This is a genomic window from Paracoccus mutanolyticus (genome assembly GCF_003285265.1).
Lineage (GTDB): Bacteria > Pseudomonadota > Alphaproteobacteria > Rhodobacterales > Rhodobacteraceae > Paracoccus > Paracoccus yeei.
Map to the genome: position 1 here is coordinate 3,475,641 of NZ_CP030239.1, position 55,651 is coordinate 3,531,291.

General features: G+C 67.5%; 48 protein-coding genes and 20 pseudogenes (2 of these 68 only partly in view). 28 read left to right on the forward strand and 40 right to left on the reverse strand.

The genetic code is table 11. The features are described from left to right. From DPM13_RS18840 to DPM13_RS18850, 3 genes and pseudogenes are all read left to right on the forward strand, one after another. Positions 1 to 753, forward strand: the 3' portion of a protein-coding gene (locus DPM13_RS18840) for a LamB/YcsF family protein (protein WP_028718649.1). 18 nt of this gene lie to the left of the window's left edge; the window shows 753 of its 771 coding nt (coding positions 19-771); the start codon falls outside the window, past its left edge; the stop codon is at positions 751 to 753. Between the two features lie 89 nt (positions 754 to 842). Beyond that, a pseudogene (locus DPM13_RS27530) lies at positions 843 to 1,615 on the forward strand (aminotransferase class IV). Positions 1,616 to 1,626: 11 nt separating this feature from the next. Then, positions 1,627 to 2,553: pseudogene (locus DPM13_RS18850) on the forward strand (dihydrodipicolinate synthase family protein). Positions 2,554 to 2,643: 90 nt separating this feature from the next. Here DPM13_RS18850 and DPM13_RS18855 read toward each other — a convergent pair. Both DPM13_RS18855 and DPM13_RS18860 read right to left on the reverse strand, forming a co-directional pair. Continuing rightward, positions 2,644 to 3,525, reverse strand: a pseudogene (locus tag DPM13_RS18855) (IS481 family transposase); the annotation flags it as partial. A 53-nt stretch (positions 3,526 to 3,578) separates the two neighbouring features. Beyond that, positions 3,579 to 4,466 (reverse strand): LysR family transcriptional regulator, encoded by an 888-nt coding sequence (locus DPM13_RS18860; RefSeq protein WP_112888613.1) that lies wholly within the window; start codon positions 4,464 to 4,466, stop codon positions 3,579 to 3,581. A gap of 99 nt (positions 4,467 to 4,565) precedes the next feature. On the opposite strand from DPM13_RS18860, the gene DPM13_RS18865 reads away from it, so the two are divergent. The 9 genes and pseudogenes from DPM13_RS18865 (at position 4,566) to DPM13_RS18900 (ending at position 11,157) form a co-directional block, all read left to right on the forward strand. Continuing rightward, on the forward strand, positions 4,566 to 5,783 hold the full coding sequence (locus DPM13_RS18865; protein WP_112888614.1) for a pyridoxal phosphate-dependent aminotransferase: 1,218 nt from the start codon (positions 4,566 to 4,568) through the stop codon (positions 5,781 to 5,783). Continuing rightward, positions 5,780 to 6,202, forward strand: coding sequence for a RidA family protein (locus DPM13_RS18870; protein ID WP_112888615.1), 423 nt, complete (start codon positions 5,780 to 5,782; stop codon positions 6,200 to 6,202). The genes DPM13_RS18865 and DPM13_RS18870 overlap by 4 nt, the downstream gene beginning before the upstream one ends. 25 nt (positions 6,203 to 6,227) lie before the next feature. Beyond that, positions 6,228 to 6,503: pseudogene (locus tag DPM13_RS18875) on the forward strand (aminotransferase class I/II-fold pyridoxal phosphate-dependent enzyme); the annotation flags it as partial. Positions 6,504 to 6,593: 90 nt separating this feature from the next. Further along, a pseudogene (locus tag DPM13_RS24435) lies at positions 6,594 to 7,234 on the forward strand (IS5 family transposase); the annotation flags it as partial. Between the two features lie 4 nt (positions 7,235 to 7,238). Continuing rightward, positions 7,239 to 8,311 (forward strand): annotated as a pseudogene (locus DPM13_RS18880) (aminotransferase class I/II-fold pyridoxal phosphate-dependent enzyme); the annotation flags it as partial. A gap of 41 nt (positions 8,312 to 8,352) precedes the next feature. Beyond that, positions 8,353 to 9,138: pseudogene (locus DPM13_RS18885) on the forward strand (SDR family oxidoreductase). A 13-nt stretch (positions 9,139 to 9,151) separates the two neighbouring features. Then, positions 9,152 to 9,864: pseudogene (locus DPM13_RS18890) on the forward strand (ribonuclease activity regulator RraA). 9 nt (positions 9,865 to 9,873) lie between these two features. Next, entirely contained in the window at positions 9,874 to 10,185 is a 312-nt protein-coding gene (locus DPM13_RS18895) for a hypothetical protein (protein ID WP_080622670.1), read from the forward strand. A 24-nt stretch (positions 10,186 to 10,209) separates the two neighbouring features. Then, entirely contained in the window at positions 10,210 to 11,157 is a 948-nt protein-coding gene (locus DPM13_RS18900; protein ID WP_112888617.1) for an acetamidase/formamidase family protein, read from the forward strand. Positions 11,158 to 11,179: 22 nt separating this feature from the next. Here the strand turns inward: DPM13_RS18900 and DPM13_RS18905 are convergent, their stop codons facing one another. The 3 genes from DPM13_RS18905 to DPM13_RS24445 are packed head-to-tail and all read right to left on the reverse strand — an operon-like array spanning position 11,180 to position 12,867. After that, positions 11,180 to 11,644: a hypothetical protein gene (locus DPM13_RS18905; protein WP_080622672.1), complete on the reverse strand. Its 465-nt coding sequence runs from the start codon at positions 11,642 to 11,644 to the stop codon at positions 11,180 to 11,182. A gap of 11 nt (positions 11,645 to 11,655) precedes the next feature. Then, entirely contained in the window at positions 11,656 to 12,132 is a 477-nt protein-coding gene (locus tag DPM13_RS24440) for an NO-inducible flavohemoprotein (RefSeq protein ID WP_223252198.1), read from the reverse strand. A gap of 51 nt (positions 12,133 to 12,183) precedes the next feature. After that, positions 12,184 to 12,867: a globin domain-containing protein gene (locus DPM13_RS24445; RefSeq protein ID WP_223252199.1), complete on the reverse strand. Its 684-nt coding sequence runs from the start codon at positions 12,865 to 12,867 to the stop codon at positions 12,184 to 12,186. A 115-nt stretch (positions 12,868 to 12,982) separates the two neighbouring features. Between DPM13_RS24445 and DPM13_RS18915 the strand changes: the two genes are divergently transcribed. After that, complete coding sequence (locus DPM13_RS18915; RefSeq protein WP_112888618.1) at positions 12,983 to 13,414, forward strand: Rrf2 family transcriptional regulator; 432 nt, start codon at positions 12,983 to 12,985, stop codon at positions 13,412 to 13,414. Positions 13,415 to 13,541: 127 nt separating this feature from the next. Here the strand turns inward: DPM13_RS18915 and DPM13_RS26320 are convergent. The 10 genes and pseudogenes from DPM13_RS26320 to DPM13_RS24465 form a co-directional block, all read right to left on the reverse strand. Beyond that, positions 13,542 to 13,868 (reverse strand): annotated as a pseudogene (locus DPM13_RS26320) (DUF2478 domain-containing protein); the annotation flags it as partial. Positions 13,869 to 13,923: 55 nt separating this feature from the next. After that, entirely contained in the window at positions 13,924 to 14,733 is an 810-nt protein-coding gene (locus tag DPM13_RS18925) for a peptidylprolyl isomerase (protein WP_223252200.1), read from the reverse strand. Between the two features lie 11 nt (positions 14,734 to 14,744). Beyond that, positions 14,745 to 15,542, reverse strand: a complete 798-nt coding sequence (gene narI, locus DPM13_RS18930) for a respiratory nitrate reductase subunit gamma (protein ID WP_112888620.1) — start codon at positions 15,540 to 15,542, stop codon at positions 14,745 to 14,747. 10 nt (positions 15,543 to 15,552) lie between these two features. Further along, on the reverse strand, positions 15,553 to 16,248 hold the full coding sequence (gene narJ, locus DPM13_RS18935; protein ID WP_112888621.1) for a nitrate reductase molybdenum cofactor assembly chaperone: 696 nt from the start codon (positions 16,246 to 16,248) through the stop codon (positions 15,553 to 15,555). Beyond that, positions 16,245 to 17,768, reverse strand: a pseudogene (gene narH, locus DPM13_RS18940) (nitrate reductase subunit beta). Before narH ends, narJ begins: the two are co-directional and overlap by 4 nt. Next, positions 17,765 to 20,917 (reverse strand): annotated as a pseudogene (locus tag DPM13_RS18945) (nitrate reductase subunit alpha); the annotation flags it as partial. The pseudogenes DPM13_RS18945 and narH, both read right to left, overlap by 4 nt. 160 nt (positions 20,918 to 21,077) lie before the next feature. Next, positions 21,078 to 21,557 (reverse strand): hypothetical protein, encoded by a 480-nt coding sequence (locus DPM13_RS18950; RefSeq protein WP_397245175.1) that lies wholly within the window; start codon positions 21,555 to 21,557, stop codon positions 21,078 to 21,080. 24 nt (positions 21,558 to 21,581) lie between these two features. Further along, entirely contained in the window at positions 21,582 to 22,601 is a 1,020-nt protein-coding gene (locus tag DPM13_RS24455; protein WP_317616347.1) for an MFS transporter, read from the reverse strand. 188 nt (positions 22,602 to 22,789) lie between these two features. After that, positions 22,790 to 24,025 (reverse strand): annotated as a pseudogene (locus DPM13_RS26325) (nitrate/nitrite transporter); the annotation flags it as partial. Positions 24,026 to 24,095: 70 nt separating this feature from the next. Further along, positions 24,096 to 24,275, reverse strand: coding sequence for a hypothetical protein (locus DPM13_RS24465; RefSeq protein ID WP_223252203.1), 180 nt, complete (start codon positions 24,273 to 24,275; stop codon positions 24,096 to 24,098). 252 nt (positions 24,276 to 24,527) lie between these two features. Between DPM13_RS24465 and DPM13_RS18960 the strand changes: the two genes are divergently transcribed. The 4 genes and pseudogenes from DPM13_RS18960 to DPM13_RS18975 all read left to right on the forward strand — a co-directional run bounded on the left by DPM13_RS18960 (position 24,528) and on the right by DPM13_RS18975 (position 27,798). Then, positions 24,528 to 25,232 carry a helix-turn-helix domain-containing protein gene (locus tag DPM13_RS18960; protein ID WP_112888622.1) on the forward strand — a complete coding sequence of 235 codons (705 nt, stop codon included), beginning with the start codon at positions 24,528 to 24,530 and terminating at the stop codon, positions 25,230 to 25,232. A gap of 83 nt (positions 25,233 to 25,315) precedes the next feature. Then, entirely contained in the window at positions 25,316 to 25,996 is a 681-nt protein-coding gene (locus DPM13_RS18965) for a Crp/Fnr family transcriptional regulator (RefSeq protein WP_080622680.1), read from the forward strand. 187 nt (positions 25,997 to 26,183) lie between these two features. Further along, positions 26,184 to 26,264 (forward strand): annotated as a pseudogene (locus DPM13_RS27535) (pseudoazurin); the annotation flags it as partial. Positions 26,265 to 26,721: 457 nt separating this feature from the next. Beyond that, positions 26,722 to 27,798 (forward strand): annotated as a pseudogene (locus DPM13_RS18975) (NnrS family protein). Positions 27,799 to 27,802: 4 nt separating this feature from the next. On the opposite strand, the gene DPM13_RS18980 reads toward DPM13_RS18975, so the two are convergent. The 12 genes and pseudogenes from DPM13_RS18980 to DPM13_RS19025 all read right to left on the reverse strand — a co-directional run bounded on the left by DPM13_RS18980 (position 27,803) and on the right by DPM13_RS19025 (position 37,307). Next, positions 27,803 to 28,300, reverse strand: coding sequence for a DUF2249 domain-containing protein (locus tag DPM13_RS18980; protein WP_080622683.1), 498 nt, complete (start codon positions 28,298 to 28,300; stop codon positions 27,803 to 27,805). Positions 28,301 to 28,332: 32 nt separating this feature from the next. Further along, the gene (locus tag DPM13_RS18985; protein WP_189654775.1) at positions 28,333 to 28,776 is read right to left on the reverse strand and encodes an FAD:protein FMN transferase; all 444 of its coding nucleotides are present in this window, start codon (positions 28,774 to 28,776) and stop codon (positions 28,333 to 28,335) included. Then, entirely contained in the window at positions 28,773 to 29,261 is a 489-nt protein-coding gene (locus tag DPM13_RS18990) for a hypothetical protein (RefSeq protein ID WP_112888624.1), read from the reverse strand. Before DPM13_RS18990 ends, DPM13_RS18985 begins: the two co-directional genes overlap by 4 nt. Continuing rightward, complete coding sequence (locus tag DPM13_RS18995) at positions 29,251 to 29,772, reverse strand: nitrous oxide reductase accessory protein NosL (protein WP_028718623.1); 522 nt, start codon at positions 29,770 to 29,772, stop codon at positions 29,251 to 29,253. The genes DPM13_RS18990 and DPM13_RS18995 overlap by 11 nt, the downstream gene beginning before the upstream one ends. A 155-nt stretch (positions 29,773 to 29,927) precedes the next feature. Continuing rightward, positions 29,928 to 30,242, reverse strand: a complete 315-nt coding sequence (locus DPM13_RS25520) for an ABC transporter permease (protein WP_262983195.1) — start codon at positions 30,240 to 30,242, stop codon at positions 29,928 to 29,930. A 97-nt stretch (positions 30,243 to 30,339) separates the two neighbouring features. Beyond that, positions 30,340 to 30,588: pseudogene (locus DPM13_RS27540) on the reverse strand (ABC transporter permease subunit); the annotation flags it as partial. A 334-nt stretch (positions 30,589 to 30,922) separates the two neighbouring features. Beyond that, a pseudogene (locus DPM13_RS19005) lies at positions 30,923 to 31,419 on the reverse strand (ABC transporter ATP-binding protein); the annotation flags it as partial. Continuing rightward, positions 31,420 to 32,472, reverse strand: coding sequence for a nitrous oxide reductase family maturation protein NosD (gene nosD, locus DPM13_RS19010; protein ID WP_223252206.1), 1,053 nt, complete (start codon positions 32,470 to 32,472; stop codon positions 31,420 to 31,422). A gap of 267 nt (positions 32,473 to 32,739) precedes the next feature. Further along, a pseudogene (gene nosZ, locus DPM13_RS19015) lies at positions 32,740 to 34,669 on the reverse strand (TAT-dependent nitrous-oxide reductase). Further along, on the reverse strand, positions 34,666 to 36,516 hold the full coding sequence (locus DPM13_RS19020) for a NosR/NirI family protein (protein ID WP_223252207.1): 1,851 nt from the start codon (positions 36,514 to 36,516) through the stop codon (positions 34,666 to 34,668). The pseudogene nosZ and the gene DPM13_RS19020 overlap by 4 nt, the downstream one beginning before the upstream one ends. A 44-nt stretch (positions 36,517 to 36,560) precedes the next feature. Beyond that, positions 36,561 to 36,950, reverse strand: a complete 390-nt coding sequence (locus DPM13_RS24470; RefSeq protein ID WP_223252208.1) for a hypothetical protein — start codon at positions 36,948 to 36,950, stop codon at positions 36,561 to 36,563. Between the two features lie 111 nt (positions 36,951 to 37,061). Further along, positions 37,062 to 37,307 carry a hypothetical protein gene (locus DPM13_RS19025; protein WP_112888625.1) on the reverse strand — a complete coding sequence of 82 codons (246 nt, stop codon included), beginning with the start codon at positions 37,305 to 37,307 and terminating at the stop codon, positions 37,062 to 37,064. Between the two features lie 110 nt (positions 37,308 to 37,417). Between DPM13_RS19025 and DPM13_RS19030 the strand changes: the two genes are divergently transcribed. The 7 genes and pseudogenes from DPM13_RS19030 to DPM13_RS24485 form a co-directional block, all read left to right on the forward strand. Then, positions 37,418 to 37,870: a c-type cytochrome gene (locus DPM13_RS19030; RefSeq protein ID WP_028718617.1), complete on the forward strand. Its 453-nt coding sequence runs from the start codon at positions 37,418 to 37,420 to the stop codon at positions 37,868 to 37,870. A gap of 14 nt (positions 37,871 to 37,884) precedes the next feature. Then, a complete protein-coding gene (locus DPM13_RS19035; protein WP_112888626.1) occupies positions 37,885 to 39,255 on the forward strand; it encodes a cbb3-type cytochrome c oxidase subunit I in 1,371 nt (456 codons plus the stop codon). Between the two features lie 4 nt (positions 39,256 to 39,259). Further along, a complete protein-coding gene (locus DPM13_RS19040) occupies positions 39,260 to 40,063 on the forward strand; it encodes a CbbQ/NirQ/NorQ/GpvN family protein (protein WP_112888627.1) in 804 nt (267 codons plus the stop codon). Between the two features lie 4 nt (positions 40,064 to 40,067). Then, entirely contained in the window at positions 40,068 to 40,895 is an 828-nt protein-coding gene (locus DPM13_RS24475; protein ID WP_223252209.1) for a hypothetical protein, read from the forward strand. A gap of 566 nt (positions 40,896 to 41,461) precedes the next feature. Next, entirely contained in the window at positions 41,462 to 41,986 is a 525-nt protein-coding gene (locus tag DPM13_RS24480; RefSeq protein WP_262983196.1) for a nitric oxide reductase activation protein NorD, read from the forward strand. After that, positions 41,986 to 42,522 carry a cytochrome c oxidase subunit 3 gene (locus DPM13_RS19050; protein ID WP_080622693.1) on the forward strand — a complete coding sequence of 179 codons (537 nt, stop codon included), beginning with the start codon at positions 41,986 to 41,988 and terminating at the stop codon, positions 42,520 to 42,522. The genes DPM13_RS24480 and DPM13_RS19050 overlap by 1 nt, the downstream gene beginning before the upstream one ends. A gap of 39 nt (positions 42,523 to 42,561) precedes the next feature. Further along, positions 42,562 to 42,657 (forward strand): annotated as a pseudogene (locus tag DPM13_RS24485) (cytochrome C oxidase subunit IV family protein); the annotation flags it as partial. Between the two features lie 21 nt (positions 42,658 to 42,678). On the opposite strand, the gene DPM13_RS24490 reads toward DPM13_RS24485, so the two are convergent. Both DPM13_RS24490 and DPM13_RS19060 read right to left on the reverse strand, forming a co-directional pair. Beyond that, positions 42,679 to 43,077 (reverse strand): helix-turn-helix domain-containing protein, encoded by a 399-nt coding sequence (locus tag DPM13_RS24490; RefSeq protein WP_223252211.1) that lies wholly within the window; start codon positions 43,075 to 43,077, stop codon positions 42,679 to 42,681. Next, a complete protein-coding gene (locus tag DPM13_RS19060) occupies positions 43,026 to 43,475 on the reverse strand; it encodes a cyclic nucleotide-binding domain-containing protein (RefSeq protein ID WP_223252212.1) in 450 nt (149 codons plus the stop codon). Before DPM13_RS19060 ends, DPM13_RS24490 begins: the two co-directional genes overlap by 52 nt. 151 nt (positions 43,476 to 43,626) lie before the next feature. Here DPM13_RS19060 and DPM13_RS19065 point away from each other — a divergent pair, with 151 nt between their 5' ends. Beyond that, positions 43,627 to 44,151, forward strand: coding sequence for a CYTH domain-containing protein (locus DPM13_RS19065; RefSeq protein WP_099649540.1), 525 nt, complete (start codon positions 43,627 to 43,629; stop codon positions 44,149 to 44,151). 57 nt (positions 44,152 to 44,208) lie between these two features. On the opposite strand, the gene DPM13_RS25530 is transcribed toward DPM13_RS19065, so the two are convergent. The 6 genes and pseudogenes from DPM13_RS25530 to DPM13_RS19085 all read right to left on the reverse strand — a co-directional run bounded on the left by DPM13_RS25530 (position 44,209) and on the right by DPM13_RS19085 (position 48,378). Then, entirely contained in the window at positions 44,209 to 44,331 is a 123-nt protein-coding gene (locus DPM13_RS25530; RefSeq protein ID WP_262983197.1) for a hypothetical protein, read from the reverse strand. A gap of 16 nt (positions 44,332 to 44,347) precedes the next feature. Further along, complete coding sequence (locus DPM13_RS25535; protein WP_262983198.1) at positions 44,348 to 45,130, reverse strand: tripartite tricarboxylate transporter permease; 783 nt, start codon at positions 45,128 to 45,130, stop codon at positions 44,348 to 44,350. A 55-nt stretch (positions 45,131 to 45,185) separates the two neighbouring features. After that, positions 45,186 to 45,710: pseudogene (locus DPM13_RS25540) on the reverse strand (tripartite tricarboxylate transporter permease); the annotation flags it as partial. A gap of 1 nt (position 45,711) precedes the next feature. Continuing rightward, positions 45,712 to 46,272 carry a tripartite tricarboxylate transporter TctB family protein gene (locus DPM13_RS19075; protein WP_223252213.1) on the reverse strand — a complete coding sequence of 187 codons (561 nt, stop codon included), beginning with the start codon at positions 46,270 to 46,272 and terminating at the stop codon, positions 45,712 to 45,714. A gap of 3 nt (positions 46,273 to 46,275) precedes the next feature. Next, positions 46,276 to 47,246 (reverse strand): annotated as a pseudogene (locus DPM13_RS19080) (Bug family tripartite tricarboxylate transporter substrate binding protein). Between the two features lie 61 nt (positions 47,247 to 47,307). Continuing rightward, positions 47,308 to 48,378: a 4-oxalomesaconate tautomerase gene (locus tag DPM13_RS19085; protein WP_112888628.1), complete on the reverse strand. Its 1,071-nt coding sequence runs from the start codon at positions 48,376 to 48,378 to the stop codon at positions 47,308 to 47,310. 99 nt (positions 48,379 to 48,477) lie between these two features. Between DPM13_RS19085 and DPM13_RS19090 the strand changes: the two genes are divergently transcribed. Continuing rightward, complete coding sequence (locus DPM13_RS19090; RefSeq protein WP_112888629.1) at positions 48,478 to 49,383, forward strand: LysR family transcriptional regulator; 906 nt, start codon at positions 48,478 to 48,480, stop codon at positions 49,381 to 49,383. A 104-nt stretch (positions 49,384 to 49,487) separates the two neighbouring features. Here the strand turns inward: DPM13_RS19090 and DPM13_RS19095 are convergent, their stop codons facing one another. From DPM13_RS19095 to DPM13_RS19105, 3 genes are all read right to left on the reverse strand, one after another. Further along, entirely contained in the window at positions 49,488 to 51,317 is a 1,830-nt protein-coding gene (locus tag DPM13_RS19095; protein WP_112888630.1) for an SLC13 family permease, read from the reverse strand. Between the two features lie 334 nt (positions 51,318 to 51,651). Then, complete coding sequence (locus DPM13_RS19100) at positions 51,652 to 52,143, reverse strand: cupin domain-containing protein (RefSeq protein ID WP_112888631.1); 492 nt, start codon at positions 52,141 to 52,143, stop codon at positions 51,652 to 51,654. A 296-nt stretch (positions 52,144 to 52,439) separates the two neighbouring features. Beyond that, positions 52,440 to 53,627 carry an IS701 family transposase gene (locus tag DPM13_RS19105; RefSeq protein WP_112888632.1) on the reverse strand — a complete coding sequence of 396 codons (1,188 nt, stop codon included), beginning with the start codon at positions 53,625 to 53,627 and terminating at the stop codon, positions 52,440 to 52,442. Between DPM13_RS19105 and DPM13_RS27545 the strand changes: the two genes are divergently transcribed. Further along, positions 53,621 to 54,004, forward strand: coding sequence for an ATP-binding protein (locus DPM13_RS27545; RefSeq protein ID WP_112888633.1), 384 nt, complete (start codon positions 53,621 to 53,623; stop codon positions 54,002 to 54,004). The two genes, DPM13_RS19105 and DPM13_RS27545, sit on opposite strands and share 7 nt — an antisense overlap. A 32-nt stretch (positions 54,005 to 54,036) precedes the next feature. Further along, a complete protein-coding gene (locus DPM13_RS19115) occupies positions 54,037 to 54,258 on the forward strand; it encodes a DUF6324 family protein (RefSeq protein ID WP_028718603.1) in 222 nt (73 codons plus the stop codon). On the opposite strand, the gene DPM13_RS19120 is transcribed toward DPM13_RS19115, so the two are convergent. Both DPM13_RS19120 and DPM13_RS19125 read right to left on the reverse strand, forming a co-directional pair. Then, a complete protein-coding gene (locus tag DPM13_RS19120; RefSeq protein ID WP_112888823.1) occupies positions 54,242 to 54,736 on the reverse strand; it encodes an MmcB family DNA repair protein in 495 nt (164 codons plus the stop codon). The genes DPM13_RS19115 and DPM13_RS19120 overlap by 17 nt on opposite strands. A 329-nt stretch (positions 54,737 to 55,065) precedes the next feature. Further along, a protein-coding gene (locus DPM13_RS19125) for a DUF481 domain-containing protein (protein WP_223252214.1) crosses the window boundary here: on the reverse strand, positions 55,066 to 55,651 show its 3' portion. It continues 548 nt past the right edge of the window; 586 of the gene's 1,134 nt are visible here — the last part of the coding sequence; its start codon lies beyond the right edge, outside the window; its stop codon occupies positions 55,066 to 55,068.

The following is a 55,651-nucleotide window of genomic DNA, read 5'->3' on the forward strand; positions in this document are numbered from 1 at the left end:
CTGAACTGCGACATGGGGGAAAGCTTCGGCGCCTATACGATCGGCGACGACGCAGCGATGCTGAAGCTGGTGACCACGGCAAACATCGCCTGCGGCTTTCACGCCGGCGACCCGGTGGTGATGCGCCGCACGATCCGCATGGCGCGGGACAACGGCGTCTCGGTCGGCGCGCACCCGTCCTTTGCCGATCTGTACGGCTTCGGCCGACGCCGCATCTCGGGCGAGCGGCCCGAGGATCTGGAAACGCAGCTGATCTATCAGATCGTCGCCATGCAGGGCATGTGCGCGCTTGAGGGCCATCCGATGACCCATGTGAAGACGCATGGCGCGCTTGGCAACATGGCGGCGGTCGATCCCGATCTGGCCGCGCTTTGCGTCCGGGCGATTCGCGCCGTGGACCCGGCCCTGGTCTTCATCACCCTGCCCTATTCCGAAACCTATGCGGCCGCCGAAAAGGCCGGGCTGCGGGTCGCCTGCGAAATCTATGCCGACCGCTCCTACACCGACACGGGCGAGCTGACGCCGCGCACCCAGGCGGGCGCCGTCATCCACGACCCGCAGCAAAGCCTGGACCAGGTGCTCGAGATGGTGGTGAACGGCCGGATTCCGACCACCGGCGGCAAGCGGCTGCCGGTCCAGCCCGAAACGCTGTGCGTGCATGGCGACACCCCCGGCGCGGTCGACATCGTCCGGGCCCTGCGCACCGCATTGACCCAGAACGGCGTCGAGATCGCGCCGTTCGCCAAGAACTGACCGAGGGACAGATGAGCAGAATCCTTTACCTGAACGGCGCCTGGGTCAGGATACGATGCCACAGCTCGGTCTTCGACCGCGCGTTCCTGATGGCGTACGGCATCTACGAGGTGACCTGCGTGCTGGACGGCAAGCTGGTCGAATATGCCGGCCATGCCGCGCGGCTGCAGCGGTCCGCCCGCGAACTGGGGCTGACGATCCCGTTGGACGCCGACGCGCTGCTGGCCGTCCACCGCGAGATCGTGGCGCGCAACGGGCTGGATCAGGGCATGATCTATCTGCAACTGACCCGCGGCGCCGCCGACCGCGACTTCGCCTACCCCCCTGCTGGCACGCCGCCCACGCTGCTGCTGTTCACCCAGGCCAAGAACGTGCTGGAAAACAAGGCAGCCGAGCGCGGCACTCGGTGGCGATGCTGCCGGACCTGCTTGCCCGGATCCCAGCGGACGAGGAGATCGCCACGGTCACGGCCCACGATGCCTACGACACGCGGGCCTGCCATGACGCCATCGCTGCCCGCAGTGCAGTGGCGGTCATCACCGAGGCCTGCGCCGCCACGGCCCATATCGTGACGGCGAACGGCGTGCTGGTCACGCGCGAGCTGTCGCACGCCCTGCTGCCGGGCGTCACCCGCGCCTCGGTACTGGAACTGGCGGATGGTCAGGGCATCCGCGTCGAAGAGCGCGCCTTCACCCCCGACGAGGCGAAATCAGCCCGCGAAGCCTTCATCACCTCGGCGACGAATTTCGTGGTGCCGGTGACGCGGATCGACGGCCAGGCAGTCGGCGACGGGGCACCCGGCGCGCTGACGCGGCGGATCCGCGACATCTACATCGAAACCCGCCGCGCGGCGGCCATCTAGGGAAAGCAGCCATGGCACAGCGAATCGGACGCGACAGCAGCGGGGTGTTCATCATCGCCGCCACCCCCTTCACCGACCACGGCGAGATCGACCATGACAGCCTGCGCCGGCTGGTCGATTTCTATGCCGGCCACGGCGTCACCGGCCTGACCATCCTGGGCATGATGGGCGAGGCCAACAAGATGACCCCCGAGGAACGCCGCGCCGTCATCGACACGGTGATCGACCAGGCCGCCGGCCTGCCGGTGATCGTCGGCGTCTCGGACGCGGGGATGCGCAACCTGACTGACCTGGCGGCTCATGCGATGGACCGGGGCGCCGCCGGCGTCATGGTCGCGCCTGCCGCCGGTCCCGCGCGCGAGGACCGGATCGAGGGCTATTTCCGCGCCGTCGCGCAGGCGCTCGGTCCCGATGTGCCCATGGTGTTTCAGGACTTCCCGCTGGCGACCGGCCTGCCCGTTTCGGCGGCACTGATCCGGCGTCTGTCGTCGGACCTGCCGCAGATGGTGATGCTGAAGCACGAGGACTGGCCGGGGCTGAGCAAGATCACGGCCCTGCGCGCGGATGAAAAGACGCCCGGCACGCCGCGCCTGTCGATCCTGGTCGGCAACGGCGGGCTGTACCTGCCGCAGGAATTGCAGCGCGGCGCCGACGGCGCCATGACCGGCTTTGCCTATCCCGAAGCGCTGGTGCAGACCGTCGCCCTGCACCGCGCAGGACAGGTGGACGCGGCCAGGATTTCTTCGACCGCTACCTGCCGATCCTGCGCCACGAACAGCAGCCCGGATTCGGGCTTGGCGGTACGCAAGCATGTGCTGATGCGGCGCGGCGCCATCGCCTCGGCCGCCACGCGCGCCCCGGGACCGAAGCTCGGCGCCATCGATATCGCCGAGGTCGAGCGGCTGATGGCCCGCCTGGAAACCCGGCTGGCCGCCTGATCCCTAGAGGCCCCGCCCCTGCGCCGGGCCTGCCCGCCGCCGCAGACGTCGACGAAGGCGCGCACCGCCGCGATGTATGCGCGCGCCCGAGCCGATGAGGGTCTTGAGCCTTCGGGCGAAGTTGTAGACCGCGAGGAAGTCGGCGAGATGGCGGCGCAACAGGTCGTGGCTGTCGGAATGGAAGCGTTTGACGTTCAGCGGGAAAACGATCCTCCGGATCGTTTTCTGATCCGCTTCACCCTCCTTGATTGTCCGGTTCATCCGTTCGACCTGTCCATTAGTCCAGGGATGGTTGATCCTGGTGAGCCTGTGCTCGATGCCGTTCTCGTCGCAGACGCGATTAAAGACGTATGTGTGGTGAGCGTGATTGGTGAACTGGACGCCGTTGTCGGTCAGCACAGTATGCAGCCGGTAGGGAACAGCGGCGACCAGATCGCGCAGAAACTGGGCGGCAGCCATCTTGCCGGCCTTTTCGACCAGCCGGGTGAAGGCGAACTTGCTGGTGCGGTCGATGGCCACGAAGAGATAGAGCCTGCCCTCAGCGGTTTGGACCTCGGCGATGTCGATGTGGAAGAACCCGATGGGATAGCGTTTGAAGCGCTGCCGCTTCGGCTTGTCGCCCTCGACATCGGGCAGGCGGGAAATACCATGTCGCTGAAGGCAGCGGTGCAGCGCCGAGCGGGTCAGGTGCGGGATCGTCGGCTGCAGGGCGTAGAGGCAATCGTCCAGAGGCAACAGGGTGTGCCGCCGAAACGCGACCACCATCGCCTCCTCCGCCTGGCTCAGAACGGTCGAGCGGGGCTCCTTCGGTCCGGTCTTCAGATCCTCGATCTGTCGCCCGCTTGCGCCACTTGGCCACTGTCTTCGGATTGATGCCAAACTCGCGGCTCAACACCGCGAGCGAAGCTTGCGATCGCTGTCGGCGCGGACAGCGGGCGTGGTCGAGGCGCCCCGTGACGAAGCAAGTCCCATAGGGCCTCCAGCCAGGCCGTAGAGAAGATCGCACCATCAAACATGTGGGATCCCTAGAGGCCCCGCCCCTGCGCCGGGGCCTGCCCGCCGCCGCAGACGTCGACGAAGGCGCGCACCGCCGCGATGCGCGCGCCCGAGCGGTTCCACAACACCCCGGTCTGGCGCGACCCTGCGCCGGCCAGCGGCAGCTTTTCCAGGCGCAACTCCTCGGGCCAGGGCGGCGCCCAGTCGGGCACGATGGCGATGCCCAGGCCCCGGCTGACCAGCGCCGCGATGGCGTCCAGCGCGTCAAGCTCCAGCCATTCGCGCACCTTCAGGCCCTGTTGGCGCAGGAAACGGTCCACGATCTGCCCGCCCCACTGGTTGCGGTCATAGCGGATGAAGGGATGGCGCCGGATCACCTCCAGCGGATCGTCCAGCGCCATGCCGGCCCGCGCGATCAGCACCAGCGGCTCTTCGCGCAGGGTCAGCCAGCCGGTGGCCTTGGGCACCGGGAATTGCGGCCGCACGATCACCGCCGCGTCCAGATCGCCGGCGACGACGCCATGATACAGATCGACCGAAGCGCCGGGCCGGATGAACAGATCGATCCGGGGATGGCGCGCGCCCAGCGTCTCGACGATGGCGGGCAGCAGGCCGGTCAGAGCCGTGGCCGTGGCGCCCAGCCGCAACTGCCCCTCGGGCTGGTCGTTGGCGGCGATGGCGCGCAGGTCGCGCGCGCCCTCGATCAGCGCTCCGGCATGGCGCAGCACCGCCAGGCCCGAGGCCGTCGGCCGCACCGTACGGCCCACCCGGCTGACCAGCGAATGGCCCAGATCCTGTTCCAGCGCGCGCAGCCGCTGGGCCAGCGCAGCGGGCGTCAGATTCAGCCGCCGCGCCGCCTCGGCGATCGAACCGTATTCGGCGACGGTAACGAAGCTTTCCAGAAAGCGAATATCCATAAGATGGTTTTTCTATCTTCTGAAGCAAGAATAAGCCAGATTTTCTTAATGACCAATCGACGTAAGATGCGGTCCGAAGTTCCCTTCACGGACCCAGCGATGACCATCCAGAACAAGTTTGCCAGACTGGCCACCGACAACGCCCCCGGCCAGGAGGTCCGCCAGACGGCCGCCGGCATCCAGGCGCTGCTGCGCGGCGATGCCCTGCCGGGCCGCCCGGTCGATTTCTCGCATGGCGATGTCGATGCGCACGAGCCGACGCCCGGCAGCTTCGAGGTCTTTGCCCAGGGCGTCGCCAAAGGCGGCAGCCAGGCCTATACCGAATATCGCGGCGATCTGGAGATCCGCGAGGAGGTCGCCGCACGCCTGGCCGATTTCACCGGCGCCCCGGTCGATGCGCGCGACGGCATGATCGTCACCCCCGGCACGCAGGGCGCGCTGTTCCTGGCGGTCGCCGCGACCGTAGCGCGCGGCGACAAGGTGGCCATCGTGCAGCCCGACTATTTCGCCAATCGCAAGCTGGTCGAGTTCTTCGAGGGCGAGATGATCCCGGTGCGGCTCGACTATGAAACCGCCGGCGAGGATCGCGCCGGGCTGGATCTCGACCAGTTGGAGGCCGCCTTTCGCGCCGGGGCCAGGGTGTTTCTGTTCTCGAACCCCAACAATCCCGCCGGCGTCGTCTATTCGCCGGCCGAGATCGCCCGGATCGCGGCGCTGGCGGGGCAATACGGCGCCACGGTCATCGTCGACCAGCTTTATTCGCGGCTGCGCTATTCCGCCGTGACCTATACCCATCTGCGGGCGCAGGACCTGGATCCGCAGAATGTCGTGACCATCATGGGCCCGTCCAAGACGGAATCGCTCAGCGGTTATCGGCTGGGCGTGGCCTTCGGCGGGCCCGCGATCATCGCGCGGATGGAAAAGCTGCAAGCCATCGTCAGCCTGCGAGCGGCGGGCTACTGCCAGGCCGTGCTGCGCACCTGGTTTGCCGAACCCGAGGGCTGGATGGACGACCGGATCCGCCGCCATCAGGCGATCCGCGACGACCTGCTGTCGGTGCTGCGCGGCATCGGCGGCGGCTTTGCCCGCGCGCCGCAGGCCGGCAGCTACCTGTTCCCGCGCCTGCCCGCGCTGGCCGTGCCTCATGCGGATTTCGTCAGGATCCTGCGGCTTCAGGCCGGCACCGTCGTGACCCCCGGCACCGAATTCAGCCCGCATCACGGCGATTGCGTGCGGCTGAACTTTTCGCAGGACCACGCCGCCGCCGTCGCCGCGGTCGAGCGCCTCGCGTCGCTGGTCGAGCGGTATCGCGCATGAGCGTGCCTTTCCAGCCGATCCCGCAGGGCGATTACGTCCCGGCCCGCCGCCATGGCGCGCTGATCTTCACCTCGGGCATGACGCCGCGCCGCGACGGCGTGCTGCTGCATCACGGCCCGGTCCGGTCGGATACCCCTGCCGAGGCCTATGGCGACGCGGTGCGGCTGGCCTGCGGCAATGCGCTGGCCGCGGCACGCGGGATGCTGGCGCCGGACGAGAGCCTTGCCGCGATCCTCAGCCTGACGGTCTATGTCGTGGGCGAGCCGGGATTTGCCGCCCATTCCCGCATCGCCGACCTCGCCTCGGCCCATCTGCGCGCGGAACTGGGCGAGGCCGGCATCGGCTGCCGGGCCGCCGTGGGCGTGGCCTCGCTGCCGGGGAACGCGCCCGTCGAAATCCAGCTTGTCGCGGCCGTCTGACCGCGCCCCACCCAAAGGACCCCCGATGCAGATCGCAGCCAAGCCCGACGCCTCACGCCTCTCCTCGCGCCTGATGGCGGTGCAGCCCTCGCCCACCATCGCCATGACCCGCCTGGCCGCCGAAATGCGCCGCGCCGGGAAAGAGATCATCGGTCTCTCGCAAGGCGAGCCGGATTTCGACACGCCCGACCATATCCGGCGCGCTGCGGTCAAGGCCATCGCCGCCGGCAAGACCCGCTATACGGATGTGGACGGCACGCCTGAACTCAAGGCCGCCATCATCCGGAAGTTCCAGCGCGAGATTCCTGCTGCCAGACTAGTGGCTTCGTCACATCGAGCACGATGGCCTGGTTGTTGCCGGAGTACTTGTGTCGCAAACCACGGCTAAATGGGGCGGCCTCGGATATCGGACCGTGCTGCCCTGGCCGGGATCCTCTTTGTCCTGATGAGCGGTATCCCTTGGCGGATGTTGCCCGCCGAGATGGGCTGTGGCTCAGGTGTGACATGCTGGCGAAGGCTCAGAGATTGGCAGTTGGCCGGGATCTGGGACCAGTTGCATCGGACCTTGCTGCACCAGTTGCACCGCGCCGGTCACCTGGACTGGAGCCGGGCCTGCATGGACAGTGCGTCCATCGCGGCAAAAAAGGGGGCGACGTCATCGGGCCGAACCCGACGGATCGCGGCCGCCCCGGCACGAAGCGCCACATCATCACTGACAGGCGGGGCATTCCCCTGACGGTGCGTCTCAGCGGCGCCAACCTCCACGATAGTAGAATGCTTGAGCCTTTGCTTGATGCCATTCCTCCTGTCCAAGGTAAGCGGGGACGGCCACGCAAGCGGCCCGGCAAGCTCCATGCGGACAAGGGCTACGACTATGCCCGCTGCCGCCGGGCTTGCAGCAAACGTAGTATCAAGCATCGCATCGCCCGAAAGGGTGTCGAAAGCAGCGCCCATCTCGGAAAGCATCGCTGGGTCGTCGAACGCAGCTTCGCCTGGCTTTCCCAATTTCGCCGCCTCGCCGTCAGATACGAAGGCAACGGCCGCGAATATCCGGCGCGCTGCCATCAAGGCCATCGCCGCCGGCCAGAGACCCGCTATACGGATGTGGACGGCACGCCTGAACTCAAGGCCGCCATCATCCGGAAGTTCCAGCGCGAGAACGGGCTGGCCTACGAACCCACGCAGATCAGCGTCGGCACCGGCGGCAAGCAGGTGATCTACAACGCGCTGCTGGCGACCCTGGACAAGGGCGACGAGGTGATCGTGCCGGCGCCCTATTGGGTCAGCTACCCGGACATGGTCCGGCTGGCGGGCGGCACGCCAGTCATTGCCCCCTGCCCCGAGGAGGACGGCTTCCTGCTGACCCCGGCGACGCTGCGCGCCGCGATCACGCCGAACACGAAATGGCTGATCCTGAACTCGCCCTCGAACCCCACGGGCGCAGGCTATTCGGCCGTGGCGCTGGCCGCGCTGGCCCAGGTGCTGCTGGAGTATCCGCGCATCCTGGTGCTGACCGACGACATGTACGAACATATCCGCTACGACGGCTGGCAGTTCGCCACCATCGCGGCCGTCGAGCCGCGCCTGGCGGATCGGGTGCTGACCGTCAACGGCGTGTCCAAGGCGTTTTCGATGACCGGCTGGCGCATCGGCTATGCCGGCGGGCCAGCGGACATCATCAAGGCGATGGCGACGCTGCAATCGCAATCGACTTCGAACCCCAGCTCGATCAGCCAGGCGGCGGCGCAGGCCGCGCTGGACGGGCCGATGGATTTCCTGACCGCCCGGAACGAGACCTTCCGCGAACGCCGCGACCTTTGCCTTGCCGCCTTCGACGCCATCGAGGGGCTGAGCTGCCGCAAGCCCGAGGGGGCGTTCTACCTGTTCCCCTCCTGCGCGGGCATGATCGGCCGGCGCCGCCCCGACGGGCGTGTGATCGAAAGCGACGGCGATTTCGTCATGTGGCTGCTGGAGGAGGCCGGCGTCGCCGCCGTCGCCGGCAGCGCCTTCGGGCTTGCGCCCTATTTCCGCATCTCGTTCGCGACCGCGACCGAGCAACTGGAAAAGGCCTGCGCCCGGATCGAGGCAGCCTGCAGGGCGCTGTCCTGAACGCCCCGCGGCAAGAGCCCACAACAGGAACGGAGACGATGATGGATCTTGGAATACGAGGCAGGACGGCGCTGGTTCTGGGCGCCGGCGGCGGGCTGGGCCGGGCGATCGCCCGCGCGCTGTCCGCCGAGGGCGTCCGCGTGGCGCTTGGCGATATCGACAGCGCGGCGGTCGAGGAAACCGCCCGCGTCCTGCGGCAAGAGGGCGGCAAGGCGCTGCCCCTGACCTGGGATCTGGGCGATCTGGCGCAGATCGGCCCGAATGTGGAGCGGATCGAGGCCGAACTGGGCCCCATCGACATCCTGGTGAACAACACCGGCGGCCCCAAGCCCAGCACCGTCTCGGGCCAGGATGCGGCGTTGTGGCGCAAAGCTTCCAGACGATGGTGCTGTCGGTCATTGCGGTAACCGAAGCGGTGCTGCCCGGCATGCGCGAGCGCCGCTGGGGGCGGATCATCACCTCGACTTCGTCCGGGCGTGGTGGCCCCGATCCCCAATCTGGGCCTGTCGAATGCATTGCGCCTGTCGCTGGTCGGCTGGTCCAAGACCCTGGCGCGCGAGGTCGGACGCGACGGCATCACCTGCAACATCATCCTGCCGGGGCGCATCGCCACCCCGCGCATCACCTTCCTGGACGAACAGAAGGCCGCGCGCGAAGGCCGCAGCGTGGCCGACGTCGCGGCCGAAAGCGTCGCAGCGATTCCGGTCGGCCGCTATGGCCAGCCCGAGGAATATGGCGACGCGGTGGCATTTCTGGCCATCGCCCGCGCCTCCTACATCACCGGCAGCACCATCCGCGTGGATGGCGGCCTGATCGCCAGCATCTGAAACGGAACAGACCATGACCTCCCAAACCGAAGCCGCGCTGATCGACGCCCTGTCCAAGGTAACCACCGCGACCCTGACCACGGTGCTGCTGAAAAAGGGCCTGCGCAATGTCTGGCTGCGCGGCGCAGCCCCGCTGAACCCCGGCCAGCCCCGCCTTGTCGGACGCGCCTTCACCCTGCGCTTCGTTCCCGCGCGCGAGGATCTGGCAACGCCGGAAAGCTGGTCCTCGCCCATCTCGACCCGCGCCGCCATCGAGGCCATGCCCGAAGGCTGCATCTGCGTCACCGACGCCATGGGCGTCAGCGATGCCGGGATCTTCGGCGACATCCTGTGCGCCCGGATGGCGAAGCGGGGCGTGGCGGCGCTGGTCACCGACGGCGTGGTGCGCGACGTGGCGGGTGTGCGCGCGCCGGCCTGCCGGTCTGGTGCAGCGGCGTGGCCGCCCCGCCCTCGGTCGCGGGGCTGACCTTCGTGAACTGGCAAGAGCCCGTCGCCTGCGGCGGTGTCGCGGTCTTTCCCGGCGACATGATCGTCGTCGACGATGACGGCGCCGTGCTGATCCCCGCCGCGCTGCTCGAGGAGGTCGCAGCCCAGGCCACCGAACAGGAGCGGCTGGAGGGCTGGATCATGGATCAGGTCGACCAGGGTGTGCCCCTGCCCGGCCTCTACCCGCCCAATGCCGGGAACAAGGCGAAATACGACGCCTTCAAGGCCGGCCAGTCCTGACCGGCCGGGGTGGGCGATCTGGTTCCCGTCCTGATCCTTCTGGCCCTGATGGGCGCGGCCGCGATCCTGCCGGCGCTGCTGCACCACCGGCGGCGCCGGCGCTGGCGCCGCATCCCTGCCCGCATCGAGGCGGCCTATTACGCGGCTCCGGGAAAGACCGCCCTGCCCCTGGTCGACGTCACGTTCCGCGATTGCGGGGAAACGCGCTTCGTCCGGGGGCTGCGGCGGCACGCCCTGGATGTCGAGGACCTGGCGCCGGGCGATCCCATCCCGATCCTCGTCTCGCCGGTTGACAGCCGCCGCTGCGTCCTTGACGAGTAGGACCCGAACCCGCAGGAGCCTCAGGTGCATCACCATCTTGCCGCCACGCCAGACACGGTGCTTTGGGGCCATATCGACCCGGCGGCCGCGCCGGTCCTGCGGATCGACAGCGGCGACAGCGTCACCATCCAGACTCTGTCGGGCGGGGCGCGCAACCTGCCCGCGCCGGGCTCGGGCTGCCATGCCCTGCCCGCGCATCGCCAGGTCATCGCCCGCTGCCGCCCCCATCTTGGGCCCCATATCCTGACCGGCCCGATCTTTGTCAGGGACGCCGCACCCGGAGACCGGCTGCTGGTCGAGATCGAAGAGATCACGCTTGCGCAGGATTTCGGCTGGAACGCCATCGAACCCGGCTTCGGCATCCTGCCGGACGTGGCAGAGGACTATCAGTCCCTGACCATTCCGCTGGACCGCGCCCGACGGCAGGCCCGGCTGCCCTGGGGGCCGGTGGTCGATCTGGCGCCGTTCTTCGGCATTCTCGCCGTCGCGCCTGGTGCCGCGGGCGGTTGCGTCGGTTCGGTCGCGCCCGGCCCGTTCGGCGGCAACATGGACAACCGCTATTGCCGCGCCGGCGCGCGGATCGCCCTGCCCGTCTTTTGCGAGGGCGCGCTGTTTCTTGCCGGCGACGGCCATGCCCTGCAAGGCGACGGCGAAATCTGCGACACGGCGCTGGAAACCGCGCTGGACGGCCGGCTGCGCTTTTGCGTTGAAAAAGGCACCGCCCCCGAAGCGCCCGAGATCCTGTGCGACAACCGCATCATCACCATGGATTTCGACGAGGACCTGAACACGGCGGCCACGACCGCCGCGCGCCGGATGGTGGACTGGCTGGCGCGCAACACCGCGCTGTCGGTCCGGGACGCCTATCGCCATTGCAGCCTGCTGGCCGACCTGCGCGTGACCCAGATGGTCAACCGCCGCAAGGGCGCGCATTGCGTGCTGGACTTGGGCACCTTGCCCGCCGGCGCGTAGCCTGGCGCACGCCAGCCGCGTTTCAGAACAAGCCGTGCGCGCCGCCCACCGCTCCGATCACCGCGATCAGCGAGACGGCCAGCAGCAGGTGATGCAGCCGGCCCATGCGGGCGAAATCGCCGGCCGGATCGGTCGAGCGCTTCATGCGGCGGTGCAGGAACAGCGGCTCGATCACGAACAGCATGGCGGCAAAGACCAGCCAGACCGCAACCATGGCGTGCATCCACCAATAGCCGACCTCGGCGAAGCGGTCCCACATCGCGCCGCGCCAGACCATCCAGAGCCCGCTAAGACCGGCCAGCGCCACCCACAGCCGGGCCTGGGCGGCAAAGCGGTCCTCGATGCGGTGAAAGGCAGCCAGCCGGCGCTCGGGCGGCTCGGCCCCGCGGATCGCCGGGATCAGCACCAGCGTCACGAAGGCCACCCCGCCGATCCACAGAAGCACCGCGACCACATGGACGATCCGCGCGATGGTCAGGTCGTCCATGCCGTGGCCTCTCAGGCTGCCAGAAGTTCGTCGGCGGGGCCGAAGAACTCGTAATGGATGCGCGCCGCCGGAACGCCCGCCAGCGACAGGGCCGAGACCGCCGCCCGCAGGAACGGGCGCGGACCGCAGATATAGTAATCCGCCGTCCCGGCCGGCGTATTGGCCAGCAGCCATTCGTCGGTGATCAGCCCTGCGATGTCATAGTCGCGCCCCGCGACCTCATCCGCAAGCGGGGTCTGGTGAAAGTCAGTGACGTGGATGTCGCGGCCCCGTTCCGCCAACGCGCGGACATGGGCGCGCATGGCATGGGTGTCGCGGTCATGGGTGCCGTGGATGTAGTGCACCGGCTGTTCGGCCCCCTGCCCGACCAGCCATTCCAGCATCGCCACCATCGGCGTCAGCCCGACCCCGCCCGACAGCAGCACCACCGGCCGTTGCGGCAGGCGGTCCATGAAGAACTCGCCCGCCGGCGCCGCGACCTTCAGCACCGTGCCGCCGGCTGCTGATGCAGATAGTCCGAGCCGCCTTGACCCTGCGGCTCAAGCTTCACGCTGATGCGATAGTCGCTGCAGTCGCGGCGACGACGAGATCGTATAGTTGCGCTTGGCCGGCGGATGGCCGGGGATGTCGAACCAGAAGGTCAGATATTGCCCCGGCAGATGCGCCATCACGGCGCCGCCATCGACCGGGCGCAGCACGAAGGACTTGATGACGCTGCTTTCGGTCACGACCTCGGCGATGCGGAATTCGCGCCAGCCGTTCCAGCCGCCGGGCGCGGCGTTCTGTTCGCCGTAAAGCCGCTTTTCCCGCGCGATCAGGATATTGGCGAGGAACCAATAGGCCTCGCCCCAGGCGGCCAGGATCTCGTCGGTGGCGGCATCGCCCAGCACATGCTTGATCGCGCCCAGAAGCGCCTCGGCGACATGCGGGTAATGCTCGGGCAGGATCTGCAGGCCGACGTGTTTCTGCGCGATGCGCTCGACCGCCGGGGCCAGCGCGGCCAGGTTTTCGATATTGCCGGCATAGGCCAGGATGGCGCCGGTCAGCGCGCGCGGCTGGGCGTCGCTGGCGCCGTGATGCGACTGATTGAACAGGTCGCGGATCGCCGGGTCGCGGAACATCCGCGCATACATCTCGTGCACGATGGTCATGCCATGCGCCTCGAGCGCGGGGACGGTGGCCTTGACCAGTTCGATGGTGCGGGGGCTGAGGGCCTGGGTCATCGGGATTCTCCTTGGCACGGCGGTCGCGGACGACTCGCAAAAATGATGCATTTTTAATACATCTATTTGGCTGATGAAAATCATGCAATGACGACGCATCTTTCCGGAAGGCCCCATGCGACTGACCCGCTATACCGATTACGCCATGCGCGTACTGCTGTACCTGGCCCGCCAGCCCGACCGGCTGTGCTCCATCGCCGAGATCGCAAGGGCTTACGGAGTCTCGCAAAATCACCTGATGAAGGTCATCAACGACCTGGTGAATGCCGGCTGGCTGACCAGCGCCCGGGGCCGCAAAGGCGGCATCCGCCTGGCCAGGCCCGCCGATCAGATCAGCCTGGGTGCGGTCATTCGCCACACCGAGGCGGATTTCGACCTGGCCGGCTGCAGCAGCTGCATCATCGCGCCCGCCTGCGGGCTGACGCTGGCGCTGGACGAGGCAACGCAGGCCTTTCTGGCGGTGCTGGACCGCCAGACCCTGGCCGATGTTCTGGCGCGGCGCGGCGATTTCCTGCCGCTGCTGCGCCAGCCGGGGGATGCGGCCTAGGCGGCGGCCATGGCCGGCAGGCGCGCGGACAGGCACCAGTCCAGCACCGCCTGCCGTTCAGGCGGCAGCGCCTGGGCAGACCGCCCGCGAACTCCAGGAAGGGCGGCAGGTTCAGCCCGTTCACGCCGACCAGCACCGGCATGCCGCGCTCCAGCGCCGTGGCGATGGTGCCGACCAGGCCGCGGCCCGCGGCCTCCTGCTTGCCGAACTTGTTCACCACCAGGAATTCGGCGCGGTCCAGCGCCGCCTCGGTCCAGGCGACCGAGCGTTCCAGCGCATCGGGGTCCAGCCGGCAACCCCGCGCCTCGGGGCCGCGATCGACGCTGATGCGGACCGTGGGCCCATCCGGCAGCAGCCGCAGGTCCATGTCGCACAGCGCCCGGTCGGCGCGGTCGATGTTGCTTTGCACGGTGCCGGCCAGGCGCAGGCCCTGCGCCTCGAGCACATCGACCACCTCGACAGCAGCGCGTCGATGGCGCCGCGGCCCGAAAGCGTGACATAGGCCAGCTTCATGCCGCGCCCCCTTCCGCGCCTGCGCCAAGCGTCACGCCCGTGACCCTGGCCTTTGCCACCAGCGCGGCAGTGAAGTCGCGGCTGGCGGTGACCCAGTCCGCCTTTTCGCGGGCCTCGCGCAGATGCGGCAGGACCGCGTCGAAAGGCAGCACCGCGCCCTCGGCCCGTGCGTCCAGCCGGATCAGGTGGATGCCGTAGCGCGTCTCGACCGGCGCGCCGATCTCGCCCTCGGGGATCGTGGCCAGCGCGGCCTCGAACTCGGGCACGGTATCGCCCGACGAAAGCTGGCCCAGCAGCCCGCCGCTGTCCTTCGAGGCGCAGGCGCTGTGCCGCGCGGCGAGTTCCGCGAACCGGCGCGGTGCCGCGCGCAATTCGCCCAGCACCTGCGCCGCCGCCGCACGGGCCGCATCGCGCGCCGCCTGGTCCCCGGGCGCAGCCGGGAACAGGATATGCGCCGCTTCGTAAAGCGAGGGCGCGCGGAAGCGGTCGGGATGGGCGTCATAGATCGCCCGCAGCGCGGCCTCGTCCGGGGTCTCGGGGGCGATGGCCTGATCCAGCAGTTGCCGGATCAGCGCCTCGTCCTCGGTTTCCCACTGGCCGGGGGCCAGTTCGGCGGGATCGGCGGTCAGGCCGCGCGCACGGGCCTCCTGCAGCAGGATCTCGCGCAGGGCCAGGGCGCGGGCGGCGGCCTTCCAGGCCAGGCCCGGCTTGCCCTTGGGCGCGGGGTGGTTCTGCGCCTCGGCCGCGATGCGCTCGGGGCTGATGGTGACGCCGTTGACGGTGACGGGGGGCAGCAGGGGTTTCATGTCCATCACCGTCACTCCGCCGCGTGGCGCAGCGGGTCCTGCTGCGTTCCGGCATCACGGGTTGCGACCGTGCGGGCCAGCGCCTCGCGCCCGGCGACGGTGGCCGGGATCGGGTTCAGCCCGACGCCCGGACGCGCCCCGCGTTTCGAGCGCACGATCTGATAGCCCGGACGCCACAGATAGCGCACCGGCGCCGACAGCATGTGCACCAGCCGGGTGAAGGGGAACAGCAGGAAGATCGTCAGCCCCAGCAGGATGTGCAGCTTGAAGATCAGCGCCACGCCGTCGAGATGCGCGGCCGGATCGGCGCCGAAATACGCGATGCCCTGGGCCCATTGCATCAGCTTGACCATCTCGTGCCCGTCCAGATGCCCGGCCGAGACAAAGATCGTGCCCAGCCCCAGCGTCAGTTGCAGCATCAGAAGGACCAGGATGCCGGTGTCCGACAGGGTGGAATTGGCGCGGATGCGCGGATGGTCAGCCGCCGGTGCAGCAGGATCAGCCCGCCGACCAAGGCCAGGATGCCGGCAAAGCCGCCCAGGCCATGGCAAAGCCTGCTTGGCGCCATGCCCGACGCCCAGCCCGTCCCAGACGGCGATGGGCGTCAGCAGGCCGACGAAATGCCCGCCCAGGATCATCAGCACGCCGACGTGGAACAGCACCGAGCCGATGACGAACTGCTTGCGCCGCAGAAGCTGGCTCGACGAGGATTTCCAGGTGAAGGGCTCGGTCTCGTAGCGGACGATGGCGCCCAGGATCATCACCGTGATGGCGATATAGGGATAAACTCCGAACAGAAAATGGCTCATCTGTCGCTCCTCAGCTTGCGGCCCGCGCCGCAGGGGCGGCGGGGTCCATACGGGCAAGAAGATCGCGGCTGACCGGGCAGCCGGCGTTGGGATCGGGGCCGAAAGTCACCTGCGCCTCGGACCAGACCGCATCCAGCGCGGCCAGATCCTCGGGGTCGTCGTCCTTGACGGCCAGCAGGGTCTGGACCTCCTCGGTTTCGGGATCGGCCTCGGCGATGGCGACCAGCGCCTCAAGGACGGCGGCATAGGCGGCATCGCGCCGCACCAGCCGTTCGCCCAGCGCGACCAGGATGTGACCGGCGCCCTGCAGGACCTCCTGCGCCTCGGCCAGGGGCCGGGTGGACAGATATTCCAACAGCACCGGCAGATGGTCGGGCAGTTCAGTCCCGCCCAGGTCGAAGCCGCCAGCCCGATACATGTCCAGCAGATCGACCATGGCGCCGCCGCGGTCGCGGCTTTCGCCGTGGATATGCTCGAACAGGTTCAGCGACAGCGTGCGCGAACGGTCGAACAGCAGCACATAGCGTTCCTGAAGATCATAAAGATCGCCCCGCGCCAGGTCGCGCAGCAGGGGCGCCAGCGCCTCCATGCGCTTGGGGCCCAGCAGCCCCTCGGCGTGCAGCAGCGCGTCGATCTGAGGGACGGCCTGCTGAAGCTCCTCGGACGGATAGCTCAGCAGCAGCGAAAGTGCCTTAAACGTTTTCATGCGATGAACTCCTGCGGGCTGCGGAACTTCTTGCCCGAGAACAGTTTGGCGCCGCTGTGGCCCGACGAGCAGCCGTTGCCGTCGGTGAAGCTGCAGCCGCCCTTCAGGTCATAGGCATCCTCGACCAGTTCGCGATGCGTGGTCGGGATGACGAAGCGGTCCTCGTAATTGGCGATGGCCAGAAGCTGATACATCTCGTCGATCTGGTGCGGGGTCAGGCCGACGCGCTTGGCGACGCCCAGGTTCACCACGCCGTCCACGGTCTTCGAGCGCATGTAGCTGCGCATCGCCAGCATCCGCTCCAGGGCCGAGGCGACCGGCGCCTCGTCGCCGGCGGTCAGCATGTTCGCCAGGTAACGCAGCGGGATGCGCAGCGACCGCACGTCGGGCATGTCATCCTGCGCGGCGATCTTGCGGCCTCGGCCGCGTTCTGGATCGGCGACAGCGGCGGCACATACCAGACCATCGGCAGCGTCCGGTATTCGGGATGCAGCGGGAAGGCGATCTTCCACTCCATCGCCATCTTCCAGATGGGCGAGTTCTGCGCGCCCTTGATCCAGTCCTCGGGGATGCCCTCTGCGCGCGCGGCGGCGATCACCTCCGGGTCGTTCGGGTCCAGGAACACGCCCAGCTGCGCGTCATAGAGGTCCATCTCCGATTCCGTCGCGGCCGCCTCGGCGATCTTGTCGGCGTCATACAGCATCACCCCCAGATAGCGGATGCGCCCGACGCAGGTTTCCGAACAGACCGTGGGCTGGCCGCTTTCCAGGCGCGGATAGCACAGGATGCATTTTTCCGATTTGCCCGAGGACCAGTTGTAATAGATCTTCTTGTAGGGGCAGCCGGACACGCACATGCGCCAGCCCCGGCACTTCTCCTGGTCGATCAGCACCACGCCGTCGTCCTCGCGCTTGTAGATCGCGCCCGAGGGGCACGAAGCGACACAGGCCGGGTTCAGGCAGTGTTCGCAGAGCCGCGGCAGATACATCATGAAGGTATTCTCATACTCTCCGTAGATGTCCTTCTGCACGCCCTCGAAGTTGTAGTCCTGGCTGCGCTTTGCGAACTCGCCGCCCAGGATCTCCTCCCAGTTCGGGCCCCATTCGATCTTTTCCATCCGCTCGCCGGTGATCTTGGAACGCGGCCGGGGGTGCGGAATGCGCGCTACCCGTTCCAACGGGTTGTAGCGGTGCGAGGGATGCTCGAAATCGAAGGGCCGTAGAAATCGTCGATCTCGGGCGGTCTGGGTTGGCAAAGATATTGGCCAGGATGCGCCACTTGCCGCCCTGCTTGGGTTGCAGGCGGCCGGCGCGCGTCCGGGTCCAGCCGCCGTTCCAGCGCTTCTGGTTTTCCCAATCCTTGGGATAACCGATGCCGGGCTTGGTCTCGACGTTGTTGAACCAGGCGTATTCGACACCTTCGCGCGAGGTCCAGACGTTCTTGCAGGTGACCGAACAGGTATGGCAGCCGATACACTTGTCCAGGTTCAGCACCATGCCGATTTGCGCACGAACTTTCATTCCGCTGCCTCCGTAATTTGGGTTGCGGGTTGGTCGAGCCAGTCGACCTGATCGAGTTTGCGGACGATGACGAATTCGTCCCGGTTGGCCCCCACGGTGCCGTAATAGTTGAAGCCATAGGAAAGCTGGGCGTAGCCGCCGATCATATGGGTGGGCTTGGGCACGATGCGGGTGACCGAGTTGTGGATGCCGCCGCGTTTGCCGGTGACCTTGCTGCCGGGCGTGTTCACGATCTTTTCCTGGGCGTGATACATGAACATGCTGCCTTCCTTGATCCGCTGGCTGACCACCGCGCGGGCCGAGATGGCGCCGTTGGCGTTGAAGACCTCGACCCAATCGTTGTCGACGATGCCGGCCTTTTTCGCGTCCAGTTCGGAAATCCAGACCACCGGGCCGCCGCGGTTCAGCGTCAGCATCAGCAGGTTGTCGGTATAGGTCGAATGGATGCCCCATTTCTGGTGCGGGGTCAGGAAGTTCAGAACGACGTGCTTTTCCGTCGAGCCCAGCGATTTCGTCGCCGCATGGCCCACCGTCTTCAGGTCCACCGGCGGGCGCCAAGTCACGAAGCCCTCGCCAAAGGCGCGCATCCATTCGTGGTCCTGGTAAAGCTGCTGGCGCCCGCTCAGGGTGCGCCACGGGATCAGCTCGTGCACGTTGGTCCAGCCGGCGTTATAGCAGACCTCCTCGCTTTCGATGCCCGACCAGGTGGGCGACGAGATGATCTTGCGCGGTTGCGCCGCGATGTCGCGGAAGCGGATCTTTTCGTCCTCCTTCACCTCGGCCAGGTGCTTGTGGCTGCGCCCCGTGGCCTTGGACAGCGCCTCCCAGGCCTTGACGGCGACCTCGCCGTTGGTTTCGGGGGCCAGCATCAGCACCACCTCGGCCGCGTCGATGGCGGTGTCGATGCGTGCCATGCCCTGGGTCACGCCGTCCTCGGTCACCGTGCCGTTCAGCGCCTTCAGGTGATGCACCTCGGTCTTGGTGTCCCAGGAGATGCCCTTGCCGCCGTTGCCGGCCTTTTCCATCAGCGGACCCAGCGCGGTGAAGCGCTTGTAGAGGTTCGGATAGTCGCGCGTCACCTCGATATAGGCGGGCGCGGTACGGCCGGGGATCAGGTCGCACTGGCCCTGCTTCCAGTCGGCGACGAAGGGCTGGGCGATCTCGCCCGCGCTGTCGTGCTGCAGGGGCAGCTGCACCACGTCGGTTTCGACGCCCAGAACCTCGGGCGCGAGTTCGGAGAACTTGCGCGCTATGGACTTGAAGATCTCCCAGTCGGATTTCGATTCGTACGCCGGGTCCACCGCCGCCTGCAGCGGGTGGATGAAGGGGTGCATGTCCGACGTGTTCATGTCGTCCTTTTCGTACCAGCTGGCGGTCGGCAGGACGATGTCGGCATAAACGGCGGTGGTGGACATGCGGAAGTCGATGGTGACCAGCAGGTCCAGCTTCCCCTCGGGCGCGTCGGCGTGCCAGACGGCCTCGACCGGCTTCACGCCGCCCTCGGCGCCCAGGTCCTTGCCCTGCACGCCGTGGTCGGTGCCCAGCAGGTGCTTGAGGAAGTATTCATGCCCCTTGCCCGAGGACCCCAGCAGGTTCGAGCGCCAGACGAACAGGTTGCGCGGCCAGTTTTCCGGCGCGTCCGGGTCCTGGCAGGACATTTCCAGGCCGCCCGATTTCAGTTCGCGGGCGACGTAATCCTTGACCGCGATTCCTTCGGTCTTGGCGGCGCGGCCGACCTCCAGCGGGTTCGTGCGCAGCTGCGGGGCCGAGGGCAGCCAGCCCATCCGCTCGGCGCGGATGTTGTAGTCGATCAGGCTGAGCCGGTCCCAGTCGCCCTTGGGCGCGGTGGGCGACAGCAGCTCGCGCGCCGTCACCGTCTCATAGCGCCACTGGTCGGTATGGGCATAGAAGGCGCTGGTCGCGTTCATGTGGCGCGGCGGGCGCGCCCAGTCCAGCGCGAAGGCCAGCGCCGTCCAGCCGGTCTGCGGGCGCAGCTTTTCCTGGCCGACGTAGTGCGCCCAGCCGCCGCCCGACTGGCCGACGCAGCCGCACATCACCAGCATGTTGATGACGGCGCGATAGTTCATGTCCATGTGGAACCAGTGGTTCATCGCCGCGCCGATGATGACCATGGACTTGCCGTTGGTCTTTTCGGCGTTGCTGGCGAATTCCCGCGCCACCTGGATGATCTTGTCGCGGCGCACGCCGGTGATGCGCTCCGCCCAGGCGGGGGTGAAGGGCACGTCGTCGTCATAGCTCGTGGCGACGTTCTGGCCGCCAAGCCCCCGGTCCAGGCTGTAGTTCGCGCACAGCAGGTCAAAGACCGTGGCGACCAGGACCGAACTGCCGTCGGCCAGCGTGACGCGGCGGGCGGGAACGTTGCGGGTCAGCACCTCGCCCCGGTCATCCACGGCAAAGCCGTTGGTCGCCGCGCCGCCGAAGAAGGGGAAATCGACTTCGGCGATCTCGTCGTGCTCGTCCTCCAGGATCAGGCTCAGCTGCAGGCGCACGTCGCGGCCCTGCGCCTTCTGCTCCAGGTTCCACAGCCCGGTGTCCTCGACCTTGGTCGAGGCGGTGCCGGTCTGGGTGGTGGGTTCGGCCTTGGTCGGCTTGACCGAGCCGTCCTCGGACCAGCGATGCCCGATCGAGCCGTTGGGCACCACCATCTCGCGCGAGATCTCGTCGATGGCGACGGTCTTCCAGTCGGTGTTGGCGGTTTCCCCCAGGGCGCCCGGCAGGTCGCCTGCGCGCAACTGCCGGCCCGGCACCAGCCGGCCGTCCTGTTCGTCCAGGCGCACCAGCATCGGCATGTCGGAATAGCGCCGGCAGTAGTCCTCGAAATACTCGGCCTGCCGGTCCAGGTGGAATTCGCGCAGGATGACGTGGCCAAAGGCCATGCCGATGGCGGCGTCCGTACCCTGCTTGGCGTTCAGCCAGATGTCGCCGAACTTGGCCGCCTCGGAATAGTCGGGGCAGATCACGGCCGACTTGGTGCCGCGATAGCGCGCCTCGGTATAGAAATGCGCGTCGGGCGTGCGGGTCTGGGGCACGTTCGAACCCCAGAGGATCAGATAGCCCGCGTTGTACCAGTCCGCGCTTTCGGGGACGTCGGTCTGTTCGCCCCAGGTCTGCGGGCCTGCTGGCACCAGACGCGCAGACTGTCGGGAGAGCAGCCAAGCTTCGGCGCGATCGCCTTGTAGGCCGCACTGTCGCTGGCGTAATCGGCCCGGTTCTCGCGGAAAAGCCGAACACCGCGTTCGCGCAGCTCGGATGGATAGGCGGGGGTGAATCTTTGCTTCGTCATAGGGCTCATCCTTTGAGTGCTCTTCTCCGGACCCGGGTATAGCTTTCGCGCGCGGCCGGGTCGTTCTGGATGGCGGTCCAGGCCTCGATGGGCGTCATCGTCTTGCGCGCCTCGCGCCACAGCCGCATCAGCCTGCCCCGGATCAGAGGCGTCTTCACCCGGTTCGCGGAATACAGGTACCAGCTGTAGCTCGCGCCCCGTGCGCAGCCGCGCGGTTCGTGGTTGGGCAGGTCGGGGCGGGTCCGGGGATAGTCGGTCTGCTGGGTTTCCCAGGTGACGATCCCCGACTTCACGTAGATCTTCCACGAACACGAGCCGGTGCAGTTCACCCCATGGGTCGAGCGCACGATCTTGTCGTGGCGCCAGCGGGCGCGATAGGTGTCCTCCCAGTCGCGGCTTTCGATGGTGGTCTGGCCGTGCCCGTCCGCGAACGTGTCCTTGCGCAGCGGGGCAAGGAAGTTCAGGCGATCCAGAAGATGGCTCATGGCTCTCTCCGTTTCCTTTTTCGATTATTCGGCGGGGGCGGCGACGACCGCGCCCCGGTGTTCGATGTCGTGCAGCAGGCCGCCCCGGCGCGTGTAGACGCCCCAGGTCACGGCGATGCAGAGCACATAGAAGGCCAGGAAGCCCCACAGCGCCGCCCCGGCACCGCCGGTCAGCTGGATGGAACTGCCGAAGGCCTTCGGGATGAAGAAGCCGCCATAGCCGCCGATGGCCGCGGTAAAGGCGACGATGGCCGCCGATTCACGTTCGGACTGGCGGCGGCGCTCCTCGGCGGTGGCGTTCGGGTAAAGCCGCGCGATCTCCTTGCGCATGATGACGGGGATCATCTGGAAGGTGGACGAATTGCCCACGCCCGAGAAGAAGAACAGCGCCATGAAGCCCGCGAAGAACAGCGTGAAGCTGCCGCCGTTCAGCCCCTGCAGGATGACCAGGACCGACCCGATCATGCCCAGGAACACGCCGAAGGTGACGCGCCCGCCGCCGACCCGGTCGGCAAGCCAGCCGCTGCCTGCCCGGCTGAGCGCGCCGATCAGCGGACCGAGGAAGGCGTATTGCAGCGCGTTGACGCCCGGGAAGGCCAGCTTGGTCAGCATCGGGAAGGCGGCGGAATAGCCGATGAAGCTGCCGAAGGTGCCGACATACAGCAGGCACATGATCCAGTTGTGCCGGCGGCTGAAGATCACCGCCTGTTCGCGGAAGCTCGATTTCGCATCGGCGATGTCGTTCATGCCCAGCCAGGCCGCGATGGTCGAGGCGATGATGAACGGGACCCAGACGAAGCCCGCGTTCTGCATCCAGACCTGGCCGCCATCCGACAGCTGCTGAGGCTGGCCGCCCACGGCGCCAAAGACGCCCATGGTGATGACGACCGGCACCAGGAACTGCATGATCGACACGCCGAGGTTGCCCAGGCCCGCATTCAGCGCCATGGCGTTGCCCTTTTCGGCGCGCGGGAAGAAGAAGCCGATATTGGCCATCGAGGACGAGAAGTTGCCGCCCCCCAGCCCGCACAGCAGCGCCAGCACCACGAAGATCGTAGCGCTTTCACCGCGCAGCACCGCTGTCGCTTGCGGCATTGCTCCTCCAGCCAGAGGTTGAACGCTTCCCAGCTCGCGAACTCCGGCATCGGCACCATGAAGTTACGCCGATGCCCACCGACCCCCGACAGCGCCGGCAGCGCCGCCAGCCAGAACAGCTGGTCCTGGCTGAAGCTGAAGCCGATGGCGGGCAGGCGCGCGATGACGACCGACCAGACCATCCAGACCGCGAAGGCCAGCGTCAGCGCCGGGATCGACAGCCACAGGTTGCGGCGCGCGATGCGACGGCCCTTCTCGGCCCAGAACTGCGCGTCCTCGGGGCGCCAGTCCTGGATCGTCCTGGGCATCTCGGTCTTGCCGGGGACGTGGATCTCGGCCAGTTCGGCAAAGGCCGGCAGCTGATCCAGCGCCTTGCCCTGGGCCTGCCGCTCCATCGCGCGGATCGAGAAGTGCATCCAGGCCAGCGACACGACGACCACGGCCAGCAGCAGCGCAAAGCACGAAGTATAGACGCCCGTCAGGTCCAGCAGCGCGCCGAAGACGATGGGCAGGATGAAACCGCCCAGGCCCCCGATCATGCCCACCAGACCGCCGACCGCGCCGACGTGGTTCGGGTAATAGACCGGGATGTGCTTGAAGACGGCGGCCTTGCCCAGGCTCATGAAGAAGCCCAGCGCGAACAGCGTGGCGACGAAGGGCCACAGGTCCATCTGCGTGGAAAAGGCGATCGGTCCGTTCTTGCCGTGCACGACGTAATCGGTCGGCGGATAGGACAGCATGACCAGAAAGACGATGGCGAAACCGAAGGTCCAGTACATCACCGTCCGCGCGCCGAAGCGGTCCGACAGCGCGCCGCCATAGGCGCGGAACAGGCTGGCCGACAGGCTGAAGGCCGCCGCCGCCATCCCGGCCGTGCGCACGTCGACGCCGTAGACGTCGGTCAGGTAATGCGGCAGCCACAGCGCCAGCGCGACGAAGCCGCCGAAGACGAAGAAGTAGTACAGCGAAAAGCGCCAGACCTGCAGGTTCTTCAGCGGCGCGAATGCTCGGCCAGGCGGTGCCCGGACGCCGCGGGCCTTGCGGGCGGCGAAATCCGGGTCGTCCTTGGCCAGCAGCCAGAAGGCCACGCCCATCAGTGCCATGGCGGCGGCCCAGATCTCGGCCACGCCCTGCCAGCCCATGGCCACCAGCACGAAGGGCGCCAGGAACTTGGTCACGGCCGCGCCGACATTGCCCATGCCGAAGGTGCCCAGCGCCAGGCCCTGCCGCTCGGCCGGGAACCATTTCGACACATAGGCCACGCCGATGATGAAGGATCCGCCCGCCAGGCCCACGCCCAGCGCGGCCAGCAGGAAGGTGGCATAGCTGTCGGCCAGCGTCAGCAGATAGGTCGCGACGCCCGTCAGGATCATCGCAGCGAAAAGACCGCCGGCCGCCAAGCGTTCGGTCCGACGCCCAGGATCAGCCGCGTCAGCGATCCGGTCAGCACCGGGGTCGCGACCAGCAGCCCGTACTGGATTCGGTCAGGCCAGCTCGGCCTGTGATGGTGATCCCGATGATCGAGAAGATCGTCCACACGGCAAAGCACAGCGTGAAGGCGAATGTGCTTAGCCACAGGGCCCTTTGCTGGTCCTTGCGGGACGGGGGATGATGTTCCGGCATGACTTGCTCCTGTCATCCGCTTCGCGGGTCACGCGAAGGGGTTGCAGGCTGCAAAGCACCTCGGCCGCGCCGCAAACTTGATATGGATCAATTCAGGGCGGCGCAGCGGGAAAAACGGACGCGAATTGCGATCCAGACAGTCAGCACAGCGATCAGATCAAACGGCGACCTGCCACGACGAGGTAATCCAGTTGCCTTTGTAGCGCCGCTGATTTATCAAAAGTCAATCTTCCTCGATGCAAGGACCGATTCGTGAGAGACGAGGAAAAGCCCGCCATCCGCAGCCTGCCCTTGTTCCACGAGGTGTCGACCCCGACTTTCGAGGCGCTGATGGCGACCAGCTATTCGCAGAACTTCCCGCCCCAGCTGGATCTGTTCCGCCAGGGAGACCGCGCCGATTTCCTGCATATCCTGATCGAGGGCTCGGTCGAGCTTCACGCCGACTGGAACGGGCGCGAGGCGGTGATGGCGATGGTCCGCCCGGTTTCCAGTTTCATCCTGGCCGCCTGCATCCGGGACGTGCCCTATCTGATGTCGGCCCGCACGCTGGAACGCTCGCGCATCCTGCTGCTGCCGGCGGTGGATCTGCGCGCGGCCATCCGGCGCGAGCCGGAACTGGCGGGGGCGGTGATGACGGAACTGGCGGGCAGCTATCGCGACATGGTGCGCCAGGCCAAGAACATGAAGCTGCGCACGGCGCGCGAGCGACTTGCGGCCTGGCTTCTGGACCAGGCGCATCGCCAGGGCGCGGCCAACAGCTTCGTGCTGCCGGTCGAAAAGCGCCATCTCGCCTCCTATCTCGGCATGACGCCGGAAAGCCTGTCGCGGGCACTGGCCGGCCTCAAGGCGCAGGGGATCGCCATGGATGGCGCGCGCGTCATCATCACGGACCGCGAGCGGCTTTCGGCGACGGCAGGTTATGATCCGCTGATCGACAGTTCGGACGAAGGCCTGTAATCGGCCGAAGCTTTCGGGCTGTCACGGGGCGCCGGTTGTGCTAGCCCTGCCCCAAACCGCACCGAGCCCTGCCCGAGATCCGCATGCCGTCCGAACTTGCTGAACTGGCGATCTTTTCCAGCCTGACCCCCGAACAGCTGGGGATCATCGCGGAGGGCATGACCCGCGTCGCTCTGGAACCGGGCCAGAACCTGTTCCTTCAGGGCGATGCGGCGGCGCGGTTCTTCCTGCTGATCGACGGCCGGCTGAAGGTCACGCAGCTGACCGAGGACGGCCAGCAATTCATCGTCCGCATCGTCCACCCGGGCGAGCTTTGCGGCTTTGGCCCGGCCATCGGGCGCACGATCTTTCCCGGCAGCGCAGAGGCGATCGTTCCCAGCACCCTGCTTGCCTGGCCCCGCGCCCGGTGGGAGCCGCTGATCGCCGCCGCCCCTGCCCTGGCCGTCTCGGCCATCCAGGCGGTCGGGCGCAAGCTCGACGAGGCGCATACCCGCCTGCGCGAGATGTCGACCGAAGATGCCGGGCGCCGCATCGCCCATCTTCTGCTGCGCCTGGCCCGGCAGGCCAAACCCGGCCCGGGGCCGGTCGAGATCCCCTTCCCCATCACCCGCCAGGACATCGCCGACATGAGCGGCAATACCCTGCACACCGCATCGCGCATCATGGCGGCATGGGAGGCCGAGGGGATCCTGCTGCGCGCGCGGCGCAAGGTCATCATCGCCGATCCGGCCGGGCTTGCCGCCATCGCCGAAGCCCGCGCCTGATTTCCGCCGCAATTTGCCTCAGCGCAACGTCGGGAGCCGGCCGAAGCGTCAGGCTGCGGCCGTGATTGCAAGGAGACAGGACATGAAACGCATGCTGATCATCACCGCCGCGCTGACCGCGCTGGCCGGTCCGGCGCTGGCCGCCGACCATCAGGTGCAGATGCTGAACAAGGGCGCCGACGGCGTGATGGTCTTCGAGCCCGCCTTCGTGCAGGCCGAGGTCGGCGACACCGTGACCTTCGTGCCGACCGACAAGAGCCATGACGTGGCCTCGCTGCCCGGCATGCTGCCCGAGGGCGAGGCCGAATTCGAATCGAAGCTCAGACGTGCTGTATCGGATCTGACGCTGGACAAGTTGATCCTGAGTGAGGCCGCCAAGGGAAACTTCGAGCCTGCCGCTGGGCATGGTGGCGCTGATCCAGGCCGGTCCCGACGCGCCGAACTATGACGCGCTAGCGACGGGCAAGCTGCCCAAGAAGGCGCGCACCCGGATGGATGCCGAACTGGCGCAGGTCAAGCGCTAAGAAACCCAGACCGCCCGTCGCCGGCCCTGCGGGCGACGGGCGATTTCCGCTTGTCAAGGAAAGGGCACCGGGATGACCAGGACAAAGGCGGCCGAGGCCAGGGGCGGCATTCCACGCGGGCTGTCGCGCACCGGGCCGGTGCTCTTCTCCTATGGGTTCCGGCCGTTCTTTCTGGGCGGCGCGGTCTGGGCCGTGCTGGCCATGGCGCTGTGGGTCATGGCGGTTTCCGGCCACGCCCTGCCCGGCGGCGATTACGGCGCGGCGAACTGGCACATGCACGAGATGCTGTTCGGCTTTGCCTCGGCGGTGCTGTCGGGCTTTCTGATGACGGCGGTGCCGAACTGGACCGGGCGCATGCCCTTGTCGGGCCGGCCGCTGATGGCGCTGGTGGCGCTGTGGCTGGTCGGCCGGCTGGCGCTGACCTGGCCTCCGGGCGGCGCGGCTGGCAGGGCGTGCTGGCGGATGCGCTGTTCCTGCCGGTCATGGCCGCCGTCTTCGCGGTCGAGATCATCGCCGGGCGCAAGTGGCGCGACCTCAAGGTCGTGGCCGCCGTGACGGTGCTGGCGCTGGCAAACCTGGGCTTTCACCTGGCCGTGCTGCGCGGCGGCGACCCGACCATGGCCGCGCGGGCCGCGATCTCGGCCTATGTCATGCTGATCGTCATCATCGGCGGCCGCATCACGCCCAGCTTTACCCGCAACTGGCTGGCGCGGCGCGGGTCGGGACCGCTGCCGTCCCTACAACCGCTTCGACACGCTGGTCGCCTGCGTCTCGGGCGTCACGCTGGCGCTGTGGATCGTCGCGCCGGACAGCCTGCCGGTGGCCGTCCTGGGCCCGGTCGCGGCCGTGCTGAACCTGGCACGGATGCTGCGCTGGCGCGGCTGGCGCACCTGGGCCGAGCCGCTGGTGCTGGCGCTGCACGGCGGCTATGCCATGCTGGCCCTGGGCTTTGCCGCCGTCGGCCTGTCTGGGCTGGGCCTGCTCAGCACCGCCGGGGCGCTGCACGTCTTTGCCGTGGGCGCCATCGGCGGCGAGATGCTGGCCGTGATGGGCCGCGCCACGCGCGGTCACACGGGACGCGCGTTGACGGCCTCGGCCCTGACCACCGCCAGCTATGTGGCGATCTGGGCGGCGGCCCTGCTGCGCCCGGCGGCCGAGCTTGGCGATTACGACCGGCTGATCCACCTGGCGGGCGGGCTCTGGATGCTGGCCTTCGGGCTTTATGTCCTGGAATACGCCCCGATGCTGATCCGGGCGCGCAAGGACCTGCGCGCCTGATCCGCTAATCCGCGCGGCGCAGAAGCAGCCGGAACCCGCTGCCGTCGGCGGCCGGGTTTCCGGCCCATTTGTGGCCCTGCGCCCCCAGTTCCGCCAGCAGGTCCGCAGGCTCGGCAGCCAGCAGCGCAAAGACCACATCGCCCGGCGGGATGCGTCCAAGCGCCTGGCGCAGCCGCTCGGCCGCCTCATCAGAGCTCTGCGCGGTCAGGTCCAGCAGGGCGGTCGGCTCGGGCCAGCCGAAGGCGTCAAGCGCGCTGCCCTGCCCCAGCCGATGGGCGGCCGGCGCAAAGTCGATCTGCCAGCCCTTGTCGGGCAAGCGCGTCTCATGGTGGTCATAGCCGCGCCGCGCCATGACGCGAAACAGCGGCACGGGGCGGAACGGCGCAATCAGGCGCAGGGTCTGGCCCCGCGACAGGGCATCGACGGCGGCCAGGATCTCGGCCAGGGGCTCGGCGCCCCGGGCCAGGATCGGGCGGACGTCCAGCGTGACGATGGGCTCCATGGGTTCTCCTCCCCTGTGGCTGTAGCGGAACGTCAGGTAAAACGGAACTCCTGCCCCGAGGCGTCCAGCGCGCGGACCTCGACCCCGGGCAGATGCGGCAGGGCGGCGCGGATCGCCGCGGCCGGCGCCAGGCTGAGCCCGGTCGAAAGCCCGTCCGCCAGCCCCGCGCTGTCGGCGATGACCGAGACGCGGGCCCAATCGGCGCGCGCCGTGCCGGTGGCGGGGTCGATCAACTGCGGCAAGCGGCCCTCGGGATCGAAGCTGAAGCCGCGCGCCTCGGTCGTGGCCAGCGCCCGGTCGGTCAGCAGCGCGTGGCCGCCGCCGGCCAGCCTCACCGACCATGGCTCCTGCGCGCTGCGGCCGCCGATGGCGCGAAACTCGCCCATGTCGACCAGCGTATGCTCGGCCCCGCCGGCGCGCAGCAGATCGGTGATGCGGTCGGTGATGACACCTTGGGCAATGCCGTTCAGCGTCAACGCCTGGCCCGGCGCCAGCAGGATGCGGTCGCAGGCTGATGCGGATGCGCTGGATTCCCAGGCTGGGCCGCGCCGCCGCAATGGCCTGCGCATCGCCCGCGGCATAGGCGCGCCACAGCGGCTGCACAGTCGGGTCGAAGCGGCCGCCGGTCGCGGCGTGGACATCCGGCCAGCCGCAGCGCCGCCAGCATCTCGGGGCTCGGGGCCAGCAGATAGCCGTCGCGGTTCAGCCGCGACAGCTCCGATTCGGCGCGGTAGAGGGTGAAGATCGCCTCGAGCCGGCGCAGTTCGGCCGCGGTTTCGCGCAGCAGGGCCTGCGCACGGGCCGGGTCGGGATGGTTCAGGATCAGCGTGGTCGGCGCGCCCAGGGCCTGGCCGCGCCAGACCGTCGCCTGCGGTGCCGCCAAGAGCCCGCGCGGCGACAGCAGCGCCGCCCCGGCGACGGCGGCCGAGATGGTCAGGAAGCGGCGGCGGTCAATGCGCATGAGCACCCTCCCCCTGCTCGGCCTCGCCGCCCAGCACCTCGTCTGGGGTCAGTTCGTCGAAGCCCTGCACCGTGCCGCCCTTGTCCCGGGCAAAGGCCTCGGCCGCCTCGCGGGTGCCGAAGGGCACGATCTCGGCCCCGCCCATCGCCGCCTCGACCTTGGCGCCGACAACGTAAAAGGCGGATTTCGCGTCGATCCAGTTGTCGGCGCCGGGGTCGGCCCAGCTTTTCGCCTTGGCCATGTCCGAGACATAAAGCCCGCCGTAATCCTTGACCTCGTCCGGCATCATGGTGAAGGCCACCGTGTCGCGGGCCGAGGAGAACCAATAGGCCCCCAGGTCCTTCGACAGCACCACCTGGCCCTTGGGGCCTTCGTGCTCCATCAGGTTCATGCCGCAATAGCGGCCCACCGCCTCGGCTGTCATGGACTCGGGCGGCAGAGTGGCGGTGGCGTCCGGCTTGCAGCCCATCAGCGGCAGCATCAGCAAGGCGGCGATCAGAAGCGGTTTCATCTAGAGGTTCCTCCGCGCGAACACGGTCATGGCCAGGGCCAACGGCGCCAGGCACCAGGCCAGCAGCGCCCCGGCCAGCAGCCAGGGTGTCAGATGGGAATTGTCATAGACCCCGCCCATGCCCGACAGCAGGGCAGCGCTGCCCTCGCCCAGCGTCAGCAGGCGATAGGCGTCGGTCGGATTGGCCAGCAGCGCCAGTCCATCAGCCCGCCCGGCACGGCATGGCCGCCGCGCGCCACCAGCGCCGCCAGCAGCGCCATGTCGTAAAGCGCGACGAAGAACAGCCACAGCCCGATGGCAATGCCGGCAGCGGTCGAGCTTTCCTGCACCACGCTCGACGCCAGCACCCCCAGCCCCAGAAAGACCGCGCCCAGCAGCACCGAAACGGCGGTCATGAAGGCGAAGGCCTGCCAGCCCTCGGCGCCGTGGCGCCAGATCACGAAGACCGCGGCGCAGCCAAAGCCGATCACGGTGGCCAGCGCCAGAATGGCCGCTGGCCCAGGAACTTCCGGCGACCACCTGCCAGCGCGCGAGCGGGTGGCTCAGCAGCAGCAGCAGCGTGCCGCGCTCGGCCTCGCGGGTGATGCTGTCATGCGACAGCAGCAGCGCGATCAGCGGCACCAGGAAGATGGTCAGGCTGGCCAGCCCCACCACCACCACGTCCAGCGCGGCAGTCGCGGTCGAGCCCGTCGGAGCCGAACCCAGGGCCGCGATGGCCCCGGCCAGCGCCGCCATGACGGCGGTCATCGAGACCACCCAGCGGTTGCGCACCCCTTCGGCCAGTTCGCGGCGGGCAATAGTCAGGATCGCGGACATCAGGCGGCCTCGCGTTGCAGGAAATGGGCATAGATGTCGTCAAGGCTGGGGTCTTCCAGCGTGATCCGGGTCGCGCCCTGGTCCAGGAGCGCGCGCAGCACGGCAGGCTTCTCGTCCTGGCCCAGCTCGATGCGCCGCGGCGCGCCGTCCAGGACGCAGACAGGCGCGAGGGCAGCCCGGCCAGCGCCCGCAACTCCTCGAGCGTGCCGTCGGCGATCTTGCGGCCGCGGTTCAGCACGATGACCCGCTCGGCATGGCCTTCCAGCTCGGTCAGCGCGTGCGAGGACAAAAGCACCGTGGCCCCGGCCCGCGCCCGTTCGGCGACGATGCCGTAAAGCTCGCGCCGCAGGGCCGGGTCGAGACCCGAGGTCGGCTCGTCCAGAAGCAGCAGGCGGGGGTCTCCCAGCAGCGCCTGCGCCAGGCCCAACCGTTGCCGCATGCCCTTGGAATAGGTGCGCACCGGCCGGTCGGCGGCGTCCGACAGCCCGACGCGGGCGAACAGCGCGTCATGGCCGCGCGCCGGGAGGCCCTTCAGCCGGGCATAGAAGCCCAGCGTCTCGCGCCCGGAAAAGGCCAGGTGGAACTGCACGCTTTCCGGCAGATATCCCAGCGCGCGCCGCGCCGCCTTGTCGCCGGGTCCGCGCCCAGCACGGTGATCCTGCCGCCATTGGGGCGGGTCAGGCCCAGCATCATCTTGATCTGCGTGGTCTTGCCGGCGCCGTTGTGGCCGACCAGCGCCACCACCTGCCCCGGCTCCAGCGCATAGCTGAGGTCGCTGACCACGGCGCGGCCGCCATAGGTCTTGCCGACATGGTCAAGGATCACGGTCATCTAGAGCGGCCTTTCGGAATTCGGGCGCATCAGCGCATGGCTGTCGGTGACGCCGCCCGGCAGCAGCGCGGGAAAGCGGCTTTGCGCGAAACGCAGGATCTGCACGGCGGGGCTGGTCAGCAGCAACCGGGCCTGCGGCGCGGTCCACATCACCTTGTCCACCATGTCGCTCGGGCGATAGGGGCTGTCGGCCAGCCCGTCGCCGTCCAGGTCGCAAGCGGCATTGTCGGACCAATAGTTGCCGATGCCGTCCAGCGACCATTCCAGATAGCGAGTGCCCACGTATTTCACCTGGATGCGGTTGCCGATGAAATCGTTGCGGGCGACCTGGTTGCCCTCGGCCCCGGCAGTGAAATGAATGCCGATGGCGCAGCCCTGGAAACGGTTGCCGATGAAACGATTGCGGTTGGCGTTATAGATGAACACGCATTTTTCCGGCGCGATGCGGCTGCCGGTGACAGAGACCTCGGCTTGCGGGACGCCCGGCTCGGCGCTGGTGCCCATGTCGCGCCAGCGGCTTTCCGGGGCGGGACGGCCGGTCACGCGGTTCCTCTCGATCACCGAGCGGTTGGCCGAGTTGAACAGGAAGCCATAGTCGCGGTCGTTGTCCGAACTGTTGCCGACGATCCGCAGCCGGTCCGAGAACATGATCGCATAGCCCATGCCGTTGTCCTGCGAGCGGTTGTCCTCGATCGTGCTGTCGGCGGTGTTCATGTAATGGATGGCAAAGCGGGTGCCCCGGATGTCGTTGCCCCGGAACACGTTGCGTTTCGACACCGAGACGAAGATGCCGTCGCGGCCCAGGGTGATGGTGTTGCCCTCGACCACGGCACCGGGGGCGTTCCAGACGCTGACGCCATTGCCCAGTTCCGACTGCCGGCCGCGACGTCCTTCGATGCGGTTGTCGGCCACCACGCTGTCGCGGGCGCCCTGGATGCGGATGCCGTGCAGGTTGTCGCGCAGCGTATTGCCGCGCACCTGCGCGCCCCTGGCGCGCTTGGTCAGGAAGATGCCCGAATCCATCCGGTCCAGATCGCTGCCCGAGCCGGTCACGGCAGGCCGCTGATCGCACGTCCGGGGCGTCGACCGCGATCACATGGCCCTGGCCCCGGCCGTCGACCACGGCGCCGGCTTCGCCGCGCAGGGTCGCGGCGTCTCGATCAGCAGGGGGCCGCGCCAGCGCCCGGCCCCCAGCAGGATCTCGTCCCCAGCCACGCCTGGCCAGCGCCGATGCCAGCGCGGCATCGTCGGCCGGCTGCCAGACCCGCGCCGCAAGCGGCGAGGCGAGGCAGATCAGCAGCAGGGCAAGGGACAGGCGCATCAGGCTTTTTCCACCAGCATGCGGCCCTTCATCTCCATGTGCATGGCATGGCAGAACCACGAACAGTAATACCAGTAGACGCCCGGCCGGTCGGCCTTGAAGGTGACGGATGCGGTCGCCTGCGGCGCCACCTCCATGTTGATGCCGTAGTTGATGATCGAAAAGCCGTGGGTCAGGTCCTCGACATCGTCGATGTTGGTGACATAGACCGTCACCTCGTCGCCCTGCTTGACGGTGAAGCTGTCCAGCCCGAAGATCGGCGCCGAGGAGGTCATGTAGACCCGCACCTTGTTGCCGTCGCGGATCACCTCGCTGTCGACCATCAGGTCGATGTTGTCGGCCTTGGCCTGCGCCACCGCATCGGCAAAGAAGGGATCGTTGCGGTCCCAGACCGAGACGGGGTTGATCTTCGATGCGTGCACGATGGTCGCGTCATGCGGCTCGGCAAAGGTCGGGTTGTCGTGGACGATCTTCATCTCGTCGCCCGAGATGTCGATCAGCTGGTCGCATTCCGGCTTCAGCGGCCCGACGTTCAGGAACCGGTCCTTCGAGAACTTGTTCAGCGAGATCAGCCACTTGCCGTCCGCTTCCTTGGTCTGGCCCATCGAGGTGTGGTTGTGGCCCGGCTGGTAGTGCACGTCCAGCTTCTGCCGGATCGGGTCGGACTGCTCGCCCTGATAGGCCGGATGGCGTCGGGGGATTTCATGCCACGGCAGCCTAGGTGATCGCTGGACAGCGTGGTATAGGCGTTGCCCGCCCGTCATAGGCGGTGTGCAGCGGACCCAGTCCCAGCTCCGGCTCGGCCACCACGCAGTCGCGGCCCTGGATCTTGTCGGCGAAAAGGTCGTCGAACTTGCGCACGTCGAACACCGTAACCGTGGGCGACAGCTTGCCGTTCGCGACGATATGGATGCCGTCCGGCGCGGTGTTGATGCCGTGCGGGCCGTTCGCGACCGGGATATAGCGCACCAGCCTGTTCTTGTCGCCGGTGCCGTCCAGCACGCGCACGCCGTTCCTGACCTCGCCCTCGCCGGCCTTAACGGCGGCCTCGATGGCCTTCAGGTCGAAGACGGCCAGCCAGTCCTGGTCCTTCTCCATCATCTCTTCCAGCGTCACGCCGCCTTCCGAGTTGTAGCAGGTCGCGAAGGCGTATTTGCCCTGGTAATCGGCATCGACGTTGTCGAGGTTGCCGTCCACCTTGATCTGCCAGGCGACCTCCATTGTGTCGCCGTCGATGGCCGAGAAGATCGAGAAATACTGCTTGGGATCGTCCAGCACGCTGCCGTCGTTGGGCAGCGGCACGCCGTCCTCGCCGTTGGCGAAGACATAGCCGGTGCGCGGGTATTTCTGCACTCGCAGCCCGTGCACGGTGTGCTGGTTCGGCAGCTCGATGATCTTGTCGCATTTCATCACGTCCAGCCGGACGCGGGCGACACGGGTGTTGGCCTTGTCGTTGATGAAGAAGTAGCGCCCGTCATAGGTGCCGTCGGTAAAGGACGGGTGCGGGTGGTGGGCGTCGCCGTTGGTATAGACGCCGCCCTTGTCCTTCAGGAACTCGACCGTCTCGGGGGTCAGCCCTTCGGTCAGCACCTTGCGGGATTCGTTGGTCAGGCCCCAGCCGGTGGCGCTTTCGCGGTTGAAGATCGGCACGCGGATCAGTTCGCGCATCGAAGGCAGGCCCATGATGCGCACCTCGCCCGAATGGCCGCCGGAAGCAGGACGTAGTATTCGTCCAGCTCGCCCGGATGCACGACATACGCCTGGTTGCCGGGCGTCCCTGCGCCAAGGCCGGCGCAGGCGGCCGCAGCCGCGGCATGGCCGGCAGCCCGACCGATCAGGGCGCGCGGCAGCTAATCCGCCGGCGGCTGCGGCCACCGAGCTGCCCAGCAGCTGGCGGCGGTTCAGTCGGAAATCGTTCCTGTCGGTCATCTCATGCTCCTTTGGAATCGGGGATTTTCAGGGCTGCCGCCTGCTGGGCGCGATAGGCCGGCGGCGTCGTGGTGGGGGTTGGGGATGCGGCGGCGTGGCGGCGGCGGCGCGGCGCTGCGGGCCAGCTTTTCGCGCCGGGCCTTGACGGTGATCATGTGCGGGCAGCGGGTGTCGTCGTGGTAAAGCACCTGGCAGTTCATGCAGTAGATGCATTCGTTGACGTTGATCTGGCCCTCGGGGTGGATGGCCTGAACCGGGCAGTCGTTGGCGCAGCGCTGGCAGGGGCTGCCGCATTCCGGCCAGCGCTTCAGCCATTCGAACATGCGCATCCGCCCCGGGATCGCCAGCGCCGCGCCCAAGGGGCACATGTACCGACAATAGAAGCGCTCGATGAACAGCCCCGGCAGCAGGCAGGCCAAGGCGAACAGCACGAAGCCCCATTCGCGCATGAATTTCAGGATGATGGCGGTCTTGAAGGGCTCGACCTCGGCATAGATCTCGGCATCCGACAGCGAATAAAGCGACAGGCCGAACAACCCCAGGAAGATCATGTACTTGATCGGCCACAGCCGTTCGTGCAGCCCCCAGGGCAAGGTGATCTGGGGAAAGCGCAGCCAGCGCGCGACGGTGTTCGACAGCTCCTGCAGCGCACCGAAGGGGCAGAGCCAGCCGCAGAACGGCCCCCGGCCCCAGAACAGCAGCCCCGCCGCGACCGCGCACCACAGGATGAAGACCAGAGGCGCCGCCAGGAAGTAATCCCAGGAAAACCCCGAAAGCAGCGCGTTGAAGAAGGTCAGCACGTTCACGACCGACAGCTGCGTGTGGACCATCCAGCCCAGCCAGACCAGGGTGAAGGTCAGATAGGCGCGCCGCACCCACAGGAAGGTGCGCGGGTACTTCGTCAGCACGTCCTGGAAGAAGAAGATCGCCGTCAGCACCGCCAGCGCCGTGCCCAGGATGGCGATCTGGATGCGGTTCATCTGCCACATGGTTTTCCACAGCGCCGGGCCGTCGTCCTCGGGCGCGGGCTGGCCGACCTGGGCGCGGGGCTGCGGCTGCGGATTGGGCTCGGCGGCGGCGGGGGCCGGTTCGGGCGCGGGCAGCAGGTAGCGTTCCGGGATCTGATAGGCCAGGTCGAAGGGCAGCGTGGCCTTGTCGCGGCCCTGGGTCTGGCGCTGCACCAGCAGTTGCAGGTCGAAGGGCCGGGTCACGTCGAAGGTGAAGTCCTGCGGCACCACGAACAGCGCGATCTCCTTCAGGCGCGGCGCGCCCTGGGCGGCCAGCACGGGGATTCGGGTGTGGTCGTGGTCCTTGAAGCGCAGGCCCTGGCCGTCCTGCATCAGCTCGATGCGGTCGAAGATGCCGCCGCGCACATAGCCCGAGCCCTTGAACGAATAGGCGCCGTCGCCCGCCACCAGCAGCGCCGACTGGCCGGGTTTCAGCTTGGCCGCCAGCCGGTCATAGGCGACATCGCCCAAAAGGCTGCGACCGATGGCCGGGACCGAAACCGGCGCCATGTAAAGGTCGATGAAGGGCGCCTCGGGCTCGGCGGCCTCGGGGCGGCCGGCGGCGGCGGGCTGGCCCGCATCGGCGAAGGCCTTGCTGACCTCGCCCACCGTCAGGACCAGCGAGCGGACCGAGCCGTCGCCCAGCAGCGTCTGCCAGTCCGCGGTCTGGGTCACGGCCGGGTCCAGCTCGCGCCGGACCTCGGCCGGCGCCGGTCCGGCGGCCACGCCCGAAAGCCGGCCCGAACGGATCAGCTTGACCGCCGAGCGCACGATGCTGTCGCCCATGACCAGCACCGTGACCGTGGCGCCCGAGACGATTTCGGCCTGCGGCGGCTTCACCTCGCCGCTGCGCGACCGGCCCAGGTCGCTGCCGATCAGCCCGTTCAGCGCGGCCAGAACCTTGGCCTGGGGATGCCGATCAGCACGATCGGCTCGTGATGCTCGACCAGGTTGATGCCCCGGATCACGCCCTGCGCGTCGATGCCGACGACGATTCGGATCGGCTTGCCGGAATAGCCCGTCGAAGGCGTGAAGTCGCTGTTCAGATAGGCAAAGCCCAGCGCCTCGCCGCCCTTCAGCACGGGCACGATGGCCGGGTCGCCCTGCGGCGCGCCATAGGCATCGGCCCCCGCGAACAGCTGCGCGGGCGGGGTCTGCTCCAGCGCCTCGGCCAGCGTCATGGCTTGGGCCGAACCCGCGGCCAGCGGCAGCAGGCACAGCACGATCAGCCACAGCCCGCGACGGGCAAGGTGCAGAAGTTGCGGTACGGACATCTGACGCTCCGGCTGGACAGCTGCCGCGAAGATGGCGCCGACCCGGTGGCCCGAACGTTGCGCCAGCACAAATTCCCGTCCGAATTTGCGGCGGGTGGCGAAAATGGCCCGCTAGCCCCGGCCCGCCTCGTCCAGCAGCCGACGCGCCCAGCGCCCGGCAAGCCAGGCGGCCGGTACGCCCAGCGGCACCGCCAGCGCCACCGCCTGCTGCGGCGTCAACGCCGCAAGGCCCAGCGCCTGGCCCATCAGGCCCAGCATGAACAGGTTGATGGCCACCGCCCCCGCCGCAAAGACGTAAAGCAGCATCGACAGCTTCCAGACGGGCCAGCGGGGCGGGAGGGGATGATCGCTTTTCATGCCCGCATTTTTCACAAAGGATTTTTGTCATCCTTGACTTCCGTCAAGACTCGCCGCGCCCCGCCGCGCCATGTCAGGACCATCGCCAACGACTCTCGGAGGTCATCGCCATGCGCGAAGTCCTGACGAAGAGCATGGCCCGAAACATCTTCTATGGCGGGTCGCTGTTCTTCATACTCATCTTCATCGGCCTGTTCATTCACGGCCACTGGTACATCACCCATGTCTCGACCGATCAGGCGGGCCTGACGCCCTCGGTGGTGCGCGGCAAGCACGTCTGGGAAGAAAAGGCCTGCGTGAACTGCCATTCGATCCTGGGCGAAGGCGCCTATTTCGCGCCCGAGCTTGGCAACGTCATGAAACGCTGGGGCGTCCAGGAGGACCCCGACATGGCGTTCGAGACCCTGAAGGGCTGGATGGACGCCCAGCCCTCGGGCGTCGAGGGGCGTCGCCAGATGCCGCAATTCCACCTGAACGATCAGGATGTCCGCGCATTGTCGGATTTCCTGCTGTGGACCGGGCGGATCAACACCCAGAACTGGCCGCCGAACGACGCCGGTTAACAGGGGGAACAACCATGAAATACCAATCGCAAAAGATCGCGCTGGCCTATATCTATGTCGCGCTGATCCTGTTCGCCGTCCAGGTCACCATGGGCCTGGTCATCGGCTACATCTACGTCAACCCGAACTTCCTGTCCGAGATCCTGCCCTTCAACATCGGCCGGATGCTGCACACCAACTCGCTGATCGTCTGGCTGCTGACCGGCTTTTTCGGCGCCGCCTATTTCCTGATCCCCGAGGAAGCCGAGCGCGAGATCCATTCGGTCAAGGCCGCCTATGTCCAGCTTGCCATTCTGGTGATCGGCACGGCGGGCGTGGTCGTGACCTATCTGTTCAACCTGTTCGAGGGCAATGTCCTGCTGGGCCGCGAGGGGCGCGAGTTCCTGGAGCAGCCGCGCTGGGTCAAGGCCGGCATCGTCGTCGCGGCCCTGATCTTCCTGTGGAACGTCAGCATGACCGTGCTGAAGGGCCGCAAGACGGTGATCTCGTCGATCCTGCTTCTGGGGCTCTGGGGGCTGGCGCTGCTGTTCCTGTTCTCGTTCTACAACCCGTCGAACCTGGCTTTGGACAAGCAATACTGGTGGAACGTCGTCCACCTGTGGGTCGAGGGCGTGTGGGAGCTGATCATGGCCTCGATCCTGGGCTTCCTGATGCTGAAGCTGACCGGCGTGGACCGCGAGGTGGTGGAAAAATGGCTCTACGTCATCGTCGCCACCGCGCTGTTTTCCGGCATCCTCGGCACCGGGCACCATTATTACTGGATCGGCCTGCCGGCTTACTGGCAGTGGATCGGCTCGATCTTCTCCAGCTTCGAGGTGGTGCCGTTCTTCGCGATGATGAGCTTTGCCTTCGTCATGGTCTGGAAGGGCCGGCGCGATCACCCGAACAAGGCGGCGCTGCTGTGGAGCCTCGGCTGCTCGGTCCTGGCCTTCTTCGGCGCGGGCGTCTGGGGCTTCCTGCACACGCTGCACGGGGTGAACTATTGCACCCACGGCACGCAGGTCACCGCGGCGCACGGGCACCTGGCCTTCTATGGCGCCTATGTCTGCCTGAACCTCGCGCTTTTCACCTATGCGCTGCCGATCCTGCGCCGCCGCGACCCCTATAACCAGGTGCTGAACATGGCAGCCTTCTGGCTGATGTCGGGGGGCATGCTGTTCATGACCTTCGTGCTGACCTTCGCCGGCACGCTGCAAACCCACCTGCAGCGCGTCATGGGCGAATATTACATGGATGTGCAGGACCAGATCGCGCTGTTCTACTGGATGCGGCTGGGCGCCGGGGTGGCGGTCGTGCTGGGGGCCTACATGCTGATCTATTCGCTGCTGAAGCCGCGCCGCGAAGTGATCGAACCCGGCCCCGTGATCCAACATGCAGCGGAGTGAGACGATGGACGGACCCTTCGACGTGACGGGGGCGGACGCCCCCTTCTACCTGCCCCAGGGCGACGAATGTGCGATCTTCGCCGCCGCCCATGCCGCCAGCCTGCCCCTGCTGCTGAAAGGACCCACAGGCTGCGGCAAGACCCGCTTCGTCGCCCATATGGCGGCGCGGCTGGGCCGGCCGCTTTACACCGTCGCCTGCCACGACGACCTCTCGGCCGCCGACCTGATCGGCCGCTATCTGCTGAAGGGCGGCGAGACGGTCTGGGTCGACGGCCCCCTGACCCGGGCCGTGCGCCAGGGCGCGATCTGCTATCTGGACGAGGTGGTCGAGGCCAGAAAGGACGTGGCCGTGGTGCTGCACCCCTTGACCGACGACCGCCGCATCCTGCCGATCGACCGCACCGGCGAGGAATTGCAGGCGGCGCCCGGCTTCATGCTGGTCGCGTCCTACAACCCCGGCTACCAGAACATCATGAAGACGCTGAAGCCCTCGACCCGGCAGCGTTTCCTGTCGGTCGAATTCACCTTCCCCCGACCCGAGCATGAAATCCCCGTGGTGGCGCGCGAAAGCGGGCTGGACCAGGATCGCGTGGCGCTGCTGGTGCGGTTGGCGAACAAGCTGCGCGGGCTCAAGGGCCAGGATCTCGAGGAAGGCGTATCGACCCGGCTGGTGGTCTATGCCGCGACCCTGATCGCCGGCGGCATGGCGCTGGACCGCGCCATCCTGGCCGCGATGATCGAGCCCCTGACCGACGACGCCGACACCCGCAAGGGCCTGCTGGACCTGGCCGTGGCGGTGACGGGATAGCGCCATGGCCCACATCGAGATCGCCCCCTGGGAACCCGAGGAAACCGTCGGCAAGCTGTGGCACCGGCTGGCCTCGCGCATGGACCCGCCGCAGCGCTACCCCGAGGCCGCCGTCCGCTTCGACGACATGCGCGGCCGCATCGCCGTGCTGTTCCGGGGCCTCGGCGGGGCGGCCGATGTCGAGCTGAAACCGGTGGCCGACCAGTCCGGCCGCCACCGCATCTCCTGGCGGCGTCGGCTGGCCTTTGACCAGGAACGCCTGGCCCGCAGCAGCTTCGACGGCGACGCCCTGCGCCTGCCGGTCGAGCTGGCCGAATTCCCGCAGGCCGAGGATAACGAGGGGCTGTATCTGTGGCTCGCCGCCGCCTCGGCCCATGCCCCACGCTTTGCCGCCGAGACCGATCCGCTGCGCGCCGATCTGGCCGGCATCGCCGCCGGCATGGCGATGCTGCGCGCGACGCGGATGCCGCGCCCGGGCTGCGCCCGCTGTGGTCGCGGCTGGCTGCCGCGCATCTGCAGGCCCGCCGCCGCCCCGCCCTGCGCGGGACCGAGGCGCAGGTCGAGACCCTGGTCCGCCACCTGCTGGGCGATCCGCAGCCGCCGGAACCGGCGCTGCTGGCCGGCTATGCCGCCCCGCCCGCGCATTGGGCCGCGCCGCGCGGCATCGTCCGGTGCTGCCGGTGCCGATGTGGCCCGACCTGCGCGGCCTAGGCCAGGGCCCCGGCGAACAGGTCGCAAGCCTGCCCACCGGCGGCACGCCCGAGGAAGGCGGCGACGGCACCGCCCGCAAGACCCGGCGGATGAAATCCGACCAGGCCGAGCGCAAGGATAGCATCATCCTTTACAAGTTCGAGGCGATGCTGACCTGGGCCGAGATGATGAACATCAACCGCCGGGTCGAGGACGACGACCTCGACAATGCCAAGAAGGCCGCCGACGACCACGAGGAGATCGTGCTGGGCCAGGTCTCGAAGGCCCCGGCGACCAAACTGAAGCTGCATCTCGACCTCGCGCCCGAGGACGTGGACCGCGAGCGCATCGCCGGCCGCTTCACCTATCCCGAATGGGACGCGAGGGGCGGCGTCTGGCTGCCCGACCATTGCCGCGTGCTGGCCGCGCCGGTCGAGCCGGTGCCCGATTACGCCGGCGTCATCGATCCCGCCGCCCGCCGCCGCATCGAGGCCGTGCGCCGCCGTTCCAGGCGCTGCGCCCGGCCAGGGCATCCGCCACGCCCAGCCCGATGGCGACGAACTGGACCTGGACGCCGCGCTGCGCTCCGTCGCCGACCTGCGCGCGACCGGGCGCGGCAGCGACCGCATCTGGCAGCAGGCCCGGCAGGAAAACCGCGACCTCGCCGTCTCGATCCTGCTCGACGTGTCGCGCTCGACCGAAAGCGCCGTGACCGGTCGCCCGGTCATCGACATCGCGCGCGAGGCGCTGACCGCGCTGGCCTGGGGCCTGGACGCCTGCGGCGACCGCTTCGCCATCCAGGGCTTTTCCTCGCTGAAGCGCGACCGGGTCTGGATCCACGACTGCAAGCCCTTCACCGAGCCCATGTCGCGCGCGGTCGAGGCGCGCATCCACGCCCTGCGTCCGGGCTTCTATACCCGGCTCGGCGCCGCGATCCGCCACGCCTCGGCCGGGCTCGCCGACGAGGGCCGGTCGCGCCGGCTGCTGATCGTCATCACGGACGGCAAGCCCAACGACCTGGACCATCACGAGGGCCGCCACGGCATCGAGGACAGCGCCATGGCCGTGCGCCAGGCCCGCCGCGCCGGCCATGCGGTCTTTGGCATCACCATCGACAAGGGCGCGCAAAGCTGGTTCCCGCGCATCTTCGGCCAGGGCGGTTTCTCGGTGATCCGCGATCCCGACCGGCTGACCGGCGCCCTGCCGGAAATCTATCGCCAGCTGGTGCTGTGATGCGGATCGACGACCTGCCGGGAGAGCTGATCCTGTGGATCCTGATCGCCTCGGAAGTGCTGGTCTTTGCCGCCGGGCTTTCCGCCATGGTGGCGATGGGGCTGCGCGACCCGCAGGGCTTTGCCGCCGCGCAGGGCCATCTGGACGGGCGGCTGGCGGCACTGAACACGGTGATCCTGGTCACGTCGGGCCTGTTCGCGGCGCGGGCGGAACGCGACGCCGCCGCCGGCCTGCGCGCCCGCGCCCGGCTGGGCCTGGGCCTCGCCGGACTGGGCGGATTGATGTTCCTGGCGCTGAAGGCGGTGGAATACGCGCGCGACATCCGGGCCGGGCTGGGGATGGACGGACATCCCTTCTATACCTTCTATTACCTGCTGACCGGCTTTCACGCCGCCCATGTCATCGCCGGCGTGGCGGTGCTGGCGCTGGTCGCGATCCGGGCCCGGCCGGCGCCGGTGCAGGCCGGGGCGATGTTCTGGCATATGGTGGATCTGGTCTGGGTGCTGATCCTGCCCGTCATCTATCTGATCTGGTAGGCGCCGATGGACCCGCTGATCCGATGCTGGTTGCAACTGATGGGCCTGACGGCCGCCACCGCGCTGCTGGCCGGCGTCGACGGGCGGCTGGCGGCGGTCGGGCTGCTGGCGCTGGCCTGGCTCAAGGCGCGCGCGATCCTGCGGGGTTTCCTGCACCTAGGCGACGCGCCGGGGTGGCTTGGCGCCTTCATGCTGCCGCGGGCCTGTGGCTGGCGGGGCTTGCCGGCTTATGCGTGCTGGTGCTGGGCTAGGCCCGGCCCAGGGCTCGGCATTGGCGGCCTCGCGCAGCCGCCCGACCGAGGCGATGACGGCGCTGGTCTGGTCGATCCTGACGCCATGCGGGCGCAGCTTGAGAAAGGCGCGGCTCAGGCTTTCGGGCTTCATCCCCAGCCGCCCGGCGATCAGCGTCTTGTCATAGGGCAAGGCGACGGTCGCGCCCTCTGCATCGGGCGGGCAGAGGTCAAGCAGGAACTCGGCAACGCGCTGGGCGGCGGAACGCACCTTCAGCTGCTTGATCTGCTCGCCAAGGCTTTGCAGGTGCAGGAAGGTCGCCACAGGATCGAGCTCGCCGCCTCCGGGAAGCGGCTTGCAGCAGGTTCAGCGAAGGCCTGGGCCGGCAGCGCCACCACCTCGCTGGCGGTCGAGGCCTCGGCCGAGACCGGATAATCGGCCCGGCGCAGCGCGATCGGCTCGCCAAAGCTTTGCCCGCGGGTCATGACGCCCACCACCGCCTCGGCCCCGTTCGGCGCGATGCGGTAAAGCTTGACCCAGCCCTCGGCCATGATGTGGATGGCGGTGGCCGGGTCGCCCTGATGGAAAAGCGCCTGCCCGCGCGCCAGCCGCAGCACCTGCGCCGAATCCAGAAGCCGATCCGTCATCCCCGCGGGCAGGCCCGCGAACAGCCGTGACTGCCCGGCGATGCGGCGGTGCAATTCGGTCAGTCTATGGCTCATGGTGCGGCTCCGGGAACGGAAGGCCAAGGTAGGGGGAAGCGCAGCGACAAGGCAAGGCGCGACGCGCCGGGCCTGTCTTCCGATGATTGTCATCCGGCCGGAACATGCGCATGAGAGACGCAATCGGGAAACAAGGCGGGTGACGCGCGCAATGCCAATCGAGATCGAACGCAAATTCCTGCTTGCCAACGAGGGCTGGAGGGATGCGGTCGTCCGTTCGACACGCCTTCGGGATGGAATCCTTGCCTTCTATGACGGGAGAAAGGTCCGCATCCGCCTGTACGACGACAAGGCGACGCTGACGATAAAGGGCCCCCGCAAGGGCCTTGCCCGGCACGAGTTCGAATATGAAATCCCCCTGCCCGATGGCCTGGTCCTGCTGGAGCAGCACTGCAAGGGCGAGGTGGTCGAAAAGACCCGCCATCATATCCCTGCCCTGGGGCACGAATGGGTGGTGGACGAATATCATGGGCTGCTGGACGGGGTGATCCTTGCCGAGGTCGAACTGCCCAGCGAAGACGCCCGCCTGGACCTGCCCGCATGGGTCGGCAAGGAAGTGACGGGCGTCGACAAGTACCGCAAGATCACGATGGTGAAGGCCCGGAGGAGGAAGCTGCGGGATGCAGCCCGCAGGGCCGGAAAGCACGCAGCGAAGCAGCCGGACAGGGCCAGATGAGCACGCGTCGGGGAGAGCCGGAAAAGGAAACGCGGCCCGAAGGCCGCGTTCCAGGGATCAGTCGTCGGCGAAGATCTCGTCCCGCGACTTTCGGATCGAGGGCAGGATCGCGATGACCAGCGCCACAAGGGCGACCAGCAGCAGCCCGGCCGACAGGGGCGAGGTCAGGAAGGTCGTCATGCTGCCGTCCGGATGATCAGCGCCTGGCGCAGCTTTTCGCCAGCAGGCGGCCCAGCACGAAGCCGAGGGCCAGCGGCGCGGCCTCGAACTGCAGCTTGTAAAGCGCAAAGCCCAAGAGGCCCAGCACCCCGGCCATGATGACCTGCGCCCCGTCGTTCGAGATCGAGAACAGGCCGATGCAGCAGAACGCGACGATGGCCGGGAACAGCAGCCGGTAAGGCACCTTCAGCAGCTTCACCCAGACCCCGATCAGGGGCAGGTTGATGACGACCAGCATCAGGTTGCCGATCCACATGCTGGCGACCAGGCCCCAGAACAGGTCGGGGCTGTTCTGGATGACCTGCGGGCCGGGAACGATGCCCTGGATCATCATCGCGCCGACCATCAGCGCCATGACCGCGTTCGGCGGGATGCCCAGCGTCAGCAGTGGGATGAAGCTGGTCTGCGCGCCCGCGTTGTTGGCCGATTCCGGGCCGGAAACCGCCTGCGGCACGCCCTTGCCGAAATCCTGCGGCCGGTCCGAGATGCGCTTTTCCAGCGCATAGCTCGCGAACGGCGCCAGGATCGCGCCGTTGCCGGGCAGCACCCCCAGGATCGAGCCGAGGCCGGTGCCGCGCAGGATCGCGCCCAGGTTCTGGCGCAGTTCGGCGAAGGTCGGCAGCAAGCGGCCGATGGTGCCCCGCATCACGTCGCGCTTTTCGGGGTCGGCCAGGTTCTTGAAGATCTCGCCAAAACCGAAGATGCCCATGGCCAGCACGACGAATTCGATCCCGTCGTCGATGTAAAGGCCGAAGGTCATGTCGCTCGCGCCCCGTTTCCATGTCGGCGCCGACGCAGGACAGAAGGACGCCCGCGACGATCATCGCCAGGGCCTTGACCAGCGAGCCGTGCGCCAGCACCACCGCCAGCACCAAGCCCATGATCATCAGCGAGAAATACTCGGCCGGGCCGAACAGCAGCCCCAGCTTGGTCATGGGCGTCGCCAGCGCGGCGATGACCAACGTGGCCACGGTGCCGGCGATGAACGACCCGATGGCCGCAAGGCCCAGGGCCAGGCCGGCCTGGCCCTTCTTGGCCATCTCGTGCCCGTCGATGGCGGTCACGACCGCCGTCGCCTCGCCCGGGATGTTGACCAGGATCGCCGTGGTCGAGCCGCCGTATTGCGCGCCGTAGTAGATGCCCGCCAGCATGATCAGCGCGCCGGTCGGGTCCAGCGACAGCGTCACCGGCAGCAGGATCGAGATGGTGGCCACCGGACCCACGCCCGGCAGCACGCCGACCAGCGTGCCGATCAGGCAGCCGATGAAGCAGAAGAAGATGTTTTGCAGGGTAAAGGCGACCGTCATGCCCAGACCCAGATGTTCGAACATGGCCATCATGTCAGTATCCGATCAGCCAGGGCGCCACGGGCAGCGAAAGCCCCAGCGCGTAACGGAACAGCGCGATGCAGACGGCTGTCAGGATCACGGCAAAGATCACCAGCTCGCCCGGGCGGGCATCCTTGGCGGCAAGGCCCGCCAGGATGATGGACAGCGGCGTCGCCACCGCCATGCCCAGCACCGGCACCTTGAAGGCGCCGAGGTCGTGGCCGCGGATGGTGATCGCGAACAGGAACACGCCGATCAGCACCGGCACCATGTCGCGGATCGGCCATGTCCCGGTCGATTCCGGACGGTCCTTCCAGGTGACGACGATCTGGATCACGCCAAGCACGATGATGATGATGGACAGGGCCCGGGGCAGCAGCCCCGAGCCGACGCCGCCCTCGCCCCGGAACGGCAGGTCGGCCCCCGCCCAAAGCGCGAACAGGCCGAACACCACAAGGCTGACGCCCGCCAGCCGCTCGCGGCCAAGCCAGGGGTTCGATGGCGGCGGAACGGGCGGCGCGGGCTGATGGGCCGGAAGATCGACCTGGATGATCTCTGGGGCTTCGCGGCTCATGGCTTATTCCACCTTGATGTCGGCGGCCTTGACGACCTCGCCCCAGCGGGCGCGTTCGGCAGCCATGAAGTCGGCGAAGTCCTGACCGACCAGATGCGACGGCACGCCGCCGTCCTTCTGCAGGCTTTCGATGAAAGCCGGGTCGCGCAGCGTTTCCTCGGTACCCGCGGCCAGCTTGGCGCGCACGTCCTCGGGCAGGCCCTTGGGACCCAGCAGGCCGTACCAGGCCGAGGCGCTGTATTCCGGCAGCCCCGATTCCGCGACGTCGGCACATCGGGAAGCGCCGCGAAGCGTTCCTTGCCGGTCACGGCCAGGGCCTTCAGCGTGCCGTCCTGCACCAGCCCGATCACCGACGGAACCGTCGTCACCATGAAATCGACATGGCCGCCCAGCAGGTCGTTGATCGCCGGGCCGGCGCCCTTGTAGGGCACGTGCTTCAGCTTGATGCCGGCCATCTGGCCCAGCAGCAGCGTGGCGACATGGCTGGCCGAGGCATTGCCGGCCGAGCCATAGACCAGCTGGTCCTGCTTGGCCTTCTCGAGCAGTTCCTGCATCGAATTGACCTGAAGGCTGGGCCCCGCGACGACCACCAGCTGCGCGTCGGCGATCATGGCAATGGGGTCCAGCGTCTCGGCCGGGTCGTTGCGCAGCTTGAAGATATGCGGGTTCACGACCATCGGCCCCTGGTTGCCGATCAGCAGCGTATAGCCGTCGGGATCGGCCTTGGCGACGACGTCGGTGCCCATGTTGGCCGCGGCGCCCGGGCGGTTCTCGACGATGACGCGGCCGCCGATGGCCTTTTCCAGCCGCGCGGCGAACACCCGCGCGATGGCGTCGGTGCCGCCGCCGGCGGCATAGGACACCACGATGGTGACGGGCTTCGACGGATAGTCCTGCGCCATCGCGGGCAGCGTCGACAGCGCCAGGGTTGCTGCGGTGACGCCCAGCATGACGCGGCGGGTAAACGTAAGCATGTGTTCTTCCTCCCTTTGGGTAAAGCGGCCCGCCCGCGTCCTCGACACGGCGGGGGATAGGTCAGTTCCTGCGGCGGACCAGGGCCGAGCCCTCGAACAGACGGCGGCAGGTCCGGGTCACGAAGACGACGGGCTTGCCCCGCGCTCCGTCCAGTTCGACGCGCACGTCCATGCGTCCCGTCGGGTGTTCAAAGGTCAGATTCGCCGGGAACCGCAGTTCGGGCAAGGCGGCGCCCACGATGCTGTCAGGCAGGGTCGCCGCGATCGCGACCGATACCGCGCCCGTCGTTGCAAGCGAGGTATGGCAGGCATGGGGCGTGAAGTAGCGCACGGCCAGGCTGCCGCCGTTGCAGGGCGCGCCGATCAGCACCGGCTTGGGCAGGACCGACGCGCGAACGTCGCCCAGGCCCATGCGGCGCCCGGCCTCGATCCTGAGTTCCTCGAGCTGCGCCATGAAGGGCGCGTTGCCATCCAGGGCAATGGCGCTTTCCGATCCTGTCAGGCCAAAGTTTTCCGCCCGCGCGATCATCACCGGCGTCGCCCCGTCGATCAGCGACACGGGGATGCCGTGGATCACCTCCTGAGGCGTGCCCGACGGCAGCATCATGCCCGTCTTGGCGCCGATGGCCTCCAGGAAGGCCAGATAGACCGGCGCGGCCGTTCCGGGCACCCCGTCGATGGCGGCATCGCCCTGATAGCGCAACTCGCCCCCGGGGGTCTGGATGCGCGCCTCGATGATCTTGCCGGTATTGACGTTGTGAACCTTGACGCGGGTTTCGCCGGACTGGGCGGTCACAAGACCCTGTTCGATGGCAAAGGCACCCACGGCGGACAGCATGTTGCCGCAGTTCGGCCCGGTGTCCACGATGCGTTCCAGCACGTTCACCTGCGCGAACAGGTAATCGACATCCGCACCCTCGCGCGTCGCCGGCCCGACGATCGCCACCTTGGAACTGAGTGTGCTGCCCCCGCCGATGCCGTCGATCTGCAGCGGATGGCCCGATCCCATGATTTCGACCAGCAGGGCGTCGCGCTGCGCGGGATCGCTGGGCAGGTCGCTGCGCAGGAAGAACGGCCCCTTCGAGGTGCCGCCGCGCATCATGACGCAAGGGATGCGAATCTGATCGTCCACGATGATTCTCCTCTGCGGCAAGTCGCGCCGCCTCCGAGACAGCAAATGCGCCAAACGGACTGTGTTGTGAATTGCAAAGAATTTCGATATTATTGCGTAATGAGGAACAATTTCGAATTTCTGGATCTGCGTGCCTTTCTGGCGGTGCTGGAGTTTTCGTCCTTCAACGAGGCGGCGAAGCACCTGAACCTGTCGACACCCGCCCTGTCGCGCCGGATCAAGGCCTTCGAGGAAGCGGTTGGCGCGCAGTTGATCGAGCGCACGACCAGGCGGGTCGCACCCACGCAGATCGGGCGGGAACTGATGCCCCTGGTCAGGCGCCTGGTCGACGAGTTCGAGGAGTCGATCCTGTCGATTTCGGACCTGGGCGGCCGGCACCGCGCCCAGGTGACGCTGGCATCCCTGCCGACGGCCGCCTTCTATTTCCTGCCGCGCGTGATCGAGGCCTTCAACAAGCGCTTCCCGGGCATCCGGTTCAGGATCATGGACCTGTCGGCAAACGAAGGGCTGGACGCTGTGGCAAACGGAGAGGTCGAGTTCGGGATCAACATCATCGGCGCCTTGCGCGACGACCTGAAGTTCACCCCCCTGATCGAGGATCCCTTTGTCCTGGCCTGCCGGCGCGATCATCCCCTGGCGGCAACGTCGTCATTGCCCTGGTCCGCGCTTCAGGGCCATCCCCTGATCGGCGTGTCGAAAAAGTCCGGCAACAGGGCCGTCCTGGATCGCGCCCTGGCGATGGCAGATCAGCAGCTTGACCTGAACTGGTTCTACGAGGTGAACCACCTGTCCACCTCGCTGGGCCTGGTGGAGGCGGGCTTGGGCATTTCCGTCCTGCCCCAACTGGCGACCCCGCAGCGGGAACACCCGCTGATTGCAACCGTCAAGCTTGTCGACCCGGTGGTCACCCGCTCCATCGGCATCGTCGAGCGGCGAGGCGCGCGCTTTTCACCCTCTGCCGTTCGCTTCCGGGAAATGCTTGTGAATGAATGGCATGGCGCCTGACCATGGTGGCGTGGGGCACCGCCGGCGCGGTGAGTTGGGCACGATCACTGGTAGGCTGCGCCAGCTGTTCGACTTGGCTTTGCAGCGGGGACAATATTTTCAGCTCATCCTGAATGGAACGGGAAGATCACCGGCACCAGCCCGACCGCGACGATCAGGACGATGGCGACCAGCGGCAGGCCGATCCGTGTGAAGTCCCAGAACCTGTAGCCCCCCGGACCCACGACCAGGGTGTTGACCGGCGAAGACACGGGCGTCAGGAAGGCGGCCGAGGCCGCCAGTGCCACGGTCATCGCGAAGGGATAGGGCGACACTCCAAGGTCGGACGCCAGCGCCAGCGCAATCGGTCCCATCAAGACCGCCGTCGCGGTGTTCGAGATGAACAGGCCCAGGACCGCCGTGGTCAAGAAGATCACGGCCAGCGCGGCCCGGGGCGTCGCATCGCCGACCAGGGTGCGGAGCGTCTCGGCCGCCAGTTCGACCCCGCCCGTCTTTTGAAGCGCCAGCGAGAACGGCAGCATGCCGACGATCAGGACGAGGCTTTGCCAGTGGATCGACCGATAGGCCGAGGCCATGTCGACACAGCCGAAAAGCCCCATCAGAAGGCAGCCGATCAGCGCCGCCAGCACATTGGGCACCAGCCCGGAGATCATCATCGCGACCACCAAGGCCAGGATGGCGACGGCGGGAACGGCCCGGAAAGGCGCCTCGAGCAATTCGTCCACCTCTCCCGGCAGGGCGAGCACGACCAGATCGCGGGCCTGATGCACCTGCCGGATCCGGCTCCAGGGACCGACCGACAAAAGCACGTCGCCGCCGCGCAGCACGGTCTGCGCATCGACACCGCCGACCGGCTGATTGTCCCGGCGCAGGCCGACGACGGCAAGGCCGTGGACCGAGCGGAACCGCGACTGCGCGATGCTTCTGCCGACAAGCGGCGAACCGGGCGGCACGATCAGTTCGGCCATGCCGATCTCTTGCGCCTGGTCGGTGAAGTAGTGGCCCGAAATGGGCAGGCGGTGCAGCCCATGGCTTTGGCAGAAGGCCTCGATATCCGTGCGGTCGCCGAATACGTCCAGGAACAGGACGTCCTCGGCCTGCAGGACGGTGTCGGCGTGCGGCTGGACCAGCCGCCGGCCATAGGGGGTCGAGCGCTCGATCCCCAGGATGTTGATCCCCGCCGTTCCGCGAAGATCCAGCTGATCCAGCCGCTTGCCGACCAGGGCAGACCGGGCCGACAGATGCAGGCGAAACTCGCGCCCGGCCAGGCCATAGCTGGCAATCCAGTCGGCAAGCCTGGGCCGGCGATTGTCCGCGGCCGGACTTTCGGCGGCAAGCCAGCGCCGGGCGACCAGCATGTAGCCGATCCCCAGCAGCAGAACCGGCAGCCCGAACGGCGTGAAGTCGAAAAAGCCGAAGCCTTGGTACCCCTCGCGCCGGAGCAGGCTGTCGAGGACCAGGTTCGGGGCGGTGGCAACCAGCGTCATCATCCCGCTGATCAGGGCCGCCGCGCTCAGCGGCATCATCAGCCGTCCGGGGGCCGCCCCGATGGTCGTCGCGATCCGCAGCACGATGGGGATGAAGATCGCGACCACGCCGGTCGAGCTCATGAATGCGCCGATCCCTGCGACGGCGACCATCAGCAGCACGATCAGCCGCACCTCGGACGCACCGGCATGGCGCACCAGCAGATCGCCGGTCCGTTGCGCGACGCCCGTTCGCACAAGCGCCTCGCCCAGGACGAAAAGCGCCGCGATCAGGATGATGTTGGGGTCGCTGAAGCCGGCCAGCGCCTCGTCAAGGGTGATGATGCCGGTCAGCGGCAGCGCCACCAGGGCCAGGATCGCAACCACGTCCATCCGGGGCCGGTTCAGGGCGAACATCGCAATCGCCGCAGCCAGCAGCGTCAGGACAACCAGCAATTCCGTCGCCATCTTCCCGCCTTTCGAAGAGCTGTCGTTTCAGCCCCCTGTCCGCATCGCGCATCGGGGATCGGCAGCACGCACCACGGGGCCGCGTCGACCTTCGGCGGCAAGGCCCCGGGCGTCAAGCGACCCGCCGGGAATAACCCCGATGCTGCTGTCCGTGGCAGGCAAGGATTGCCATGCTTGCGGCAGGGCCGCTCGCCGCGTCTGGACTGCCGGATCAGCGGTGACCGACGATCTCGCCGTTCTCGGCCCGGCCCTTGGGGGCGCGGACATCGATCAGCAACCGGCCAGATCGGCGGGCAGGTCGGCGGTGGAAATGCGGGTGGACATGGTTGCTCCTTCAGGCTTTCGGGGCGGCGTGGATCGGATCGACCCAATAGACGGATTCCGGCGGCTCGACCGGATTGACATCGGTGATGTTGACCACCACCGCCTCGTTGTCCGAGCGGACCAGCACGCATTCCAGCACCTGCTCGGGATCGGCATTGATCTCCTGATGCGGGACATAGGGCGGGACATAGATGAAATCGCCGGGACCGGCCTCGGCGACGAACTCCAGCCGCTCGCCCCAGCGCAGCCGCGCCTTGCCGCGCACGACATAGATCACGCTTTCCAGCGGGCCGTGGTGGTGCACGCCGGTCTTGGCGTCGGGCTGGATCGCGACGGTGCCGGCCCAGATCCGCTGCGCGCCGACCCGGGCGTGGTTGATCGCGGCCTGCCGGAACATGCCCGGCGTCTGCGCGGTGTTGGCGTCCAGCCGGTCGCCCTTGATGACCCGCACGCCGTCGTATTTCCAGCGCGGGGCGTCGTCATGGTCGTGGTCGTGGGGCATCTGCCTCTCCTTCTGCGTTGATCCGTCATGCCGTGCGGGCGCGGGCAAAGAGTTCGCACATGACACAGGTTTGGCAATCCTTCAGGATCGCGCCACGTCCTGCTGACGCCGCCGATCTCGGCTCTGGCTCAGCGTCCCTACCACGCCATTGGACAGGAAGGTCTGCAGCTCGGCCATTAACAGGCCGCTGAATTAGTCGCCAAACTGGGACCAAACGACAACTACGGAGAGGGTTATCCCGATCGTCTTGGGGCGTCGATTGGCGATGCGTCGGATCTCCTGAATTGACCAGCGGATCAGCTTGGGTTCCTTGGCAGCCTGCGCATCGTTTTTTTGGGCGGTTCGACATTGGCGTGATGGCGAATGGTAGCCATCATGGCGAAGGCCAGCATGACCAGCGATACATGGCGGTGCCACCCGTGCCAGGAACGGGTCTCGTTGTGATCGAGGCCGAGTTCATTCTTTGCGGTCTCGAAGCTGTCCTCGATTGCCCAGCGATGTCCTTCGACACGCACCAGTGTTTCCATGCCCGTGCCCTCCGGACACCATGTGGTGAAGAACGCCAACTCGCCATCGGAGATATTGCGTCGGATCAGCAGGCCCCGGGTCCATACGCCGCTGAGATCAGCATTGAATTCGCCAGCATCGAGATCGGCGAGATCAAGGTAGGCCCAGTCGTGAAGCCGCTCGCCCTTGGTGCCCGCGCCGGCCGAAAGACGCTGCCAAGCCTCGGGCGGCAAGTCTTCCGCGATGCTCCCGGCCGTCCCGCTGACGGCATAGGCTTTCCCCCAGGAATTGAAGGCGTGCTTGGAACTGACACCCAGGACATAGCCTTTTCCAGCGCGGCGCAGTGCTATTTCGATATCGCCAACGCCATAGACGCTGTCGGCGGCCACCCAGGAAAATGGAACCTTGGTCGAGAGCACGCGCTCGATCATGCTGCGGGCGATGGCAGGTTTAGTGGCGAACTCCACCGCCTCGGGCACATGGGCCCGGCTTCGTCTGACCGGAGCTTCAGCCCATGCTTTCGGCAGATAGAGGGCCCGATCGATAAAAGCATGTCCGTGCTGCGAGACGTAGCTGGCGAAGACGCCGATCTGGCAATTGGTGATCTTTCCTGCCGACCCCGTATATTGGCGCGCGACCCCACAGGAGGCGTGGCCCTGCTTCAAAAAACCGGTTTCATCGATCACCAGCACCGCCTCGGGATCAGCCAGCGTTTCCACGGCGTAGTCCCGCACAATATCGCGCAGCGCGTCGGCATCCCAATGGCCACGACCCAATATCGCCTGCTGACGCCAGGGGCCCGGATCTCCAGCCGCTTCGGCCCGCATCCAACCCGTCTTGCGCCGTTCCTCACCCAACAAGCCGTCGAGAAACTGACCGGCCGATGCCGCAACCCGTTCCTGCGTAAACAGCGGCCGAATTCGAGCCTTTACTTCCCGAAGCGACGAAGCCCAAAGCTCCAACGTTTTCCTTGACAGACAAGGCCGACCATGTTAGATACCTAGCCCGGCTGGTCGAACTTGATTCAGAGCGAGGAAAGAATCATGTATCTACATGGCGCCAAGGCCCGACTTCTGCAGCTAGCCTTGCTAGAAGCCCGGAAAGCTTCGACTTTGCGGCAATCCCGAAGCTCGATAAAGTGCAGGTTCTGGGACTGGGCCGGTGCGAGTGGATCGAGCGGTGCGAGACTATCATTGCCTTCGGGCCGGCCGACACCGGAAAGACCCCTGTCGCGCTAGTCGACCGACTGGCACACCACGTCAGCGTCCTCAAGAGGAATGGCGAAGCCAGCGCCTCGTCAACAGCACAACCCCGAAAACCGCGCTGTCTTGCCGGAAAACGACGCCCGCGTTAATCAGGCCTTCGGATCACAGGAAAGGGCCGACCATGGGCATCAACAGCGAAAGCGACATTGCCGCGAACCTGCAGATCGGACCCACCGACAAGGGCATGGTGCGCATCTATGTCGAAGGCGAGGGCGTGGACCTGCCGCTGGACTTCGACCCCGACGAGGCCGAAGAGATCGCCGAGGAATTGATGGCCGCAGCCGAGGCCGCGCGCAGCATCGGCAGCCCCTCGCCGGGCGGCAAGCCTAAGAAGCGCCGCTGACCCCCATCGGGTCGGTGACGGCCAGCAGCCGCTGGGTCGAAACCCGCGCGATGTCGCGCAGCAGCCTGCTGCGCCGAGCGCCGGCCAGCCGCGTCTCGGGCGCCATGCGCAGCAGTTCCGCCCCCCAGCTGTCGGCCCGGATCAGGCCCGAGCCCTTGGGCAGCAGCTCGTCGGGGAAATCGCAGTCCACCGCCCAGAAAAAGCGGTCGCAGAATTCCAGATAGCCCTGCCACTTTCGGTCCGAAATGAAGTCGGCGCGGCAGCTTTTGCATTCGACCACCCAGATCTCGCCCTTGGGCGAGATCGAGATGACATCGACCCGCAGCCCGCCGGTCGGCACGAATTCCGACAGCGCGGCATGGCCCATCGTCGTCAGCATCCGCGTGACGCCGCGCGTCAGCCGCTGGCCCGGCCGGGCGGGCAGGATATCCTCGGTTACCGTCTCGGCCGGTGGGGGTTGCTGGGGCAAGGCGCTCATGCCGGCAACCATGAACTAAAGGCGAACATCAATCAACCCCACGCCCTTCGGATCTTGCACCCGGCCCTGTCGGACCCTATCTTGCGCGGTGGCGGGTTTCTGCTCTTCTCGTGTGTGGCCTCTTTTTCCACTGGCCTATAATTTCACCGAGGGGGCCGGCTCTGTCGGGGCCCTGGCCTCGTTATCTGGCTCCCACCTGGACATCCAGGCTTTCGGGGAAACTAGCGCTGCCACGGTCGCTGCGGTTCCCGCCACTTTCCCAAGCCCGCCAACGAAAAGGGACGGCCCGAAGGCCGCCCCGAATGTTTTGCGAGAGAGAGGGTTCGGCCTTAGAAGCCGTAAACCAGCGACACGCCCAGCGTGTTGTCAGTGCGGATTTCGCGGTCCGAGACGTATTCGGTCTTGTAGGACACGCGGGTCGCGAAGGCTTCCGACATCTTGAAGTTCAGGCCGAGCTCGTTCGTGATCGTGTCGTTGGCATCCGAGGTCAGATAGTCGGTGTCGTTGGTCACGAAGAAGTTGTCGTTGATCCGGTGGTAGAACCGCGACGAGATCAGATAGCCGACATCGGTATCGGAATCATAGGCGATGGTGCCATCGTCAAGCTCTTCGCCGGTGACCGGATCGATGAACGGAGTCGCGACAACGGCCTTGGTGTAGCGGACACCCACGGCCGCCTGCATGCGCCATGCGGTGGTGTCGTTCGAGATGATCCGGTAACCCGGGCCAACGCCGAAGTAGGCGTCGCGCTTCAGACGGCCATCCAGCGAGCTGAAGGTTTCCCCGCTCGACAGGCTGATCGGATCGTCGGCCAGCGCGTCGGTGGCCAGACGGCCCAGAGCGAAGGCATAGAAGCGATCGTTGATGTTATACATGCCTTCGTAGATCACGTAGGTCTTTTCGGTGTCCTTCTCG

Excerpts from the sequence above, each read along its gene's own strand:
- DPM13_RS18860 (WP_112888613.1), bottom strand. The coding sequence starts at position 4,466 with ATGGATATTCGCTTTCTGGAAAGCTTCGTTACCGTCGCCGAATACGGT.
- DPM13_RS25530 (WP_262983197.1), bottom strand. The coding sequence starts at position 44,331 with ATGACGACCTTCCTGACCTCGCCCCTGTCGGCCGGGCTGCTGCTGGTC.
- DPM13_RS18995 (WP_028718623.1), bottom strand. The coding sequence starts at position 29,772 with ATGAAACCGCTTCTGATCGCCGCCTTGCTGATGCTGCCGCTGATGGGC.
- DPM13_RS19060 (WP_223252212.1), bottom strand. The coding sequence starts at position 43,475 with ATGAGCCATAGACTGACCGAATTGCACCGCCGCATCGCCGGGCAGTCA.
- DPM13_RS24475 (WP_223252209.1), top strand. The coding sequence starts at position 40,068 with ATGGCCCACATCGAGATCGCCCCCTGGGAACCCGAGGAAACCGTCGGC.
- DPM13_RS18925 (WP_223252200.1), bottom strand. The coding sequence starts at position 14,733 with ATGAAACCCCTGCTGCCCCCCGTCACCGTCAACGGCGTCACCATCAGC.
- DPM13_RS19040 (WP_112888627.1), top strand. The coding sequence starts at position 39,260 with ATGGACGGACCCTTCGACGTGACGGGGGCGGACGCCCCCTTCTACCTG.
- narJ (WP_112888621.1), bottom strand. The coding sequence starts at position 16,248 with ATGAAAACGTTTAAGGCACTTTCGCTGCTGCTGAGCTATCCGTCCGAG.
- DPM13_RS19090 (WP_112888629.1), top strand. The coding sequence starts at position 48,478 with ATGAGGAACAATTTCGAATTTCTGGATCTGCGTGCCTTTCTGGCGGTG.
- narI (WP_112888620.1), bottom strand. The coding sequence starts at position 15,542 with ATGAGCCATTTTCTGTTCGGAGTTTATCCCTATATCGCCATCACGGTG.
- DPM13_RS18915 (WP_112888618.1), top strand. The coding sequence starts at position 12,983 with ATGCGACTGACCCGCTATACCGATTACGCCATGCGCGTACTGCTGTAC.
- DPM13_RS19025 (WP_112888625.1), bottom strand. The coding sequence starts at position 37,307 with ATGAAAAGCGATCATCCCCTCCCGCCCCGCTGGCCCGTCTGGAAGCTG.
- DPM13_RS19100 (WP_112888631.1), bottom strand. The coding sequence starts at position 52,143 with ATGCCCCACGACCACGACCATGACGACGCCCCGCGCTGGAAATACGAC.
- DPM13_RS18980 (WP_080622683.1), bottom strand. The coding sequence starts at position 28,300 with ATGGAGCCCATCGTCACGCTGGACGTCCGCCCGATCCTGGCCCGGGGC.
- DPM13_RS18965 (WP_080622680.1), top strand. The coding sequence starts at position 25,316 with ATGCCGTCCGAACTTGCTGAACTGGCGATCTTTTCCAGCCTGACCCCC.
- DPM13_RS18950 (WP_397245175.1), bottom strand. The coding sequence starts at position 21,557 with ATGAGCCATCTTCTGGATCGCCTGAACTTCCTTGCCCCGCTGCGCAAG.
- DPM13_RS19065 (WP_099649540.1), top strand. The coding sequence starts at position 43,627 with ATGCCAATCGAGATCGAACGCAAATTCCTGCTTGCCAACGAGGGCTGG.
- DPM13_RS18905 (WP_080622672.1), bottom strand. The coding sequence starts at position 11,644 with ATGGACGACCTGACCATCGCGCGGATCGTCCATGTGGTCGCGGTGCTT.
- DPM13_RS25535 (WP_262983198.1), bottom strand. The coding sequence starts at position 45,130 with ATGACCTTCGGCCTTTACATCGACGACGGGATCGAATTCGTCGTGCTG.
- DPM13_RS18870 (WP_112888615.1), top strand. The coding sequence starts at position 5,780 with ATGAGCGTGCCTTTCCAGCCGATCCCGCAGGGCGATTACGTCCCGGCC.
- DPM13_RS24445 (WP_223252199.1), bottom strand. The coding sequence starts at position 12,867 with ATGACCCAGGCCCTCAGCCCCCGCACCATCGAACTGGTCAAGGCCACC.
- DPM13_RS19050 (WP_080622693.1), top strand. The coding sequence starts at position 41,986 with ATGCGGATCGACGACCTGCCGGGAGAGCTGATCCTGTGGATCCTGATC.
- DPM13_RS19075 (WP_223252213.1), bottom strand. The coding sequence starts at position 46,272 with ATGAGCCGCGAAGCCCCAGAGATCATCCAGGTCGATCTTCCGGCCCAT.
- DPM13_RS19035 (WP_112888626.1), top strand. The coding sequence starts at position 37,885 with ATGAAATACCAATCGCAAAAGATCGCGCTGGCCTATATCTATGTCGCG.
- DPM13_RS24470 (WP_223252208.1), bottom strand. The coding sequence starts at position 36,950 with ATGTCCGTACCGCAACTTCTGCACCTTGCCCGTCGCGGGCTGTGGCTG.
- DPM13_RS19115 (WP_028718603.1), top strand. The coding sequence starts at position 54,037 with ATGGGCATCAACAGCGAAAGCGACATTGCCGCGAACCTGCAGATCGGA.
- DPM13_RS18865 (WP_112888614.1), top strand. The coding sequence starts at position 4,566 with ATGACCATCCAGAACAAGTTTGCCAGACTGGCCACCGACAACGCCCCC.
- DPM13_RS19120 (WP_112888823.1), bottom strand. The coding sequence starts at position 54,736 with ATGAGCGCCTTGCCCCAGCAACCCCCACCGGCCGAGACGGTAACCGAG.
- DPM13_RS19030 (WP_028718617.1), top strand. The coding sequence starts at position 37,418 with ATGCGCGAAGTCCTGACGAAGAGCATGGCCCGAAACATCTTCTATGGC.
- DPM13_RS18990 (WP_112888624.1), bottom strand. The coding sequence starts at position 29,261 with ATGCGCATTGACCGCCGCCGCTTCCTGACCATCTCGGCCGCCGTCGCC.
- DPM13_RS24465 (WP_223252203.1), bottom strand. The coding sequence starts at position 24,275 with ATGCCGGAACATCATCCCCCGTCCCGCAAGGACCAGCAAAGGGCCCTG.
- DPM13_RS19095 (WP_112888630.1), bottom strand. The coding sequence starts at position 51,317 with ATGGCGACGGAATTGCTGGTTGTCCTGACGCTGCTGGCTGCGGCGATT.